Raw genomic sequence first — 54,768 nt, forward strand, 5'->3', positions numbered from 1 at the left:
AATCGGCGACCGCGGCCGGCGGGAATCCCTCGCCGCCGTGGACCAGCACGGGAAGCCCGACGTCTTCGAGCTCCGCCAACACGTCCTCGTCCGGGAGCCCGTCGCGTGCCGGATCGAGCTTGAACCCGTGGAACCGATCGTCGTAGGCGTACTTCTCGATGTCTTCGGGCGCCGTGTGATGGTCCTTGCGTGACGCCGTGAGGTTACGCAGTTGCGAGGTCGCACCCTCACCCGGATCCCGTGGACCGTTGATCCGCGCGAACGCGATGAACGGTCGTTCGACGCTCATCCGGGCGACGGCGTTGTTCGCCCGCAGGTAGTCCGTCCCGGCGCGGTGGCCGGGGAACACGACCGATCGGACCACGCCGGCTTGGTGCATCTCGCGCTCTAAGGTGTCGGGCGTGATCGACCGACCGGTCGTCGCTCCTTCCTCGGCGTCCAGCCGGGCGTGCACGTCGACCACCCGGAACCGGTGCTCCAGTTCCAGCATCGGCCTACCGTTTCTGGTCGCGGTATTTTTCGTTACCGGTTCGGCCAGTGCCGCGGCGCTACAACCCGGTCGTCGACGACCCCCGATCGGCGCCTCGTCGCCGAAAGCCCGCGAGGGCGACGGGGACGCGTCGGCGTCACCAGCAACATTTATATTGAACCGCTAAGTACAGTTTACCGAACACATGGCAGACAACGCTTCACAGCGGCGCATGGGTGGACAGCCGCTCTTCATTCTGAGCGAGGACAGCCAGCGAACGTCGGGCAAGGACGCACAGCAGTCCAACATCACCGCCGGAAAGGCAATCAGCGAGGCCGTACGCACGACGCTCGGCCCCCGCGGGATGGACAAGATGCTCGTCTCCGACTCGGGCGACGTCGTGATCACCAACGACGGCGCGACGATCCTCCAAGAGATGGACATCGAGCATCCCGCCGCCGACATGATCGTCGAGGTCGCCGAGACACAGGAGGACGAAGTCGGCGACGGAACGACGACGGCGGCGATTCTCGCGGGCCAGCTGCTCGCCCAAGCCGAGGACCTCTTCGAGGACGACGTGCACGCGACGACGATCGTCGAGGGGTATCACGAGGCCGCCGAGCTCGCCCACGACGCCGTCGACGAGCTCGCACTGGAGGGCGAAGTCGACGAGGACCTGCTTCACTCGGTCGCCGAGTCCAGCATGACCGGCAAGGGCACCGGCGGCGTCACCGCCGAGTCGCTGGCCCGCTCGGTCGTCGACGCCGTCGAACACGTCCGTAGCGACGCCGGCGTCGACCGGGACAGCATCACGCTCCAGACGCAGGTCGGCGCAAGCTCCAGCGCGACCGAGCTCGTCGAGGGTATCCTCGTCGACGAGGAGCCGGTCCACGAGCAGATGCCCGGCGACGTCGAGGACGCCGACATCGCCCTGCTCGACGTCGAACTCGGCGTCCGCACCGGCGACGTCGACGCCGAGTACAGCGTCGACAGCGTCGACCAGCTCACCGCCGCGATGGACGCCGAAGAAGAAGAGCTCAAGGAGGCCGCTCAGTCCGTCGCCGACTCGGGCGCCGACGTGGTCTTCACGACCGACGACGTCGACGGTCGCGTCGCCTCCACGCTCGCCGACGAGGGCGTGCTCGTCTTCGAGAACCTTTCCGACGACGACATCCGTGGCATCGCCAGCGCGACGGGCGCCCGCCGCGTCGGCGCGCTCGATGATCTCGACGCCGAGGAGTTCGGCAGCGCCGACCGCGTCCGCACCGAGACCTACGGCGGCGACGAACTCGTGTTCATCGAGGGCGGCGCTGCAGCCGAGTCGGTCACGCTGTTCGTCCGCGGCGGCACCGAGCACGTCGTCGACGAACTCGAACGCGCCATCAAGGACGCGCTCGACGTCGTCACCGCGGCGGCCGACACCGACAGCGTCGTCCCCGGCGCCGGCGCCGCCGAAATCGCAATCGCAGACCGCGTCCGCGCCGAGTCCGCCGGCGTCTCCGGGCGCAAACAGCTCGCCGTCGAGGCCTTCGCCGACGCGCTCGACGCCATCCCGCGCACGCTCGCCGAGAACTCCGGGCTCGACCCCATCGACGCGCTGGTCGACCTGCGCTCCGAGCACGAAGCCGAGGGCCGGGCCGGCCTGATCGTCGACGGCCAGACCCGCGAGGTCGGTGACCCCGTCGAGCACGGCACCGTCGACCCCGCCGCCGTCAAGCACGAAGCCGTCGAGTCGGCCACCGAGGCCGCGACGCTGATCGCCCGGATCGACGACGTTATCGCTGCTGAGTAAACGGCCGCCCGTTTCAGCGAGACTGATTTCCACCTTTTTCGATCAGTTGGTCTGATTGGTTACGACGAACACTTTTCAGCTATCCGCCACAAGATCAAGTCATGACTGAACGGGATATCGACCGTAGCGATGCAATCGAAGTTCTTGAAGGCTATATCGACGAGGTGTCGCGGCGTCCCGACGCAGACGACCTCTCGCCGGTAGATCTAAAACGCGATTGGGCGTCGGACCTATAGCTGTGTGTCCATCTTGAGCCGCCGCACCTCGTACCCCCGCGACTCGTAGACCTTCCTTGCGGTCTCGTTGTCCGCGTTCACCGAGAGCGTCACGTACTCACAGTCTCGCTCGTCGGCCCACGTCTCGGCCCGGTCCAGCAACTCGCTGGCGAGTCCCTCACCTCGACGGTCCTGGTCGACGTACACTTCGTTGATCGTCGCTTCCGGACCGCGCGCGAACACCACCGGCGTTTCGGCGTACGCGACGTGGGCGTACCCGACGATTTCTCCTTCGGCGTCGGCGACGAACGTCGCCGCGTCGTCGTCCAGTAGCTGCGTCCGTCGGTAGGCGACGGCGTCGCGGTGGACGTCCTCGGCGAGTTCGTTGTACTCGTCGAGGTCGGCCATCTCTCTGGCGAAGGGCAACCACACGTCGTCGACGAACGTCGCGATCTCGTCCTCGCGGAGGCGTCGAAACTCCATACCGCACGCTGGGCCCGCTGGCTACTGTTCGTTTCGGCCTTCGACTCCACACAGCCCAAATATAACTCGGTAGTATTAGCAAATTATATCAGTCGTAGCGATCGTCTCTCGGATGATGCCATTCAGTGAGGAACTGCTGGCCGACGGTGAACAGATCTGGCAAGCGCAGTACGACCACCCGTTCGTTCGGGAACTCGCCGAGGGCACGCTCGATCCCGCGGCGTTCGAGACGTGGGTGCGACAGGACTACCGATACCTGCTGGATTACGCCAGAACGCACGCCATCGCGGGGACGAAGGCCCGCGAGGAGTCGACGATGGCCCACCTGCTCGGCGTCGCCGAGCGCATCCTCAACGAGGAGATGGATCTCCACCGGGAGTTCGCCGCCGAGTACGGCTTGGCGCCCGAAGACCTCGAAGCCACGGCGAAAGCCCCCACGTGTGTCGCCTACACGAACTTCCTCGTGCGAACCGCCCACGAGGGGAGCCTCGCCGAGATCGCGGCGGCAATCTACCCCTGCGCGCAGGGGTATCTCGACGTGGCTGAGCGCATGGCCGAAATTCAGGGCGACGCCGACCATCGGTACACGCCCTTCATCGAGAAGTACACTAGCGACGCGTTCCGCGACGCCGTCACTCAGACCCGCGAGCTCGTCGACCGCTGTGGCGAGCAGTTCCCCGGCGAGCGCGACGCCATGCGCGAGGCGTTCCTGACGAGCGCACGACTGGAGCACGACTTCTGGGAGATGGCCTACACCACCGAGGAGTGGGCGGTCTAATGGTGTCGAGCGCGCTCGCGCTCGGCGCCGCCGCGGCGACGCTCGCGGCGGTGACGGCGCTCGGACTCCTCTACTCGCGCGGCCGGGTCGACACCGTCGAGGACTACGTCTCGGCGCGCAACTCGATCGGCACCGGCGCGACGACGGCCACGCTGGTCGCCTCCTCGATGGGCGCGTGGATCCTGCTCAGCCCGGCGGAAGCCGGCGCCGCGTTCGGCGGCCTCCCAGCGGTGCTTGGCTACACGATCGGGAGCGCGATCCCCCTGCTCCTGTTCGTGCCGGTCGGCGTCCGAATCCGTCGGCTCATGCCCGAGGGCCACTCGCTGACCGAGTACGCGCTCGTTCGGTTCGGCCCGCGGATGTACGGCTACGTGCTGACCGTCTCGGTGCTGTACATGTTCGTGTTCCTCGCCGCCGAGATGACCGGCATCGCCGGCGCGATGGCGATGCTGGCCGGCGTCCCGCGCTGGCAGACCGCCGCGATGGTCGGCGGGTTCGTGCTCGTCTACACGGCCTACGGCGGCCTCGTCGCCACCGTCGTCACCGACGCCGTCCAGACGCTCGTGATCCTCCCGCTGCTGGCGGTCGGACTCGCCGGCGCGCTGTTCTCGCTCGGCGGCACCGGTGAGGTCCACGCTGAGATCGCCAGCGCGAACGCGTATTTGCTCGATCCGGGCTACGCGGCCGGCGTCGAGTTCGGTATCTACGTCGTGTTCGCGGTGCTGGGTGCCGGCATGCTCAATCAAGGCCGGTGGCAACGAATCTACGCCGCCGAGGACGACGCCACGCTCCGGCGCTCGCTCGTTGCGGCCGCTGTGATGAGCATTCCGATGGTACTGCTCTCGGGACTGTTCGGCGTCGCGGCGTCGGGACTCGGCTTCGTCGACGGCAACGCCAGCGTCGCCTTCTTCGCGCTCGTCGACGGCGCATTTCCCGAGTGGATCGCGCTGGTCGTCGTGGTGCTGGCCGTGCTGCTCGTCGCCAGTTCGGCGGACACGATGTTCAACGCCGTCGCCGGACTGGTCACGGCCGACCTCGCACGCTTGGTCGATGCGGACGCCCAAACGCTCTCGCGGGTCGGGCGTGCGCTGACCGTCGCCGTCGCTGCTGGTGCGATCGGCGTCGGCGCGCAGGGGTACAGCGTGCTCGCGCTGTTTCTGACCGCAGACTTGCTCGCCGCGGCGACGTTCGTCCCGTTCCTCGCCGGCCTGTACTCGACGCGACTCACAGAGGCCGGTGCGCTCACGAGTTCGGTCGTCGGCCTCGCCGTCGGCGTCGCCTTTTTCCCGACGCTCCGCGGCCCGCTCGCGGCCGTTCCCGGCCTCGAAGCGGCGCTTCCGGCGCCATCGTTCGCGTACGCGTTCGTCGGGGCGACCGCAGTTTCGGCGGTGCTGACGCTTGTCGCCATTCGGGTCGCTGACGCCGACTTCGATCACGGTGGACTGGCCCGCGAAATCAGGGAAATCGAGCAGCCGATGACCGACGGCGGAACGGACGCCGTCGGTGCAGACGCTACGGCCGGTACTGACGCCACGGACGCCGTCGGTACAGACGCCGCGACCGGTGCGGACGCCGCTGACGCCGCGGCGTCGGAGGCCGAGCGATGACGCCGCTGGGACCGACCGCGTTCGCACTGCTCGTCTGGGGCTCGATCGCGCTGGTGCTGGCGAGTTTCGCGTATCTGGCGTATCAACTCGGGCGGGACGTGCGAGCGTGACCTGATCGGGTACCGCTCGCTCTCACCGGAGATCCTCTAGTGCGATCCGATCGGTCAGATCGTCATACGTCTGGTCGCTCGATACGATCGGATCGTCTCCGGAGTGGACCAGATGGAGCGCGTCGAACGGCGTCATGCCGTCCTCGGAGACGTGTGTTGCAGCGACCAACAGTGGATCGCTGTCCCCGCGGATTTCGAGTAGCTGAGCGGCATTTGCTACGACGCGTTCGACGTTCCGGTCTTCACGGTAGGCGACCAGCATCAGTTCCATCAGCGCGTGTGGGGAGGTCCACAGCTCGTCGTGGTGTTCCCGATACACGGACTCGGCGGCGTCACCGAGCCAGTCGTCGTCCTTGATAAGCGCGAGTAAAAAATCGGTCTCGACGTACATCTAGCTCCCCGCGTCGTCGATTGCGTCCTGCCGCGCTCGGCCGCGTAACTCCGTCGCTGATTCGTCCACGTCGTCGAATTCGTCCCGAAGCGCTTCGAGCGGGTCGTCTGCCACCGGGAGCAGCACGATCCTGTCGCCCCTGTCGATCAGTTCGAATCGGTCACCGAACTTGTCCCGCAGTTTCTGTGGGAGGTACACTCGACCGTCCCCGGCCTCGACTTCCATACACTACGGTTAGCTCCGAATAGCAAAGAAAGTACCGTGAAATCAGAAACTCGCCACTACAGCTCGATTCGCACCGAATCGCTCGCTTTGACTCCGAAAGCGTCGTCGCCACGCCCGCGGTTGACATCGAGTTCGACGTTCCCGTGACTCCCGACGGTGGCGAGCCACTGTCCTTCGGGAACTTCGGCGAACGTCTCGACGGCGGGCACCGACTGCCCGTCGACGCGCACCTCGTCGAGGCCCTCCAGCACGTAGCCCGGGACGTTCGTGATGGCGTTGCCGAAGTCGTCGACGACCAGCACCTCGCCCCGGATCGTGTCACCCTCGATCTTCGGTTCGGGGAGTTCGAGGTCGACGAACTCGTCGGTCGGCGCCACGTCGCCGAGCCCGTCGACGGCGTTCGGGACGGTGCCGTCGTCGACCCATGAGTCGTGGACTGCGGCCGCGGCGGGCGCGAACACGTCCCGGCCGTGGAACGTGCTCGACTCGGCGTCCTCGTAACCGATGTCGTGGACGGCGAACGCGTCGGTGCCGTCGCCGGCCGCGGCTTCGGCGTCGGCCTGCGTCGCCAGTGCTCGCGCGGCCGGCAGCAGGACGCCGTTGTCGGGGCCCACGAGGACGTGCTCGCCGGCCTCGACGGCGACGGCAGCCCTGTCGGTACCGACGCCGGGGTCGACGACGACCAGATGTGTCGCTGGCGGGAAGTACGGTAGAATTTCACGAAGCCAGAACGCGGCGGCTCGCACGTCCTGTCGCGGGAACTCGTGGCTCACGTCGACGAGGCGGGCGTCGGTCCGCTGCAGAACGACACCCTTCATCGCGGCGGGGTACGGCGATCCGAAATCCGAGGAAAGCGTAATCATGTGTGCTGTGTGGTCGTGGGGTTGGGAATGGCCGGCTCAGACGCCGTTGCTGTCGGTTTCGCTGACGCGCTGGATGCGCTCGATGCCGTCGATCTCCTCGACGACCTCGGCGACGGCGTCGGGCACCAGCGACTCCCAGTTGCCGTCCTTGATCATGCGCTCGCGGACCTCCGATCCCTCCAGCACCTCCCGGTTGAACATCGGCGACTGGCGCACCTCGACGCCGGCTTCCTCGAACAGCTGGATGACCAGCGGGTTGTTCGAGTACGCCACGTCGAAGTCGGGGCTCATGCTCTGGACGTGGCTCACCCAGACGGAGTTGCGATCGAGGTCCTCGATCGGCACCGCGTAGGTCACGAGGTCGACATCAACCAGCGACTTGGTGAGCATCATGATGCGCTCGCCGGCGGTGAAGGGGTCGTGTCTGGAGTGGGAGGCGTCGGCGCTCCCGATCCCGAGGACGAGTTCGTCGACGTGGCCGTCATCGACGATCGCCTCGACCATGCTGCGATGGCCGTTGTGAAACGGCTGAAATCGTCCGATGTAGCACCCGCGGGTCATGGCCGAAAATTCGTCGGTCGGGCTATAAGCGTGGCGAGACGCCGCGCCGCCGGTCCGATTCGGTGGGTCCCGCGTCCGCCTCGGAACCGGTGTCGAGCCGCTGTACGGCGTTTCTGACGTGTGCCGGCGACGCATCGAGGGAGAAAGTATATCAGTGCGCCAGCCTTCGAATTAGGTAGCAGAACGATTCTATGAGTAACGACACGGATACCGACGACGACCCCCGCAGGGACGGGGGTGGCAACGCGCCCGCCGAGTCCCCGGCGTCCCAAGAGGAAGACGCCGAGGAGCGACCGGGCGAACCCACAGAGCCGACGGACGACGCGTCGGACGACGCGCCGTCGGGGACGGAACAGCAACCGGGAGACGGTGTGAACGAAAACGGTCGGGACGACGCAGATCCGGGGGGATCTGCCCCGACCGACGACCTCGACGACGAGTACGGCCTCGAAGACGACCTCGGGAGCGAGGTCGAGGCCGACATACGGGACGACTTCGACGAGGACGACCTGCTCGGGGGACTCGACATCGACTCCACTGCTGATCTGGAGATCCCCGACGAGCTGGTCGACCACGTCATCGGGCAGGACGACGCCCGCGACATCGTCAAAAAGGCGGCCAAACAGCGCCGTCACGTGATGATGATCGGGTCGCCCGGGACCGGCAAGTCGATGCTGGCCAAGGCGATGAGCCACCTCCTGCCGAAGGAGGATTTGCAGGACGTGCTGGTCTATCACAACCCCGACGACGGCAACGAGCCGAAGGTCCGGACCGTTCCGGCGGGGAAGGGCGACCAGATCATCGACGCCCACAAGGAGGAGGCCCGAAAGCGCAACCAGCTTCGGACCTTCCTGATGCTGATCATCGTTGCGATCATCCTCGGGTACACCCTCCTGACGCCCGCGTCGCTCCTGCTGGGCATCATCGCGGCGGTCGCAGTCTACATCCTGTTCCGCTACACCCAGCGCGGTAGCGACGCGATGATCCCCAACATGATCGTCAACGCCGCCGACCAGACGACGGCGCCGTTCGAGGACGCCACCGGCGCCCACGCCGGTGCGCTGCTGGGCGACGTTCGCCACGACCCCTTCCAGTCCGGCGGCATGGAGACGCCCAGCCACGACCGCGTCGAGCCGGGTGCGATCCACAAGGCCAACAAGGGCGTGCTCTTTGTCGACGAGATCAACACGCTCGACATCCGCAGCCAGCAGAAGCTGATGACGGCCATCCAGGAGGGCGAGTTCTCGATCACGGGCCAGTCCGAGCGCTCCTCGGGCGCGATGGTCCAGACCGAGCCCGTCCCCTGTGACTTCATCATGATCGCGGCCGGGAACCGCGACGCGTTGGAGAACATGCACCCCGCACTGCGCTCGCGTATCAAGGGCTACGGGTACGAGGTGTTCATGGACGACACCATCGAGGACACCCCCGAGATGCGGCGCAAGTACATCCGCTTTATCGCCCAAGAAGTCGAGAAAGACGGCCGTCTACCCCACTTCACGCCCGAAGCGGCCGAGGAGGTCGTGCTCGAAGCCAAGCGTCGGTCCGGCCGGAAGGGTCACCTGACGCTGCTGTTCCGGAACCTCGGCGGTCTGGTCCGCGTCGCGGGTGACATCGCCCGCGCCGAGGACAAGGAGTTCACCGAGCGCGAGGACGTGCTCAAGGCCAAGCAGCGCTCGCGCTCGATCGAGCAGCAACTCGCCGACACCTACATCGAGCGCCGCAAGGACTACGAGCTCACGGTCGCCGACGGCGACGTCGTCGGCCGCGTCAACGGGCTCGCCGTCATGGGCGAGGACTCGGGCATCATGCTCCCGGTCATGGCGGAGGTCGCACCCGCACAGGGCGGCGGCCAAGTGATCGCCACCGGGAAGCTCCAAGAGATGGCCGAGGAATCGGTCCAGAACGTCTCGGCGATCATCAAGAAGTTCTCCGACGTGGATCTCTCGGAGAAGGACGTTCACATCCAGTTCGTCCAAGCCGGCCAGCAGGGCGTCGACGGCGACTCGGCGTCGATCACGGTCGCCACCGCGGTCATCTCGGCGCTGGAGGACATCCCGATCCGACAGGATCTGGCGATGACCGGCTCGCTGTCGGTGCGGGGCGACGTGCTGCCCGTCGGCGGCGTCACCCACAAGATCGAAGCCGCCGCCAAGTCCGGCATCGAGACGATCATCATCCCCAAGGCCAACGAGCAAGACGTCATGATCGAGGACGAGTACGAGGAGATGGTCGAGATCATCCCCGTCAGCAACATCAGCGAAGTGCTCGATGTCGCGCTGGCCGGTGAGACCGAGAAGGACAGTCTCGTCGACCGCCTCAAGAGCATCACCGGGAACGCGCTCGATCCGCAGGTCGGACCCGGCGGCTCGAACCCCAGCCCGCAGTAACACCCTTTTCTATTCGCCGTTTCGTAGGTAACACGTGACTCAGTGGGCCGCGTTTGCGCTGGTCGCCACGGTCGTACTGGTCGTCGTGCTCGCGCTCGCGCGGGCGACGCAGTCGGCGTCGGAGCAGGCGCCGTCCAGTGCAGCGCGCGACGGCTCGCAGGCTCGGCAGGACATCGAATCGCGAGGCGTTTCGAGCCCTCGTTCGCAAGCTTACGAGGACGCCGCGGAACACAGTTCCGCGAGTCCTGACTCGCACACTCGTCAGGACGCCGGAAGCCCCACCGCGGCTTCCGAGTCCTCGCTCGGTGGCGCTCGCGAGAACGCCGGAGAGCAAACCTCTCCGAGCCCTCGTTCGCAAGCTCACGAGGACGCCAACATCCGGACGCTCTCGACTGCCGCCCTGCTCGCCAACGTCGTCGTTACCCACGGCCTGCTGGCCGCAATCGTGCTGGTCGCCGCGTGGGCGGCAGACATCCCCGCGACCGCGCTCGGAATCGACGCCGCCGCGAACGTCGGCTGGACGCCGCTGGCCGTCGGCCTCGGACTCGGAGGTGCGCTGTACGCGGGCAACGAACTACTGGCGGCGGGATTCGACCGCGCCGGGATCGAGTACGACGAGACGCTACGGGGCGCACTCGGCCCCGACTCGATCGTAGGATGGATCGTCCTACTCGGGATCGCGCTGCCGATCATCGCCGTCTTCGAGGAACTGCTGTTTCGGGCCGCGTTGATCGGCGCGCTCTCGGCCGGATTCGGCGTCTCGCCGTGGGTACTGGCGGTGATCTCCTCGCTGGCCTTCGGGCTCGGCCACGGTATTCAGGGGCCGACCGGCGTGGCCGTGACGGGGCTGCTCGGGTTCGTGCTGGCGGCAGCGTTCGTAATGACGGGGAGCCTGCTGACCGTCGTCGTCGCGCACTACCTCATCAACGCGCTGGAGTTTCTCGTCCACGAACGGCTCGGCGTCGAGTGGTAGTGGGCTGCCGAGGACCCCGCCCGTCGTGCGTCGACGCCTCGTCGGCAATCCTCAAGGCCGAGGGCGCCCAAGACACTGCAAGATGGAAACGCTCGAACTCCCGGACGGTGAGGTCGTCACGACCGAAGACGTGTTCCTCTACGAGGAGTACCCCTACCGATTCCGGCCGCTGGAGCACGAGACCTACGAGTTCAAACTGGTCCCGCTGTACTGGGGCGGCGGCGACATGGATGTCCCGTTTCCGGGCCGCGAGGAACTCGTCGAGCAGTGGGGCGAGGAGTCCCGCGGCACGCTGACCGAAGAGGAGTGGGAGCAATGGCTCCAGTCGGCGCGAAACGACGAGCGCTTCGGGGCCGAAGAACTCGACGCGCTGGCCCGCGAGCTACCGACTGGCGAGTCGGGTCTGGTCGAGTCGATCCGGGACGCGCTGGGCCTTTAGAGCCCCTCGATCGACCGCAGGCGCTGTTCGACCGGCGGCGGCGCGGCGCTGGGGCCGTCGCTGATCCGGTGGTCGGGGATGAGCAGCGGCGCCGGATTCTCCGCCAATGCGGTGCGAACGAGCGCGATATCTGCTTCTTCGTCGTCGTTCAGGTTCGGCGTCATGCGTGCGACGGCGGCGACCGTGATCGATTCGCCGTAGGGAACGTCTCGCACCGTTTCGAGCACCTTGCGCTGGTCGGTCGGCACCGTCAGGGCGACCTGCACGTCGGCGAAGTCGGCTTCCTCGACGCCAGTCAGGTAGTCCTCGATTCGGTCCAAAAGCGGGTGATCGGGCGTCGCGTCGGCGTCCGGGGCGTCGGGGAACGTCACTCGCAACACCTTGCCGCTGGCGACGCCGAGTTGGACCGCTCGGTCAAGGTAGTCGGCGTCACGGGCGTAGATACCAGCGTCGTCTGGGTTCATGCGATAGCGTCGGGTCGACACCGACTTGAACGTTGGTACGTCGGCGCTGTCGCGGCTTCGACACCGATCCGAGCGTGTCCGGTGCGCAAGTCTTATGTGCATTTCCGTCCGTTAATGTACGATAATGGACGCTGATGAAGACGTAGCACCAGCAGTTCGGTCGATCCTCGACGCCGCCGACGCTCGGGACGCGCCCGAGAGTGGTCGCGTCGCGGTCGATCCGCGATCGCTGGACGCCGCGTTCGCGGCAGCCGAGGCCGACGGTCGTGCGCCGGTGATCGCCGAGGTGAAGCCGACAAGTCCCACCACGGACGGCACCCGGACGGAGGATCCGGTCGAACTCGCCCGCGCGATGGTCGACGGCGGCGCCGCGGCGCTGTCGGTGCTCACCGAACCAGAGCACTTCGGCGGCAGCCCGGAGTACCTCCAGTCGGTGCGCGACGCCGTCGACGTGCCGGTGCTGCGCAAGGACTTCCTACTGGAGGAGTCTCAACTCGACGCCGTCGAGGCCGATGTCGTCCTGCTGATCGCGCGATTCGTCGGCGACGATTTGGCCGACCTGCTGGCGGCGGCCCGCGATCGCGGCTTTCAGGTGCTCGTCGAAGTCCACACGCGAGAGGAGTTAGAGCGCGCGATCGACGCGGGCGCCGAGTTCGTCGGCGTGAACAACCGCGACCTCGCCAAACTGGAGGTCGACCTCTCGACGTTCGAGACGGTCGCCGAGCACGCACCCGACGACGTGACGCTGATCGCAGAGAGCGGCGTCTCGACGCCAGACGACGCCCGGCGAATGCGTCGGGCGGGCGCTGACGCCCTGCTGGTCGGGAGTGCGATCATGGACTACGAGGACGCGGACGATCCGACCGCGGCGGTACAGGCGAACACCGAACGACTGACGGCGGCCGAGTCCCAGACTCACGACAACGACTAACATGAGCACGACGAAGTTCGGAGACTACGGCGGACAGTACGTACCGGAAGTGTTGATGCCGGCGATCGAGGAACTCACCGACGCCTACGAGCGCTACGTCCTCGACAACGAGGACGGCTTCATGGACGAGTTCCGCGAGCGCCTGGCCGACTTCGGCGGCCGGCCCACACCCTTGCAGCGGGCCGACCAACTGAGCGAGCGCTACGACGCCGACATCTACCTCAAGCGTGAAGATCTGCTCCACGGCGGCGCTCACAAACTCAACAACGCGCTCGGGCAGGTGCTGCTGGCGAAGTACATGGGGAAAGACCGAATCGTCGCCGAGACCGGCGCCGGCCAGCACGGCACGGCGACGGCGATGGCCGCGGCGCATCTGGACATGCCCTGCGAGATCTACATGGGCAAGCGCGACATCAATCGTCAGCGCCCCAACGTGTTCCGAATGCGCCTGAACGACGCCGAAGTCGTTCCGGTGACGGTCGGACGAGGTACGCTCAAGGAGGCGATCAACGAGACGATGCGCGAGTGGGCGACCAGCGTCGAGGACACCCACTACGTGATCGGCTCGATCGTCGGTCCCCACCCGTTCCCGCGAATGGTCCGAGACTTCCAGTCGGTCATCAGCGAGGAGGCCCGCGAGCAGGTTCAGGAACAGGCCGGTCGCCTGCCCGACAGCGTCGTCGCCTGCGCCGGCGGCGGCTCGAACACGATGGGGACGTTCCACGAGTTCGTCCCGGACGCGGAAGACGGAGAGACGACGCTCTACGCCGTCGAGGCCGGCGGCGAGGGCCTGTTCGTCGACGAGGACGAGGGCGTCGCCCCGCATTCGGCGTCGCTGTCGTCGGGCGAGGAGGGCGTGCTCCACGGCGCCCGCACCAAGCTCCTGCAGGACGCCGACGGCCAGATCGTCGAGTCCCACAGCGTCTCCTCGGGGCTGGACTACGCCGGCGTCGGGCCGGAGCTGTCCTATCTCGTCGACGAGGGCCACGTCACGCCGGTCAGCGTCGACGACGACGCCGCACTGGAGGGGTTCCACCGGCTCTCGCAGACCGAGGGGATCATCCCCGCGCTGGAGTCGGCCCACGCCGTCGCGTTCCTCGAACAGCAACTCGGTCCCGACGGCATCCCGGAGGAAGCGGCCGAACACGATCTGGGCGACGTGATCGTCGTGAACGTCTCCGGTCGGGGCGACAAGGACCTCGAATCGGCCATCGAGGAGACCGAGAAGCGCGACATCGATGCCGCGCCTGACATGGGGGTCTTCCATGAGTGACGACGCCGCTGCGGCGACCGGCGACGCCGCCGCTGCTGGCGAGATCGAAGCCGCATTCGCGGGCGACGAGCCCTCGCTGGTCCCCTACGTCACGGCGGGCGATCCAGAGCCCGAAGCGACCGCCGAGTACGTCGAGGCGCTCGCGGCCGGCGGCGCCGACGTGATCGAACTCGGGATGCCCTTCTCCGAGCCGATCGCGGACGGGCCGACGATCCAGAACGCAATCCAGCGCGCGCTCGCGGCGGGCACGACGCCCGAACGCTACTTCGAACTGGTCGAATCGCTCGACGTGGACGTGCCGCTCGTCTGTATGACCTACTACAACCTGCTGTACCAGTACGGCGACGCCCGGGAGGGCAGCGACTACGAACGCCTGCGCCCGTTCGTCCGGCGCGCCGCCGAGGCGGGTATCTCCGGGCTGATCATCCCCGACCTGCCGGTCGACGAGTCCGATCCGCTCCGGGAGGCCTGCGACGAGTTCGGCGTCGATCTGATATTCGTCGTCGCGCCGACGACCACCGACGAGCGCTTAGAGGCGATGCGCGAGCGCGTCTCGGGGTTCGTCTACGTGCAGGCCCGACTCGGAACGACGGGGGCACAAGCCGATGTCAGCGACGCCACCCACGAGAGCCTCGCACGACTCGCAGAGTGGTCGGTCCCCAAAGCGGTCGGCTTCGGCGTCAGCGAGCGCGAGCACGCCGCAGAGATCGTCGCGGCGGGCGCCGACGGCGTCGTCGCCGGCAGCGTGTTCGTCGACATCGTCGCTGAGGGCGACGGTGACGAGGGGACCGTCGCGGAGCGGCTCGAAGCCAAAGCCGCCGAGCTGAAAGCCGGTGCGATCGATGGCGCCGAAGCGCGGCCCGACGAAGTCGGCGAACCGGTCGACCGCACGACGTGACGACGAGCCAGACGTACCACCGTACGAATCGGAAAGCTTCATAACCGCAGATTGCCAGAGACTCACATACCATGACTATCGGAACGGACGCGCGACTCGAGCGCATCGGGACAGACGGGAAATTCGTCGTCGTCCCGATGGACCACGGGATCACACTCGGCGCAGTACAGGGACTCAAAGACATCGAATCGACGATCGACGCGGTGACCAGCGGCGGCGTCGACGCCGTGCTCACCCAGAAGGGGATCGCCTCCCGCGTTCACGGGAACAAGAACGGAAAAGGCTTCATCGTCCATCTCAACGCTTCTACCTCGATCGGGCCGGACTCGAACGACAAGCGCCGCACCGGAACGGTGGAGGAGGCCGTCCGCGCCGGCGCCGACGCCGTCTCCTACCACATCAACGTCGGCAGCAAGTACGAGCGCGACCAGTTAGCTGATCTGGCCAAAGTTACTGACGAGGCCGACCGCCTCGGCATCCCGGTGCTGGCGATGGCCTACGCCCGCGGAGTACACCTCGAAGGCGAGGACCCAGAGCACGACGCCGAGAATCTGGGCCACGCGGTCCGACTCGCCGAGGAGGTCGGCGCAGACATCGTCAAGACCGCCTACAGCGGCGACGCCGAGAGCTTCGCGCACGTCACGTCCTCGACCAGCCTGCCGGTCGTCATCGCCGGCGGCGCGCGGGGCACCGACCGCGAGACGATCGAGATGGTCCGCGGGGCGATGGACGCCGGCGCCGACGGCATCTCGATGGGTCGATCGATCTTCCAGCACGAGGACCCCCGCGCGATTTCGGAAGCCGTGACCGGCGTCGTCCACGAGGATCTCAGTTCCGAGGAAGCTCTCGAACGGGCCGGACTGGCCGTCGAAGCGTAAGCGAACGTAACTGTTTTGCGCGGCGAGCGCGCGCTCCCTGCCATGGACGCCGTCGATCGGGTACACGTCGTGCCGTTCGGGAGCGAGTTCGACCGGATCGTCGAGCCGGTCGTGCGCTACCGCGCCGACGTGGTCTACCTGCTCGAACACGACGACCCACACGGGACGACGCCGACGTACCACGACGAGGTCGTCGCCGCCATCGAAGACGAGGGCATCGAAGTGCGTCGCCGCGACTGCAATCTCGTCGACGTGTACGACGTGCTCGGCGTCGTCACGACCGTGGCGGCCGAGCACCGCGGCGATTCGGTGCGCGTGAACGTCTCGGGCGCGGGCACGATCGCCGCCATCGGCGCGACGATCGCCTGCATGGACGTGTCGACCGACGCGACCGCCTACTACGTCGAGCCGGAGAGCTACGCCCACGACGCCGAAGCAGAGCCGATCAGCGAGGGATTCTCCGATCTGGCGACGCTACCGACCTACCCCGTTGACTCGCCCTCGCGCGATCAAGTTGCGATCATGTCCTACGTCGCCGAGCGCGAGGGCGGCACCGCCCGCCCGAAAAAGCGCGACCTGATCGACCACGCCGAAGCGGAGGCGCTTTCCTTTATCGCCGATCGCGATCCCGCCAACGACAAGGCGAAGTTCCGGCTGCTCGACACGCACGTCGTCGCGCCGCTGGTCGAGGACGGGTATCTGGAGATCAAGAAAGTCGGTCGGCGGCATCTCGTCGCGTTGACCGACCGCGGCCACGACGCGCTCCGGGCGTTTCGGCACAAACTGGCGCATCCCGAGTAGACCGTCGAGTAACAACACCCGACAGCCCGGCGAAAAGCAGGATCTGTGGAGCGGCGGCAAGCGACGGGAGGGTGGGGAGTGGAGGTGGCGTCAGCGGGGCGGTGGGAGGGGGCAGCGTCAGCGGGGCGGTGGGAGGGGGCAGCGTCAGCGGGGCGGTGGGAGGGAGATGGCGTCAACGGGGACGATGGGGGAAGGGGGCAGCATCAGCGGGGTGTGGGGAGGGACCACGTCAGCGAGGGACTGGCCGACGAGCGTCGGCGTCAGGACGCCGCGGCGGGGGCGGCGGCCCGGCGGTCAGCCGCGGCGAAATCCCGGTCGGCGTCACTCGCATGGTGCCACCACCGAGCGCGGCCGCACTCATTGTGGTCCGCCAAGTTCGGCCTCGACGACGGCGTCGTACAGCCGGAAGCCGAGCCGGGCACAGCGTAGGTCCGACCGCAGTCGGTGGTAGTACGCCTTTAGCTCCTCGACGCTCTCGCCGGGCGGCAGCGGCTCGACGTGCGCCGGCACCTCGACATCGTCCGGGTCAGTGGTGCCGTCGCCACACAGCACCGTGGTGATCCGCGGGGGGCCGGCGCGCTCGCGGGCGGTCGCCACCAACACCTGCCGGCAGCGCTCGACGCGCTCGGCGAGTTGCCGGATCTCGTCGGGGGCGGCCGGATTGGTGAGCTCCGACAGCAGCGCGTTTTCGGCGCGGGCCGTCGTCGGCACGTCGAGGTCGGCCTCCGAACAGATGTCGGGAAGCGGCGTCGCCTCGCAGCCGGTCCGGTCCTGCGCGATCCGCCGGGCGGCCGCGGCCGTCGGTGCCCGTCCGAACTGGCACAGCGCAGGGCCGCCGAACTCCGTGACGAGTACCCGCGCGACGAGTGCGACCCTGTCGTCGTCGCACTCGACATCGACGCCGAGGAGGGGGCTGTCTGATCGGGGGGCATCACGATCGTCGTCGAGGCTTGTCGCCATACTCGAAGGGGCGCGCTACCGGATCTTATCTACTTTGTCGATAGTATCGCTACTATCATACTAATCAGTACGATCGATACGATCGGTACTGTTGTCTCGCCACCGTTCGCGCAAGCTTCCGACGTTCCGCCACGTTCAAGCCCGGTCCCTGCGAGCGTTGGAGTATGACACGCTCCGTCTGGCTGAAGGCCGACGACTCCGTCGGCGACTGGGACGAACGACGCAAGCGGATCACCGCCGGACTCGAATCCGGCGTCGACTGGGTGCTCGTCGACGAGCACGACGTGGCCCGCGTCCGCGAACTGGGTGACGTGAACGTCGCGGCGTTCCGGACCGGCGGCGACGTTGACGTGATCGACGACGCCGAAAGCGAGGTCGAAGAAGACGCCGAGCCCGACGCTTACGTCGTCGGCAAGGACGGCGAGGGCGACGGCACAGTCGACCTTCCGGGCGACTTCTCGGGCTCTGCGGATCTCTCTACGCTCCGCCGGGACGACGACCGAGCACAGGGCGCCTACGTCCGTATCTTCGACGAGGACTACGAGGCGTTCGCCCAGTCGGCCGCCGACGACGCCGAGTACACGATCATCGTCAGCGAGAACTGGCAGATCATCCCCCTCGAAAACCTGATCGCGCGCATCGGCGAGGAGACGACGCTGATCGCCGGCGTCACGACGGCCGAGGAGGCCCAGACCGCCTACGAGACGCTCGAACTCGGCGCCGACGCCGTGTTGCTCGACAGCTCCGACCCCGACGAGATCCGCGAGACCGTCGAGGTCCGCGACGAAGCCGAGCGCGAGACGCTCGATCTGGAGTGGGGAGAAGTCACCAACGTCGAACGCGCCGGTAGCGCCGACCGAGTCTGCGTCGACACGGGCAACCTGATGGACCACGACGAGGGGATGCTCATCGGCTCGATGTCCCGCGGGCTGGTCTTCGTTCACGCCGAAACCGCCGAGTCCCCCTACGTCGCCTCCCGGCCGTTCCGGGTCAACGCCGGCGCGGTCCACGCCTACATCCGGACGCCCGACGGCGGCACGAAGTACCTCTCGGAGCTCAAAAGCGGCGACGAGGTGCAGGTCGTCGACGTTAACGGCAACACCCGCGAAGCGATCGTCGGCCGCGTCAAGATCGAGAAGCGCCCGATGTTCCGGGTCGAACTCGACGTCGACGGCGACCGCGTCGAGACGCTGATCCAGAACGCTGAGACCGTGAAAGTCGCCACCGGCGAGGGCCGCACCGCGGTGACCGATCTCGCAGAAGGCGACGAGGTCAAACTGTACTACGGCGACGGCGCCCGCCACTTCGGCGAGGCCGTCGAAGAGAGCATCATCGAAAAGTGAGTCCGCGTCCGTAGGGACGCCGAAGCGACCTCAGGCCGACTCGTTTTCTCTCGGCTTGTCGAATCGCGCCGTACACCAGTGACAGAACTCCAGATCGTCGTCGAGTTCCTTGCCGCAGTTGGGGCAGGTCGGGGTCCCGTCGTCGACCTGCCGACCGGCGTGGGCGGCCAACACGTACGCGTCGAGCATATTGAATCCGACAATCGACGCGAGGGCGAACTCCTCGGCGACGGTGAGTTGTTCGAAGAGGAGATCGACGCTGGCGAGGAGAGACATCGACCCGTCCAGCGCCGCCTCGGGCGCGACGAACGCGAGCGCGGAAGCGACCAGTCCGAACCACAACAGCGCGCGCAGCCACCGGCGCTGATAGACGTGCCCCAACCCGGGATACAGAGAGAGCGCGACGGCGACGAGTGGACGCTTTCGGACCATTCTCTTTCCTCGGCGTTGTGACGCCCCGGGCATTACGCTTCGGGTTTCGACTGATAGCGGCCGACAGACCGGCGCAGGACGCGACCGGACGCCCTACTCTCCCGACTGCAACTGGTCGATGAGGTCTCGGAGCGTCGCCAGATCGTACTGTCCGGGAGCGGTCGCATCGTCGGGATCGACCGGCGCGTAGCCGATCCGGGAGCCGTACAGTGGCGCCACGGCGCGGGAGTGGCGTCCCGCCTCGCCCATCGCCATCGTGGCGACGCGCTCGCCCCGAGCGTCGAACTCCTCGGTCGCCGTGAGCAGCGCCAGCACGTCCTCGGGCGTCCGAGCGGTGACGGCTAGCTTCCCGACATCGCCGACGGCTGTCGCCTCCGAGAGCACGTTCCGCAGGTCCGCCGACGACGGCGTGCGCTCGAAGTCGTGGACCGAGACGACGACCGCAGCGCCGGCATCCCGGGCCGCGGCGGCGACCTGCTCGCCCTCCTCGGTTCGGACGCTGTCGAGTTCGATGTCGATCGCCTCGACGGCGTCGAGTTCGGCGGCGTCGCGCAGGTCCGACAGCCGGTCGTGTCCCGTCGCCTCGCCGCCCTCCCAGTCGGCGCGGTTGGTCGCCAAGATCGGTAGCTCGCCGTCGTAGGCCTCGAGCGCCTCGATCGGGTCCTCGGCCAGATCCATCCGAAACTCGACGGCATCGGCGTGCTCGCGGGCGGCCGGCTCGTCGTCGAGACTCGCCGTGGCCGCACAGAGAACGAACTCGTCGAAGTTCATACTGTAGGGCGCGCGTGCCGGCCTCAAAAAAGCATCTTCTCCGGAACCGCTGAGCGGGCGATACTCAGGCCAGACCGAGGCTCTCCTCGGCTTCGAGCAGTTCGTGGTAGCGGTTGCGGATCGTCACTTCCGAGATGTCGGCGACCTCGCTGACGGCGGCCTGCGTGGTCTTCTCGTTGGTCAACAGCGCGGCGGCGTAGACGGCGGCGGCCGCGAGGCCGACCGGGCTCTTGCCCGAGTGGACGCCTTTCTCCTTGGCGTTCTGGAGGAGCTTTCGGGCGCGGTGCTCGGCCTCGTCGGAGAGTTCGAGTCCGGAGGCAAAGCGGGGAACGTAGCTCTCGGGGTCGGCGGGCTGGACCTCCAGCCCGAGTTCGCGTACCACGTAGCGGTAGGTGCGAGCGACCTCGTTTTTCTCGACGCGGGAGACTTCCGCGATTTCGTCCAGACTCCGGGGCACGCCGGCCTGCCGTGCGGCGGCGTAGACACAGGCCGTCGAGACGCCCTCGATCGAGCGTCCGGGCAGGAGGTCCTCGTTGAGCGCGCGCCGGTAGATCACGCTGGCGGTCTCGCGGACGTTGCTCGGCAGGCCCAGCGCGGAGGCCATGCGGTCGATCTCGCCGAGCGCCTGCTTGAGGTTGCGCTCCTTGGAGTCACGCGTGCGGAATCGCTCGTTCCACTTGCGCAGGCGCTGCATCTTCTCGCGCTGTCGGGAGCCAAGCGAGTTGCCGTAGGCGTCCTTGTCGCGCCAGTCGATGTTGGTCGAGAGCCCCTTGTCGTGCATCGTGTTCGTCGTGGGGGCGCCGACGCGGGACTTCTCGTTCTTCTCGCGGGCGTCGAACGCGCGCCACTCGGGGCCGCGGTCGACCGAGTCCTCCTCGACGACGAGGCCGCAGTCGGCACAGATCGTCTCGCCGTGTTCCTCGTCGTTGATGAGCTGGCCGCTACACTCCGGGCAGGAGATGCTCTCTTCGGTCGATTCGCTCTCTCGCTCCTGTTCGTCCGTTCGGGTTCGCGTCCGTGCGTTTGACTCTGTCATAGTGCGAAGGCGGGGGCTGACCGGGCAGGAAATCCTGGAAAAACCCCGGGTGAATCCTTTCGTAGAAATTGCCCAGCACTCTATTTAGTTCATTCGGTATTCGGACGCCCCACTCCTGTGCCAGCGGTCGAGACGCCGAAATCTATACAAAAATCAAAACATTCATTATCCGTCATCTGACGAGCCGGTCGATCACCGTCTCGTCGTCGACGACGAGGTTGTACGCCCCCTCGTCGTCGTTCCACAGCGCGAGCGCCGACTCGATCGAGAGCAGGTCGCCGTACTCGGCGGCCGCCAGATCGCGGTTCAGTGACGTTTCACGGGTCAACACGGCGTAGTGCTCGGTCGCCTCGCTGCCGTCGCTGATCTTGTACAGCGGGTTGGCGTCGCCCTCCGAGAGCGACCGGCTGAGCTTCATCGCCAGCAGGTCGATCCGCTCGGAGACGTGCCGCTCCATCTCGGCCATCTTCGCGTACCGGTCGGGTTCGGGATCGAGGTCGTACTTGCGCAGGCCGTCGCGCCGCAGGATCGAGTGGGAGAACTGCACGTCGACGTTGACGAACTCGCCGGGATCGTGGTCGGCGTCGTCGGCCGCCTCGTCGAGACGCCGCTGGAAGGCCGGCACTGCGAGGTCGGGCCGAACGTCGAACGACCAGCCCCGATCGGTCGGCGTCTCGCCGGGCCACAGCCGCACCGTCGGCGAGAAGACGGTCGCCGGTGGCTGGCTCTCCGCGGGTTCGTCGGCGAGCGCGCGTTCGACCTGCCGAAGTCCGGTGCTGGTGTTTTGATCGGCCGGCGCGAGCGCGACCATCGAGCCGTCGGGCGCCAGCGCGTCGAGATACCGCCGTGTGACGGCGACCGGGTCGTCGAGTTCGTTCAACACGTTGCCGAAGATGATCAGGTCGAACCCGACAGCCTCGTCGCCGGCGTCGAACTGCGCGTCGAGGACGCTCTCGGGGTCGAACGCCTCGGCGCGCTCGCGGTGGATCGTCGGGTGGAAGTTCCGCGAGGTCTCGGCGAGCAGCCCGTCGAGCACGTCGGCGGCCGCGCTGGGCTCGACGGCGTGATACTCGACCAGCGCGTCGTCGGCCAGCAGGTCGTGCAGCCCGAGCGCCGGGCCGCCGACGCCGGCGCCCACGTCGAGTACGCGCAGGCGACGCCCGACCAGCCCGCGCTCGGTCAGATCTGCGAGCGCGTACTGGACGACCGCGTAGTTATCTGGAAGGTGGTAGATAGCGTAGCCGAGCGCGGCCTCGCGATCGTACTCAACGGGATGCTGTCGGTAGTAGGCGTCCTTGAGCCGCCGGATCGTCAGCCTGAGCAGGTCTCCGGAGGGGCCGTCGTGCCAGTCCGGGCCGTACTCATCGACGAGCAGATCGTCGAGCCGGTCGGCGTACGTCTCGGGAAGCGCCTCGACCGTGCCCGGCGTCGCCGTCACCGGCTCTTCGGAGACGGGGACGAACGTGCCGTCCTCGCGTTCGCGCAGGCCGAGCGCGACGGCCTCCTCCCGGAGCACCTGTCGGACGACCGCGGGATGGGGCTGGCTGGCGACGTACTCGTAGATCTCGTCGGGGTCGATCGGGCGCACCTCGCGCAGATATTTGGCGTTCTCGACGATCGCTTGGCGCTCGTCGGTCATTGGTCTCCCCCGTGACCCGCCCCTGCCGACTCGTCGACGGCCGATCGAGCCTCCTCGTACAGTTCGACGAACGCCTCGTCGGTGTCCGCCTCGGCGATCCGCCGGGCCGCCGCCGCGACCGCGTCGGCGCCGTCGAACGTCGACTGGATCTCGGCGTACACCTGCGGGCTGTTGCCGGTCACCTGCTCGACCAGATCCAGCAAGCCCTCCGAGATCGGCGTCTGGAACCGGTCGGGGACGGACTCGGCCGCCAACGCGTAAGCAAGTACCGCGGTGTGGGCACTCGCCTGTACGGTCGCCATCGCCTCGTCGTGTTCCGCGGGCGTGGTCTCGAACACGTCGTTGCCCGCCGCCGCGATGGCGTCGAGCACGGCGTCGGTGGTCGGTCCCGGCGACGCCCGGACGGCGGCGACGTTGCCCGGCGCGTTCGACGGCGCGAACAGCGGGTGCAAGCTCGCTCGCTCCCGGTTGGGGGCGTGGGCTGCCATCGCAGCCACCGGCTCGGCCATCGCGCCGGTCACGTCGACGAGCGCCTCAATCGCCCGATCGGCGTACTCGTCGATGGCAGCTTCCGCGATCGACATCGGCACCGCGAGACAGACGACATCGAATCGGTCCTCGGTGTCGGTCGGCACGTCTCGCCCGCCGATTGCGTCGGCGGCGGTAGCCGCGGCCTCGGCGTCGAGATCGGTAAAGGCGACATCGAACGTCGCCTCGTCAACGGCGGCTAGCGTCGCGCCGAACCAGCGTCCCATCGCTCCGGCACCGACGACCAGTACGTCCATTGGAGCGAGGTAGCCGGGGACGGTCAAAAAAGGCTACGAGTCGACCCCTCGCGTTCCGAACGGTACTTTTAAACTCGCGGACACCCGCCACTAGAACAATGGCTTTTGAGGATCTCCTCGAGGACCCCGTCATCCAGAAGTACCTACACGAGCTGGTCGGGCCGAAGGGCATGCCGGTTGCGGCCGCTCCGCCGGACGGCGAGGTCACGGACGAGGAACTGGCAGAGGAGCTCGACATGGAGCTCAACGACGTTCGCCGGGCGCTGTTTATCCTTTACGAGAACGACCTGGCGTCGTACCGTCGGCTCCGCGACGAGGACTCGGGATGGCTCACGTACCTCTGGACGTTCGAGTACGACAAGATTCCCGAGAACCTCGAAGAGGAGATGCACCGCCTCTACGAGGCCCTCGAAGAGCGCCGCGAGTACGAGCGGACTCACGAGTTCTACCTCTGTGAGGTCTGTTCGATCCGCTTCGAGTTCGGCGAGGCGATGGACTTCGGCTTCGAGTGTCCCGAGTGTGGCTCGCCGCTGGAGTCGATGGAGAACACCCATCTCGTCGACGCGATGGACGAGCGCATCGAGAACCTGCGCGACGAGCTGAACATCGACATCGAGGCCGAGGCATAATGGTCGTCCTCGCAACGAAGCTGTACGTCTCCGGCGACGCCGAAGATCGGGCGCTCGACTCGCTGCGCTCGCTGATCAACAACGACATCGGCGAGTTGGACGTGGAGTTCGAACTCGGCGTCCGGCACGACGACTTCCCCTCGGTCACGATCGAAGGCGAGGACGCCGTCGTCGCCCGCAACGTACTCACCGAGGAGTGGGGAGCGATCACCGACGACTTCCAAGCAGGCGAGACGTACGTCGGTACGCTCGAATCGTGGGATGACGACGGGTTCGTGCTCGACGCCGGCGGCGCCGTTCGTATCTCGACGGCCGACCTCGGACTCGGGCAAGGCCGCCCCGAGCAGATCCGCCAGCGATTCGGCATCGTCCAGCACACGCCTCTAGAGTTCGTCTATGGCGACGCCGAAGCCGACGCCCGACTCTCCGAGGCCCAGCAGGACCAGCTGTACGAGTGGACCCGCGGCACGGGCCGTGTGAACGTCAACAGCGCAACCCGCGCCGAGGTCCGGGCGACGATCAACCGCGCCGGCCACGCCCAAGACATCGTCACCGTCGAACGGCTGGGCCTGCTCGAACAGAGCGTCATCTGCGGCGAGGACACCGACCCGCCGGGGCTGGTCGCAAGCGTCGGGCAGTACCTGCCCTCGGAGCTTCGCGCCGTCGTTCCATGAATCGCCGGCTGCTCGTCGCCACGGTCGCGGTCGCCGTACTCGCGCTCACAGCGGGCTGTGTCGGCGGCGGTGGCGGCGTCGACGAGGAGCAACTGAACGAGAACGCCACGTACAACTGGAGCGTCCAGCAGGACGTGTTCATCAACGTCGACAGCGCCGGATCGCTCATCGGCGAGGCCGAGTTCGAGGCAGTCTACGACGTCTCCGACCGGGACCAACTCGAACTGTATCGGAGCGGCATCACCAGCGACCGACCACTCGAGATCAGTGCGGTCGTGTTCCGCTCGGACAACGGAACCTACTACAACGGCACCGAACTCGACGTCGAGCAGACCAGCGAGGCCACGGTTATCGACCTGCCCAACGAGGACGGAAAGCTGGCCTTTACCTCTCGGACGAACTCGAAGGAACTCCGCCTGCCGGCGTACGTCGAAGGCTCCTACCGCGTTGCGCTTCCGGCGAACCACAGCACCGAAGACTTCCTGCTCGGCCACGTTAGCCCGGGCAACTACCGGACGGAGATGGTCGGCGACCGGATGCACGTCGTCTGGAGTGACGTCTCCAACCCCGTGCATCTCAAGTACTACCTCGACCGCGACCAGTACTTCTTCTACACGCTGGTCGTCAGCCTCGGCATCGTCGCGCTCGGCGGGTACTTCTACTTCAACCGCCAGATCCGCCAACTCAAGGAGCGCCGACAGGAGCACGGACTCGAACTCGACCCGGACGACGACGACGGCAAGCGGCCGCCGCCGGGGATGGGATAGGTAGCGCGAACCGGCCGTCCCCGCCCGCTCCCGCGAACTTTTATCGCCCGGCGCGCAACGGGCCAGTATGCACGTCGCGGTCATCAACGTCGGCGACGAGATTCTGGCCGGCGACACGACGAACACGAACGCCACGTGGCTGTGCGACCGCCTCGACGAGCGCGGCGTCGACGTCGAGCGAGTGGCGGTCGTTCCCGATCGGATCGCCGATATCGCCCGGCTGGTCAACGAGTATCGCGCCGAGTACGACGCGGTGATCGTCACCGGCGGGCTGGGGCCGACCCACGACGACGTGACGATGGACGGCGTCGCCGCGGCGTTCGGGCGCGAGGTCGAGCGCAACCCCGATGCCGTCGAGTGGCTCGTCGAGCACGGCGGCTACGAGCGCGACGATCTAGTCGAGGGGACGAGTCACCTGCCGGCCGGTGCTCGCGTGCTCCACAACGACGTGGGCGTCGCGCCCGGCTGCGTCGTCGACGACGAGGTGTACGTCCTGCCCGGCGTTCCCCCGGAGATGAAGGGGATGTTCGAGCAGGTGGCCGAGGAGTTCGCCGGCGAGCGGACCCACACCGTCGTCGTCACTGTCGACGAGCCGGAGAGCGCACTGCTGGACCGACTTGGTGATCTCCGCGAGCGCTTCGACGTGGGCGTCGGTAGCTACCCCGGCGAGTACGTCCGCGTGAAGCTCAAAGACGCCGACTCGGAGGCCGTCGAGGCCGCGGCCGAGTGGCTCAGCGAGCGGGTCGACGTGGTCGAGACAGAGGAGCGCTAGAGGCTGCGCATTCGTCGTTGGCGCGCTATCGGAACAGGTAGAACAGCCACGCCGCGGTGATCAGCAGGCTCGTTCCCAGAACGGCGAGGCTCGTCTCCCACATCGGCAGTTCCGCAGCCAGCGGTGCAAGGGTCATACCCGCGTGTTGCCGTCCCGTTCTCATAAAGTTTGAGAACCCTTCCCGTCGTTCGCACGGCGAGCACCCGCTCGCTGGCCGCGAACCGTTCCCGGCGAGCGGCGGCCTTTTCTCCCCGGTCGTCCAAGCGACACGCATGCGTCGGATCGGCGTCGTCGTGAACCCCGTCGCCGGGATGGGCGGTCGCGTCGGACTCAAGGGAACTGACGGGAAGGTCGAACAGGCCGTCGAACGGGGCGCGACGCCGCGAGCGCCCGATCGCGCGACCGAAGCCATAGAGTCGCTGGCGCGCCACGCCGAGGCCGATATCGAGGTGCTCGCAGCCGGCGGGGCGATGGGCGCGGATGCGATCCGGGCTACGGGGGTGGAGCCGACGATCGTCTACGAACCAGCCGCGGACGCCGCCGAGCCGGGCACGGTCGAACCGGGCGCGACGACGGCCGAGGACACGCGGGCGGCCGTGAGAGCCTTCGTCGAGCACGGCGTCGACCTCGTCGTGTTCGTCGGCGGCGACGGCACCGCGGTCGACGTTGCCACGGCGCTCGACGAACTGGGCGTCGAGACGCCGATGCTCGGCGTCCCCGCGGGCGTCAAGGTGTACTCGTCGGTGTTCGGCGTGACGCCGCGGGACGCCGGCCGCATCGCGGCGACGTTCGAGCGCGTCGAAGACCGAGAGATCAACGACATCGACGAGGACGCCTACCGCGGCGGCGAGGTCGAAACCGAACTCCGAGCCGTCCGACCCGTGCCGGTCGCCGAGGATCTTCAGTCGAGCAAGCAGATCGGCGGCGGCAGCGTCGAGACGCTCGCGGAAGGGTTCATTCGGGACATCGAGCCGGGGACGACCTACGTGCTCGGCCCCGGAAGCACCGTCGGGGAGATCAAGTCCCGTCTCGGTTTCGAGGGCTCGCCGCTGGGCGTCGATGTCTGGCGAGCCGCCCCCGACGGCGTCGAGGCGACAAGCTACCACGAGCCGGCGTCGCCGGCCGGCGAGGTGCTCGTTCGAGACGCCACCGAGGCAGACATCCTCGACGTTCTGGACGACCCCGCCGTCATCGTCGTCTCGCCAATCGGCGGGCAGGGGTTCGTGTTCGGCCGTGGGAACGATCAGATCTCGCCGGCCGTGATCGAACGCTGCGATCTCGAAGTCGTCGCCTCGCGCCGGAAACTCGACGACCTGTCGGTGCTCCGGGTCGATACCGACGACGATGACCTCGACGAGTCGCTCCGGGGCTGGCTGCAGGTTCGGATCGGTCGCTTCGAGCGCCGGATGATGCAGGTCGTCTAAGAATAACCTTATATATCGCACTACTGTCCAGCCAGCATATTATTACTCTATCCGAGATAATGCAGATATAGACAAGATTAAGGTCTGCTCCGGCGTACTGGCGACCATGGAAACGCGAAAGGTCCAGCGGCTGGGACCGTCCACGCTTGCGATGACGCTGCCCGCCGAATGGGCGAGCGAACAGGGCGTCGAAAAAGGCGACGAGGTGTCGCTCCGGATGGGCGGCAAAGGCACGCTGACGGTGATGCCCGAGTCGGCCAGCACCGAGGAGTCGGAAGCCATTATCCGCGCCGACAATCTCGACGCCAACGCCGTCGAGCGCGCGATCGTCGCCCAGTACGTGCTCGGCCGCCGCGTCATCCGCATCGACCAGACCGAGGGCGCGCTCTCCTCGGATCACATCAACGCCGTCTACAAGGCCGAAACCCAACTGATGGGCCTCGGCGTCATCGAGGAGACGCCCGAGAGCATCGCCATCCGCTGTTCGGTCGACCCCGAGGACTTCACGCTCGACAATCTCATCGAGCGCCTCGAATCGACCGGCTCGACGATGCGCGGCGAGGCGATCAAGGCGCTGGCCCACGGCAACCCGGATCTCGCCCAGCGCGCGCTCAACCGCGAGCGCCAGGCGAACAAGATCTTCGTCCTCATGCTGCGGCTGATCTTCACGGCCTACCAGAACCCCAACCTCGCCCGCGCCGTCGGGCTGGAATCAGGCTTCCCGCTGATCGGCTACCGCTCGATCGCCAAGAACCTCGAACTCACCGCGGACAACGCCGAGGACATCGCCGAGATCGTGCTCGACGCCGAAAATCACTCGCTAAACGTCGATCAGGGGACGATGCGTCGCATCCGCGAGTTCACTGACGACGTGGACGAGTTGACCCAACTCGCCGTCGAAGCCGCCGTCGAGCGCGACTACGACAAGACCATCGAGGTCCGCCAGGGGTTCCACGAGATCGGCGACCTCGAACAGGAGATCCTCGGCGACCTGCCCGAGATGGACAACGAGGACCTGCTGCAGGTCCGCGAGGTTCTCGTCAGCCTCAAACAGACCGCCGAGTACGCCGTCCGAAACGCCGAAATCGCCGCGAATCTCGCGCTCAACGAGGAGTCCGAGCACACGACCATTAACTGACCACCTTTTTCCGCCTCGGGTGCGCTCGCTCACTCCGTTCACTCGCGCACCACTCGGCGCAAAAACGTGGGCGAAAAAAGCCGCTCGCTCACTCGCTACGCTCGTTCGCTCGCGGTTGCTACACTGGATACTACAACACTGCGACAACCCCGCTACGCAGCAGTACGCAACCGTACCGGATGCCGCGGCGCGACGCCGTCAGTCGGCCGGCAGTTCCGCTCGCCGGTCGTCGGCGTCCTCCGGCGATTCCTCGGCGGCGTCTAGGTCGGTCTTTGCTGCGCGCAGTGGCTTGCGCGAGGCCATCTCGCAGTCGAACGCCGGGTGTTCGACAACGTGGCGGACGATCATGTGCCGGCGCGAGCCGGTGATGCCCGTTCGGCCCACGTCGTCGGCGGCGAACTCGCCGGGCAGTCGCTCGTACAGACGGCGAAGTTCTTCGAACGATCGGAACACCTTGGCGTTGCCCGCCGAGTCGGCACAGCGGCGGCTGACCTCGTAGGAGCCGTCTTCGCGGTACTCGCCGGCCGTCCGGAAGAACTCACGACGTTCGGTCAGCGCGTCGCCGATGGCGTCTTGCAGATCGGCAGCGGCGTCGCGCGAGAGGACACGTTGGTCGTCACCGATCGTGATTTCGATACTGGTGCGGTCGTCGGTCGCCGTCGCAGCGATCTCATCGCCCGCCGAGAACGCGATCAGGAGCGATGTCACTCCGTGTCATGCAGTTGGAGTTCGATGCCGACACACAAAACCGTACCGGCGAGCCGAGCCCGGCGCTTAGCTCGCGTTGTCCTCGAAGATGTGGGTCTCGATCGTGTCCTGATGGTCGAGCGCACGCACCGGAACGCGGAACGACTGGCCCTCGACCTCGACGGTCGCGTAGAACCGGATCTGCAGGTCGGTCACCTGATCGTTTTCGAGGTGGCTCGCCCACCACTCGTCGAGGTTCGCGTTCGTGATCGCCGTCCGTGTCTGCACGCGCTCGGTCGCCTCGGAGGGGATCGCAGCGTTGGTCTCGGAGGACCCCTGCCCGACGAGCACGTCGTTCATCGTGATCTCGTAGTCGATCGAGCTGACCGTCAGCGGGTAGTCCTGCGGGTTGTACGCGACGAAGTCGACGTTGATCGGCGTCTCCTCGCTGGTGACTGCACCCCACTCTGCGTCCGTCTCGTTGACGTACATGACCGGGCTCTCGACCAGCGGAGACCCCGTTAGCGCCGAGTCGTCGGCCCGAACCGGGCGCGTCTCGTTCGAGGAGAACTGCCCGAGCAGGTCGGTCTGGATCGGTCGCGTGATCGTGAACTGCTTGCTACGGCCCAGTCGCTCGGCGGTGACGTTGGCGTCGACGGTGAGTTGGCTTTGTTCGCCGTTGCGAACGTGGCTCGCAAACCACGGCGGGATCTGTTGGTTGTCCATCTGGGTTGTGAGTTCGGTCGTGCTGTTGCCCGGTGCGAGCGAGACGCCCTCCCGGTCCCCAGTTGCGACGCGCACGTCGTTCATCGACACCGTGTAGTCGATGCGTACGTCGCCGAGCGTGATGCCGACCGGGTTCGGGTTCGAGACGACGAGATCGGTCTCGATGGTCGTCGTCGAGTTGTTGACGCCGGCGAACTCGTTGTCGACAGCCGCGACGCTCGGGACGCCGAGGACGCCGAGCCCGGCCGCCGCACCGATCACGACGACGACCGACAGTGCGACCGTTCCGGCGATCCGGAGCTTGCTCCCCAAGAGGAGCGGGACGACAGCATCGAGCGAGTCTGGTAAGTCCATCTTACCGGCGTTCGTGGCCGACGCGGGATAAATGACTTGGCAGTCGGTCTGACAAGAGCTAAGTTTCTGCCGTCGAAAGCCGCGAGCATGACAGCGACCTCTGCGCAAGGGACTGACAAGGGAATCGGAATCGCGGTGCTGTGTGCCGTCGTCGCCGCGCTCGGCGCGATGGTGATGTTCGTCGGGGCGCCCGACGTGACTGCCGCGTGGGGCTTTGCCGCCGCGATGGTGTTCGGCGTCCTATCGGTCGTCGGCGCCCACGCCTACGGCGCCTGACCGGAACCTGTTAGTCGGCCGATCGAAAACCGTTAAGCACGTTCAGCGCCTAGCGCGCGTACTGATGTCCGACTACACCGACGAGGAACGGCGCATCGTCTCGTATCTCCGCGAGAGCGCCGCCCGCGGGGAGCGGTACTTCCGGGCGAAAAACATCGCGGACGCGCTCGGACTCTCATCGAAGCAGGTCGGATCCCGGCTTCCCCATCTCTCGGAGAAGGCCGACGACGTCGACATCGAGAAGTGGGGCCGGTCCCGCTCGACGACGTGGAAAGTGACGATCAGCTAAATCGTCGCCGGATCCCGCGGCTTTTTACTCCCCAGTACCTCAGATGCGTTCATGACAGTCCGGGTTGAGCGGACGTTCGAGTTGCCCGTCGAACCCGAGCGCGTCTGGGAGTTCATCGCCGACCCGGAGAAACGCGCTCGCTCGATCAGCGTCGTCTCTGACTACGAACTCGACGACGCCGACGGCCGGCGAGCGACGTGGCACGTCGACCTGCCGGTGCCGTTGCTCGACCGTACCGCTGCGGTCCGAACCGAAGACGTCGAGCGCCGGGCGCCCGAGTACGTCGAGTTCGTCGGGCGCTCGAAAGTGTTGCGCGTGACCGGCGAACACGAGATCGAAGCAACCGAGGACGGCTCGCGGCTGCACAACCGGTTCGTCGTCGACGGCCGACTCCCCGGCGTCGAGCGATTCTTCGAGCGTAACCTCGACGACGAGCTTCGGAACTTGGAGACGACGCTCCGGGACGACCTCGGGGTCGAGCAGTGAGCGAGCACGGCGGCGTCACGATCGCGCTCGCCCAGATCGAGATCGAAGCCGGCGCGGTCGAGGCAAACCGCCGCCGTGCTGTCGACGCCATCGCCCGGGCAGCCGACCGCGGCGCCGATCTGGTCGCGCTGCCGGAGATTTTCAACGTCGGCTTCTTCGCCTTCGACCTGTACCACCGGCTGGCCGAACCCCTCGACGGCGAGACGCTGACCCGGATCGCCGAGGCCGCCGCCGACCACGAGATCGGCGTCCTCGCGGGAAGCATCGTCGAGGATCTCGATGCGACGGACGCCACAACGCCCGCGGCGGGGGGGCTAGCGAACACGTCGGTCCTGTTCGACCGCGACGGCGAGCGCCTCGCCATCTACCGGAAGCGCCACCTGTTCGGCTACGACTCGCGCGAGTCCGAGCTACTCGTCCCCGGCGAGCGCACCGCGACAGCCGAGTTCGAGGGCTTTACCGTCGGCATGACGACGTGTTACGATCTGCGATTTCCCGAACAGTACCGCGAACTGGTCGACGCCGGCGCGACGCTCGTGCTCGTTCCCTCGGCGTGGCCCTATCCCCGTGTCGAGCACTGGGAGACGCTCTCGCGGGCGCGGGCGATCGAGAACCAGTGCTACGTGGCGACGATCAACGGGTCCGGGGAGTTCGACGACGCGACGCTTCTGGGTCGCTCGACAGTGTACGACCCGTGGGGGACGGCGCTGGCGTCCTGTGCCGACGAGTCGGCGGTCGTGACCGCCGAGATCGACCCCGAACGAGTCGCGGGAGTCCGCGAGGAGTTCCCCGCGCTGGCCGACCGCCGGCAGTAGACGACTGCTGGTCTACTCCGCGAGCCGGAGTTCGACTACGAACACGGCGCCCTGCGGATCGTTGTCCTCGACCCAGACGCGGCCGCCGTAGCGGTCGACCAGCCGGTCGACGAGAAACAGCCCGATACCGGTGCCGGAACTATCCAGCCCCATCGCTGATTTTCCAAATATCTCGGATTTCTGGCCGTCCGGCACGCCGACGCCGTCGTCGGCGACCGAGACCTGCACGCAGTCGCCGGTCAGTTCGAAGCCGACCTCGACGGTCGGGGACTCGACTTGGGAGTGCTGGACGGCGTTGTCGATCAGGTTCTCGAACACCGACGCGAGCAGTTCGTCGGCGTAGACGGTCGTGCGCTCCAGTTCACCGACGGAGATGGTGGCCCCATCCGAGACGGTTCGACGTTTCTCGACGGTGTCGAGGATCACCGGTCCGAGCGCGACCGGTTCGAGGGAGGAGTCGGTGTCTCCGGCGACGGCTTCGAGGAACGTCTCGACGTTCTGTGTGATCTCGGCGATGTGGTCGGCCGCACTCGTGATCTGCTGGACCGTGTCCCGTCGCGCGTCGTCGACGTTCTGTTCGAGCATGTCGGCCCAGCCCTGAATGACGTTCACGTCGTTTTGGATGTCGTGGCGGACGATGCGGTTTAACACTTCCAGTTGGTCAGTGCGTTTGCGCAGTTCGGACTCGCGGCGCTTTCGCTCGATCGCATAGCGGATCGCTCTGGTCAGGGTGTCTGGATCGAGTTCGTCCTTGTTGAGGAAATCCTGCGCACCGGACTGGATGGCTTTGAGAGCGGTGTTTTTGTTCTGTAGGCCGGTGAGCACGATCACCGGGAGATCGGTGTGGCCGACGATCCGGTCGAGCGTTTCGATGCCCTGACTCGTCGGAAGCCCGAGGTCGAGCAACAGCACGTCGAACGTCGATTCCGCGAGCGCCTCCTTGCCGTCTTCGAGCGTCGTGTGGTGGGTGTGCGTAACTGTCGACGGCAGCATCGGCGTCTCGGCGCGGTCGATGTAGCGCTCGATGAGCCGAGCGTCGCCCTCGTTGTCCTCGATGACGAGCACGTCGAGTGAGCGGTCAGATTCGAGCATCGGTCTACGTAGAGGGGAATCGTACGACTTTGAACCAGAACCCCTCAATCTGCCGGACGACATCTTTGAAGCCGTCGAACGTTACCGGCTTGGTGAGGTAGGCGTTGGCGTGGAGATCGTACGTTTTGACGATGTCTTCTTCGGCTTCGGAGCTCGTGAGAATCACGACCGGGATGCGCTTGAGGTCGTCGTCGTCCTTGATCTCTTCGAGGACGGTCGTGCCGTCTTTCTTCGGCAGGTTCAGATCTAGCAACACCAGATCCGGCCGGGGATCGTCGGCGTACTCGCCTTCGTCGCGGAGATATCGCATCGCCTCGACGCCGTCGGTGACGACGCGGAGATCGTTCCGGAGCGACGCGTTCTCGAACGCTTTCTCGGTGAGTTTGATGTCGCCGGGGTTGTCCTCGACTAACAGCAGATCGACTTCCTCCTCGCGTTCGTAGTCTGTCATGCTGTTCCCTCCGTCGTCGGGAGAGTAAAGCAAAACGTTGTTCCTTCGTCCGGCTCGGAGTCGACCCAGATGTCGCCGCCGTGACGAGTGACGATGCGCTGGCAGATCGCCAGCCCGATACCGGTGTTGTCGGTGCCGTCGTCACGCGTCCCCCGCGTGAACACCTGAAAGATGTTGTCCTGCTGTTGTTCGGGGATGCCGATCCCCTGATCGGAGACCGTAAAGAGTACGCCGTTGATCCCGTTTTCGGCGTCGATATCGATCTCCGGCGGCTCGTCCCCGGCGTAGTCGATGGCGTTGGCGACGAGGTTCTGGAACAGTTGCCGGAGCTGGTTGGGATCGGCCCGAACCTCGGGCAACTCGCCGACGGTCACGCTGGCGTCTGACTCCTTGATCGACAGTTGGAGGTCATCGAGCACGTCGTCGATCGCTTCGTTCGGGTCGACGGAGTGGGGCTGTTCGGCCTCGCTCTCGACGCGAGCGAACTTCAGGAGGTCGTCGATCATGTTGCGCATCCGATCGGCTCCGTCTATGGCGAAGTCCATGTACTCCCGTGCCTCCTCGTCGAACTCGTCGCCGTACTCCGAATCGAGCAGGTCGATGTAGCTCGATACCATGCGCAGTGGCTCCTGAAGATCGTGAGAGGCGATGTAGGCGAACTGCTGGAGGCGCTCGTTGCGCTGGCGGAGTTCCTTGCGACGCCGCTGTTGCTCGCGTTGGTGGCTCACCCACTGGGAGATGATCCAGACCAGCGCGCGCTCGCGTTCGCTGAACGCCTCGTCTCGGGGGGCGCTCCCAGCGAAACAGACGGTTCCTTCGAGGTCGCCGTCGACGTAGACGGAGCCGCCGATGTAGCTCCCCAGATTGAAGCGTTCGTAGGCGGGATCGGCCTCCCACCCTGCGGCAGGGGCGTCGTGGATCGCCTGCAAGTCGTTCGATTCGATGGTCGTCCGACAGTAGCTCTCGCCGAGCGGACAGCTCGCCCCCGACTGGAGCTGTTCGTGCGAACCAACCGATGTGACGATCGTCTGTGTTCCATCGCCGCCGGCCTCCGCGGCCACGTCGATGTCGGTCAGGAAGCCGTAGGGGACACCGAGATAGTCTGCGCCGATTGTGAGGAGTTCGTCGACCTGCTGTTCGAACTCGCGTTCGGTGTCGGTCGTGATCTCGTATATCTCGTTCAGAGAAGCGGTGTACGCCGCTTTGTCCCGTTGCTCGCGCTTCCGGTCGGTTATCTCGCGGGTGTAGCCCGCAATCCGAATCACTTCCCCGTCGCGCACGACCGGCGACCCCTGCACGCTGACCCAACGCTGGAAGTCCTCGTCGGGATTGACGCGAAACTCGAGTTTGGCGGATTCGCCGGCTGACAGCGTAGCCATGCCTTCCTGAACGGCCTCGCGGTCCTCGGGGTGGACGCCTTCGAGGAACGTCTTCGGATCGTCGTAGAGCGACTCGGTCGATTGGCCCCAGATGTCCTCGTAGGCGGCGTTGATGTACAGCGTCTCCTGCCACTCGGCGTCGAACAGCCAGAGCGCGTCGTCGGTGCTGTCCATCAACTGCTGGAGGCGACGCTCCCGCTCGACGCTCTCCTGTTCGATGCGACGCCGTTCCGAAATATCCTCGATGACGCCCTCGATGATCGAGCGACCGTCCGACGTGGTGAGCCAAGCGCTCATCGACCCCCACAGCTCGGTGCCGTCGAGCTGCTCGATTCGAACCTCGTGGCCGAGCACGTTCCCCTGCTCTTCGAGCGCGTCGACGAACTCCTCGCGGCTGCCCGGTTCGGCGTAAAACGGCGGCGACCCCCGTTCGATGACTGTGTCGCGGGAGTCCGCGCCGAGGAGGTCGACGAGCGCCGGATTCACGTAGAGGTACTCCCCGTCGATCGTCGACCGGAACACGCCGACGGGCAGTTGTTCGAGAAACCGTTCGTGATCCATTGGACCGTAGTATGTCTCTTTTTATATTTAATATCTTGGGCGTGCCGCGCAAGCGGTATTGACCGCCCGGTGCGTAGGGCGTTTCCCGCCGGTCGGTGCCGGAGACAGTGGGTTTATACGTCCGCCAACCAAACGTCGTGATGCCGGAGGCCGACGCTTTTCACGTCGTTCCGGCACAACGCTCGTCGCGCTCGACCCCGACACCGGGATCGACCTAGGCGATCCCGGACTGCCCGGCAGCCCGCCACTGCTGCGAGACGGGATTTCTCCGGCATCCCGCCGAGCATCGATGGCGGGTGTTCGGGCACCACCTCGGCCCACTCCGCCTTTCGCCTTCACTCGTCTTGGACCGTGATATCGGCCGATAGTCCCTGTGCCATCTCGATGTCCTCGCTGTTGTTGACCGTCCACGCCGTGCGCTCGGTGACGGCCTCGATCACCTCGCGGGCGTGAGGAGCGCCCTTCCCTGACTTCTTGACGCCGCCGAAGGGCAGGTGGACCTCGGCACCGATACAGGGAAGGTTCGCGTACGCCAGCCCGACTTCGGCGTTGTCGCGGTAGTAGTTGATCTGTCGATAGTCCTCCGAGACGATCGCACCCGCCAGTCCGTACGGCACGTCGTTGTGGATCTCGACGGCGCGCTCGATGTCACCGGAGTACTCGATCAGCGCGACGTGCGGGCCGAAACACTCCTCTTCGAGGCTTCGGAGGTCGCTGTCGTACGCCATCTCGTAGACGAACGGGCCGACCCACGAGCCGTTTTCGTGCCCGTCGGGAATCTCCTCGTCGTCGAGATCGGTCCGATCGACGAGCACGTTTGCGCCTTCCTTGCGTGCGAGTTCGTTGTGCTTGCGGATCTTCTCGACGTGGCCGGGCTCGATGGCCGGACCCATGAACGTCGAGTCGTCCAGCGGATCGCCCACCGCGACCTGCTCGGCGAGGTCGACGAAGCGGGCTTTGAACTCGTCGTACACGTCCTCGTGAACGATCAGGCGCTCCGAAGAGACACAGCGCTGGCCGGTCGTCTTGAAACTCGACATCACGGCGCTGTGGACGGCGATGTCCAGATCGGCGGCCTCGGTGATGACGACGGCGTTTTTCCCGCCCATCTCGCAGGAGGCCGTCTTGCCGGGTTCGCCGCCGACCGCGCTGGCGACTTCGTGACCGACCTCTGCCGAACCCGTGAAGAGGACCGTATCGACGCGCTCGTCGTCGACGATGGCGGCGCCGGCGTCGCCGTAGCCCTGCACCATGTTGAACACGCCCGGCGGGATGCCGGCGTCCTCGAACAGCTCGGCGACGACCTGGCCGCACCACGGCGTCTGCTCGGCTGGTTTCCAGACGACCGTGTTGCCCTCGACCAGCGCGACGGCCATGTGCCAGAACGGGATCGCCACCGGGAAGTTCCACGGCGTGATGCAGCCGACGACGCCGCGTGGCTTCCGTCGCATGTAGGCGTCCTTGCTGGCGATTTCGCTCGGTACCACGTCGCCGTGGGGGTGTCGGGCGTTGCCCGCCGCCCACTCGACCATGTGGGCGGCCTCGACGACATCGGCCTTGCCCTCGCTGATCTCCTTGCCGCACTCGCGGGTGACGATCCGACCGAGTTCGTCGGTGCGCTCGCGTAACTCGTGGTAGATGTCCCAGAGATGCTCGGCGCGGTCGACATAGGACAGGGCGCGCCACTCCGCTTCGGCGTCCTCGGCGGCCGCGAGCGCGCGGTCGACATCGGCATCGGTCCCCCGGCTAAATTCGGCCAGCGTCTCGCCGGTCGCCGGTTCGATGCTCTCGAAGGTTTCCTCGCCTGTACCGTCGATCCACTCGCCGTCGACGTAGTGGCCGTGTACGCCGCCGTCTGTGCTATGAGTCATGAACGTTCAGTATAGACGTTCTCGCCCGGCACGTAAAAATCTACCAGCAAATGATTACATTTGGCCGATATCGTCGCCGGAAGTCCCGCTAATCGGCGATTTTTTCGATCTCACCTTTCACGAGTGCGGCGTCGAAGTCGTGATCGGGGCGCATCTTCACGAAATCGAGAAACTCGCGGGCGGCCAGCACGTCCTCGGTCGAGTAGTGGCTGATCGCCGCCTCGATGGCGTCGCGGGCGCCGATCGTCGGCGCCAGCACGGCAAGCGCACACGCCAGATCGTACGAGCGGGCCGACGCCAGTCCGTCCTCGCGGACGTAGGTGGCGTCGATAAAGTACAGTTCGTCGTCGGCGATCAGCACGTTTTCCGCGCGCAGGTCCCCGTGTGCCAGTTCGTTGTCGTGCATGCGACTGAGCGCCTCGAACAGTTCGTCCGCACGCTCGCGCTTGGCCGCAACAGACAGGTCGTCGAGCGTCCGAAAGTCCTCCAGATACTCGAGCACGAGGATGCCGAAGTCGTCGAACTCGAATACCTCGACCGGCGCGGGCGCGTTCAGCCCGATCCGTCGCATCTCGCGGGTCGCGTCCAGCTCGTGGCGCGCCATCTCGACGGGGCCGTCGAATCGCCCGAAAAAGCCGGGCGTCCCACTGGAGAACGCGCCGGCGTTGCGTGCGCCGGTCAGGACGGCGTGGACGAACGCGTTCTGTGGCGTGATCACCTTTACGAACCACCGATCCTCGACGACCAGCGGCGTCGACAGCCAGTTGTCGGCATCGAGAAACGAGACCTTGACGGACTCTCGATCCGCGCGCCTCGCCAGCTCCGCACCGATCTCCTCTAGTTCGGGCCATTCGACGGTTCCCCGGACGATACCGCGCAGGTCCATCGTGAAAACGGACGGCGTCGAGCGTTAAATGCCTCCCGGCAGACAACCTTCCTCATCGTTCGTGGACTTTATGCACCGGGTCGCTGTACCACGAGGCATGGAGTTTCGCGTGCCCGACGAGCACCGGATGATCCGCGGGAGCGTCCGGGACTTTTGCGAGACCGAAATCGAGCCCATCGCCCAAGAGATCGAGGACGAACACCGGTTCCCTGCCGAAATTTTCGACCGACTCGCCGAACTGGACGTGATGGGCGTGCCGATTGACGAGACTTACGGCGGTCTCGGCGGCGACCAGTTCATGTACTCGCTGGTCGTCGAAGAACTCGGGCGGGTCTCGGGTGCGATCGGGCTGTCCTACGCCGCACACGTCAGTCTCGGCTCGAAGCCGATCGAGGCGTTCGGAAGCGAGGAACAAAAGGAGCGCTGGCTCCGCCCGCTCGCGGAGGGCGAGCACATGGGATCGTGGGCGCTCACCGAACCCGGGAGCGGGAGCGACGCCAGCGACATGGACACTCGCGCACGCAAGGAAGGGGACGAGTGGGTCCTCGACGGCACCAAGCAGTTCATCACGAACGCGAACGTCGCCGGGTCGATCCTCGTGAAAGCCGTCACCGATCCCGAGGCGGGCTACGACGGCATCTCGACGTTCATCGTCGATCCCGAGGCCGACGAGGGCGTCGAGGTGACGACGGTCTGGGACAAGCTCGGGCTGAACGCCTCGCCGACGTGTGAACTCAGCTTCGACGGCTGCCGGATTCCCGAGGACCGGCTGCTCGGCGAGGAAGGCGACGGCTGGCGCCAGACCACCAAGACGCTGGAGGGCGGGCGCATCTCGATCGCGGCGCTGTCGGTCGGGCTCGCACAGGGTGCCTACGAGGCCGCCAAATCCTACGCCACCGAGCGCGAGCAGTTCGGCCAGCCGATCTCGGAGTTCGACGCCGTCCGGGACAAACTGGTGACGATGGACCGGAAAATCGAGCGCTCGCGCCTGCTGACCCACAAGGCGGCGTGGGCCTACGACGAGGGCGAAGACTGCACGCGCCTGTCCGCGCTGGCCAAGCTCGACGCCAGCGAGACCGCCCGCGAGGTCGCAGAGGAAGCCGTCCAGACGCTTGGCGGGTACGGCTACACGACCGATTTCGCGCCCCAGCGGTTCTATCGGGACGCCAAGCTCATGGAGATCGGGGAAGGGACCAGCGAGATTCAGCATCTCGTCATCGGCCGGGAACTCGGGCTGTGACTGTTCTCCCTGCTCGGCGGCGTCCCGGACAGTGCCTCCACAGTTAGGTACGACAGTTATGCCGATCCGGCGGGCAGATTCTCGGAGTGCGACACACGACGCGACCGCCCACCGACGACGATAGGGGGCGACGCTGATCGACACGTCGCGGCCGCCTCGCGGGCAGGTCGGCGTCGAGACGCTGATCGTCTTCGTCGCCATGATCCTCGTCGCGGCCATCGCAGCGACGCTGCTCGTGTCGACCGCCGGACTGCTCCAGAACACGGCGCAAGCGACCAGTCAGGACTCGAAGGCCCAGATCAGCGATCAGTTGCTCGTCGTCGGCGCCACCGGCCAAGTCGATGCCGACGGCGAGGACCGAGCGGTCGACAGGATCGATCTCACGGTGACCGCCTCGCCCGGCGCCGGCGAGATCGACCTCTCGAAAGCCTCGATCGAATTCGTCGGCCCGACGAACCACCGGACTCTCGGGTACGCCGACGCGGCCCGGCCGGGCGCGTTCGCGGTCGAATCGCTCGTCGACGACGACGCCAACGCCCCGGTCTTGAACGACCGGAGCGATCGCTTTTCGGTCCTGATCGACCTCGACGAGTCGATGGCGCTCGCGCCCGGCAAGCGTGCGACGCTCAGAATTGTCGGCCCCAGCGGGAGCGTCAAGACGGCGATCGTCGGCGCGCCGGCGTCGCTCCGATCCTACGACGACGGCGACGACATCGAACTGTAGCGGGCGACGGCAGGGCGCCGAGTCGGCATCGTCGCGGCGTCTCGACGCCGCGTTGAACACTCAGTTCAGTACCCGCTGTGTCGGCGTCTCAGTCCAGCACCAGCTGCTTCTCGTAGTCGGTGAGGTTCTCGTGGCCGTCCTCGGTGACGACGACGATGTCCTCGATCCGGATGCCGCCCACGTCGGGATCGTACAGGCCGGGTTCGACCGTGACGATCTGGCCCGCCTGCAGCTCCTCGCCGGTGGGGTTCAGCGTCGGCAGTTCGTGCACGTCCAGTCCGACGCCGTGGCCCGTGCCGTGGATGTAGCCCGTCTCGGTCGAGGGGTCCGAGCGCAGCGTCGGGTAGCCGGCGTCCTCGTACACGTCACAGACCGCGTCGTGGACCGCCCGACCCGTGACGCCGGCCTCGATGGCGTCGAGCGCGGCCTCCTGTGCGTCGAGGGTCACGTCGTAGCGCTCCCGGACTTCGTCGGTCGGCTCGCCCCGGAGGAACGTCCGGGTCATGTCGGCGTGGTAGTTGGTCTCCTTGTCCCGCGGGAAGATGTCGACGACGATCGGCTCGTCAGCCGGGAGCGGGCCGCTACCGCGGTCGTGCGGGTCGGCCGCGTCGGCGCCGCCGGCGACGATCGTCTCGTCGAGCGCGCAGCCGTTGCGGAGCAGTTCGATCTCGATCTCTTGGGTGACGAACTCGCTGGTCAGGGGCTCGTCGCCGCGGTAGAGCACGCCGTCGCGGGCGTCGGCGTCGGCGATCAGTTCCTCGGCGCGAGCCAGCGCGGCCTCGTTGGCGCGCTGGGCCGTCCGGACGTGGTCGATCTCCTCGTCGGTCTTGACCGACCGAATCTCGGTGATCGCGTCCGAGCGCTCGACCGCGACGCCGATGTCGCGCTCGCGCAGGCCGTCGGCGGTGCCCGTCGGGAACGACTGGGGGACCAGCGCGGCGCCGACGCCGTGGTCCGCGAGGAAGGCCGCGATCACGTCGAGGCGCGCCGCGTCGGGGCCGTCTCTGGCGGCCCGGTCCTGATAGTCGTAGTCGCCGAGGCGGGCGATCGTCGCCGCACGGCTCTCCTTTTCGGCGCGGCCGTACTCCAGCCCCGAGACCAGCAGATGCACGTCGGCGCCGTCGTAGAGGGCGACGAAGGGATCGGGCGCGTCGAAGCCACAGACGTAGTACTGATCGGAGTCGTCGTTGCCGTCGAACAGGTAGCCGTCCGCGCCGTGTTCCTCGACAGTCGCGGCGAGCTGTGAGAGATCCGGGTCCATGCCCGAGGGGAGGGCGGGCGCGGGTAAAATACTCCCGGAGGCGGCGGTCGGCTGTCGGCTTCCGGTACTGTGATACGCCCCCCACCCGACCCATCGGGCATGAACGTCGAGATTTCACCATCGCAGGTTCGCGGCGCTGCGGCGGCGCCGCCGTCGAAGAGCTACACTCACCGGGCGGTGCTGGCGGCCGGCTACGCCGACGGCGCGACGGTTCGGGATCCCCTGACGAGCGCGGACATCCGGGCGACGATGCGCGCCGTCGAGGCCTTCGGCGGATCGGTCGCGGAGGAAGCGGACGGCTCGCTGGAGATCGAGGGCTTCGACGGCCGCCCCGACGTGCCCGCCGACGTGATCGACTGCGCCAACAGCGGGACGACGATGCGGCTGGTCACCGCGGCGGCGGCGCTGGCCGACGGCGGCACCGTGCTGACCGGCGACGAGTCGCTGCGCTCGCGCCCACAGGGCCCGCTGCTCGACGCCATCGAACAGCTGGGCGGGAGCGCCCGCTCGACGCGCGGGAACGGGCAGGCGCCGCTGGTGATCGACGGCCCCATCGCGGGCGGCACGGCGTCGATCCCCGGCGACGTGTCCTCGCAGTTCATCTCCGCGCTGCTCTTTGCCGGTGCGGCCACCGACGAGGGCGTCGAGGTCGATCTGGAGACCGAACTCAAATCGGCGCCGTACGTCGACATCACGATCGAGTTGCTGTCGGCCTTCGGCGTCGACGCGCGCCGGACCGACGCCGGCTTCGCGGTCGACGGCGGGCAGTCCTACGCCCCCGAGGGAGGGGAGTACGCAGTTCCCGGCGACTTCTCGTCGATGTCCTATCTCCTCGCTGCGGGCGCCGTGGCGGCCGAGGACGGCGGGGCGGTCGACGTGCGCGGCGCCCAGCCCAGCGCGCAGGGCGACAGCGCGATCGTCGGCGTGCTGGAGGACATGGGCGCCGCGATCGACTGGGATCGGGACGCGGGCGTCATTTCGGTCGAGCGCTCGGACCTCTCGGGAACGACCGTCGACGTGGGCGACACGCCCGACCTGCTCCCGACGATCGCCGCGCTCGGTGCGATCGCCGACGGCGACACCCGGATCGAGAACTGCGAACACGTCCGATACAAGGAGACCGACCGGGTCAGCGCGATGGCCGAGGAACTGGGCAAGATGGGCGCCAGCGTGACCGAGGAACGCGACGTGCTGACGATCCACGGCGACGAGACGGAGCTTTCGGGCGCGACCGTCGAGGGGCGCAAGGACCACCGGATCGTCATGTCGCTGGCGGTCGCCGGATTGGTTGCGGATGGCCCGACGACGATTCGGGGCGGCGAGCACGTCGACGTGTCGTTCCCGAACTTCTTCGAGACGATCGAGGAGTTGGGCGTGGACGTGGTGCGAGACGGTTCGTAGCCACTCTTCTCACCAAGGCTGCTGAGTCTGTCAGCGGATATTTACAATTTAAGTGATTGGCGGACAGTCGTTCGATAGTTCATATGCCCAACCGGGATTTGTTTCTCGCACCCTGTGCAAGCGATCGGCCTCAGGAACACTTTCGGCGGACGGTCCGTGATGGAGTAACTGCAGATATCTATCGGGAGCACACGGCGCATGACTACGGTGATTCCATTGGGGTCTGGGGGCTCGTTCCAAATCTAGAAAGCACGTGGAAAAAGCTCTCCGCGGGCGATTATGTCGTCTTCTACTGGGGGGACAAACAGTACAAATACGCCGCCGAAGTCGTCGCTACTGAACATAATCCTGATCTGGCAAAAGAACTCTGGCCAGCCTACGCTGATGAATCTGCCGGAGAAGACGATCCTGCTGATCCTTGGGAATGCATCGTCTATCTTGACGAGCCACGAGAGATCGACATAGATAGCCGAGAGCTTCAGGGCGAGTTGCTCGGTGAAGGAAAGCACTTCACGATGCGTTTTCGTCCCGTCAACGACGAGGGGCTTCGAACAATCCGGAACAAGTTCGGGAGCGTGAAGGAGTACATCGAGGAGCACACGGTGACGACGTTCGATGATTACGTAGAAGATACGTCAAACACTGAATCACCTTCGACCAATGGTGCCAGTGCTCCCGAGCGTCCGGAACCAGATCATCCGCTATTTGATCACCTCAATTCCTCAAGCGAAAGAAGCATCTTCAAAATCACTGCACCCCCGGACTTTTGGCTCACCGTCATTGAGCACTGTGGGATCCCGCTTGGGGGAGACTACGGGGAAATGAGTGAAATCAGCAATGGAGACATTCTCCTGTTTCACTCGACTCAGACACCGATGGACGATCAACTCTCTGAGCGCGATAGCAAACTCTTCGGGGTCGTTATCGCTGGCAGACGTGCTCCGAAAGAGAGACCGTGGACTTGGGAAGAGCGGCGGTCTGATTCCGATACTCAATTCTCCGCTTTCATCTCGTTCACTCGACTCTTTCTCACAGGAACTCCGGAGAGAATCAACGTCAATACACCTATTGAGGACCGTTCTGCAAAGACCAGAGAAGCAGAATTGGACGGGCTACTACGCAACGGCCTCTCCTCGGAGCAGATTGACGATATTTGCGACGAATTCGAGGTTGGCTTTCCATATCAAGACGCATTAGTCGAATTGAATTCGGGAGAGCAGTTCGGTCGCGGCCAAGCACTGCTTTCTCAGCTAGCACCGGAACTCACAGAGCATTCGTCAATCCCCTTTACTGCTGATTTCGAAGGAGAGGTGCAAGCATCTGTGTTTGATGGGCTCCATTTCCATGACGGCGAAACTCAAGGGGTTTCTTCTGCCTCTGAGTTAGCCATGGACATCACTGCTGCGCTTAGATCTGGAAAACATATTGTGTTTACTGGCCCGCCGGGGACCGGGAAAACTGAAATCGCTAGCCGAGTGAGCGACTATCTAGTCGAGAATCACCCAAATCTCTACACTGATCGAGAGATTACAACAGCAACAGCGGACTGGTCGACGTTCGATACGATCGGCGGTTACATGCCAGAAGCAGAGAATGATACTTCAGACAGTCTGGAGTTTTCGCCCGGGTTGATTCTGAATCGGTTTAAAAGTCGGAGAACAGGACAGCAATTGAACGAGCCGGTTATCATAGATGAACTCAATCGTTCGGACATTGACAAGGCGTTCGGTCAGCTATTCACGCTATTATCTGGCCAGTCTGTAACTCTTCCATACACAAAAAATAGTCAGGAGATAGAACTGTTAGCCGCAGCGGAGAGCGCAGAATTGCCCGCAGAACATCAGTATGTAGTTCCTCAATCGTGGCGGATTTTTGCGACTATGAACACGTACGACAAGACATCTCTCTACGAGATGAGCTACGCGTTCATGCGGCGCTTCGCGTTTATCCGCATACCAGCACCAGCGCTTCCGGATGGGACTTCACGGGAAGAGGAAGAAAGGCTTGAACAGATTGTTTTCGATTTCGCCGATGTCTGGGCCCTATCTCCGGAACGGGAAGAGGCAATGTCAGTCGGTCGAGTCTGGAGAGAAGCGAATCACGCCGTTGATGACCGGGCAATCGGCCCTGCAATTGTGGAAGATATGTTGCGGTACATTAGCCAACACCCCGGGAATGATCTCGGATATATCCTCACGCAAGCAGTGGTGAGTTATCTTCTTCCACAGTTAGAGGGCGTTCCAAAGCGAAAGAAAATTGTTCGGAATATTGCAGGAGTCCAGAGAATCAATGAGCAACAACTTGCGGAGGCAGCCGGGGACATACTTCAGGTAACCATTGCGTCAGATGAATAGGAAGCAACTGCTCGACCAATTGACGGAAGACGTACTGGCGTACGCCATGCAGGGGGCGTTCCCGGAGCGCGAACTAGCTCGATCAATCAAGCCAGATCAACTCGATGAGAGATTTGAAGAATATGAGCTGCTCTTGGATCTCCATTTTATTCTTAAGCCTGAAATCGTCGACTTTGTTAGAGAACTTCCAGCGCGCCTTCGAAGTATACGAACAGAAACCGAGACGGTTTCTCGAACACGGCGTGGCGCAGTTGATGGCCAAATAAACTGGGAGGCGACACTAAAAAAGCGGCACTCAGAACACCCGCGAGACGCGTCGATATTTGTTTGTGACAACCGATCCGAAGATTACGATATCGACGAAAATGTTGTCCTAAAGAAGCTCATCTCAGTGGTTTATACGACACTACAGGAAGCAGAAGAGTACCTTCGAGGGGAGTATGATTGGGTTCGAGAGACGTGGAAAGGCAATGAAAATCTGATCGACGAGTTGCAGCGAATCGTCGAACGCAACGTACACGTACGACGTATTCGCTCCCCGGACGCGTACGAGCCCACTGAACGGATGCTGACTTCTGCCGCAAATTCTCGACAAGAGGTTTATCGCAGAGCGGCATCGTTACTTCGTAATAGAGAGCGTTTACTGGACGGGAATGCCGATGCGATCCGCGACCTGCTCGACAAAACTGCGATTACTCCGGACGACGAGAATACGTTGTTCGAGTTATTTGTCCTCTTCCGTTTCGTTTCGACACTTGAGGAGATGCAGGATGAGCAAGCAACCTTCAAAACTATCAGTACAGGTCGGCAGGAGATCGCTCGTCTAGACGGGGATCGAGAAATCGTCCTGTATCACGATAATTCTGCTCAAGATCGTGATCTGTCTTTCAGAGCAGTTCCAGACGACAAAGATTCCCTCTCACGCACTGAGGAAGTGCAGATAGTCGCACAGGAGGTTGCAGGCAACTACTTCAAACGCGACTTTCGGAATCACACTGGACGACCTGACGTTATCGTTCTCGAGGTGATTTCAGAGGAGCAAAACGAACATGAATATCTTGTTGTCGAGACAAAGAACAGTACCAACACAGACACGATACGACAAGGCATCAAAGAGACACTGGAGTATTTAGCATTTCTCCGCGTCAACGATGAGTTCGTTTTCGGCCAAGAGAATCCTGAAGAGGAGAACTATTTCGGCACGGGACGTAACGGATTACTGGTTGTTCAGGATGTCAATGGCGATACTGCTTCGCTGACAGAGCAATCCGACGAGGAGATCAATATTCTACAGGCATCTGAACTAGAATCTGAACTAGAGCAAATATTGCAGCATATGATCTGAAATTCGTCCCGTATAGTCTTCCTCAAAACAGACCAGTGGGGCTACACCGAGACCGACCCCCTGCCGGCGTTGCGGATCACCGACCTCTCCGAGACCGAGGCGGACCTGATCGAGGCCTTCGTCCCCGTGGCGGTCGACGAGGCCGGCGGGTTCGCGGGCTTCCGCGAGACCGCCACGAAGACGAACTCGCTGGTCGATCGCCTGCGCAAGCTGACGCTGCCCGCCGTGGGGGATGTCGAGGCCGGGCTGGAGAGCTACGTCCAGACCACGGAACGTGCCGAGGAACTGGAAGCGAAGATCGAGAAGACTGACGAGCTGATCGACGAGATCGTGTACGAGCTGTACGGGCTGACCGACGATGAAATCGAGATCGTCGAGGAGGCAGTCGGGGAGTAGCATCCGCGCCGAAGGCGCGGCTCACCGCGGCCGAACGAAGTGAGGCCGCGGCCTTTTTCGCCCACGTTTTTGCGGTGAGCGGTGGCCGAGCGAAGCGAGGCCACCCGAACCGCAAAAAGGTGGTGGGGAAGAATTAACCGAATTCGACTCGTTGCGTCTCACATGAGCACTGGCGTCGAGCCGACGATCACGCTCACTGACGAGGGCGAGTGGTGGGTCGCCAGAGACACCGAAACGGGCGTCACGTCGCAGGGGAAGACCCGCTCGGAAGCGCTCGACAACCTCGACGAAGCGCTTGCCGGCTACCACGGCGACGGGCGCGAGCCGACCGACGAGGAACTGCGCGCTGCCGGGATCGATCCGGAGAACAACGAGTCAGAATCGACCGACGACTCCGAAATTTTCAACTGATATCGGCACGTCAGAATCATCGTACTGATGGGGCGGCCGTTCTCCGGCATGGAGGTGGTGAAGGTGATGGTCAACAGCGGTATCTACGAGTGGGATCGGACGAACGGCGACCACGCGATCCTCCGCTGGGAGCCGCCGTCCGACCACGATTCCGACGCGCGTACTGTCCCGGTCCCCCTGCACGACGAGCTGAGTGTCGGGACGCTTCGAGATATCGCCGATCAAGCCGGAGCGAACGACTTCGGAGAGTTCCGCGACTGGATCGATCGGAACCGGTAGCGTTCGGTTCTGTGTACGTATTCGACTGGCACGCGAACTACGAGAGATGGATTACACCGACGATCCGACCGACCTGCTCGCCCGCGTCGCTGCCCTCCTCGACGCCGACGCCACCGACGCCACAGAACTCGACGGCGGCAACGTCGGGACGGTCTACCGAATCACGTTCGCGGATCGCCCGCCCGTCGCCGCGAAGGTCGACGACTCGCCGCTGGGCAACGAGGCCGCCATGCTCCAGTATCTCGCCCGCGAGACGCCGGTGCCCGTGCCCGCCGTGCTCGGCGTTGAACCGGGCCTGCTCGTGCTGGAGTACGTCGACGGCGACGGCCGGTTCGACGAGCGCGCCGAGCGCGATCTCGCCCGGCACGTCGCGGCACTCCACAACCAGTCGGCCGACGCCTACGGCTTTCCCTTCGACACGCTCTCGGGGCCTTTCTCGCAGTCGAACCCGTGGACCGACTCGTGGATCGAGTTCTTCCGCGATCGGCGCGTGGTGCCCTTCGCCGAGGCCGCGCAGGCCGACGGGTCGCTGCCCGAGGGGACCTACGAGCGCGTGCTCGAATTCGCCGACCGACTGGACGAGCTGTTGGTCGAACCCGACGCGCCCGCGCTGCTCCACGGCGACGTGCATCCGGGCAACGTCGTCGTCCGCGAGGGCGAAGTTCGGGCCCTCCTCGATCCCGCGATCTTCTTCGGCCACGCCGAGTTCGATCTGGCCTACGTCGACCGGATCGACGCCGTCGGCGACGCGTTTTTCGAGGAGTATCGACGGCACCGGGCGATCGACGACGGGTTCGCCGCGACGCGCCGGGACGCCTACGCCGCCTTTCACGAACTGGAGAACGTCCGCTTTTTCGGCGACGAACTGGTGGGGCGGCTGGAGCGCGCGCTCGATCGGGTTGGGGTGTAACGACGACGTTCGAGATCGTGTCGCTTCTGTCGCGCTCAACTGGAGCGCAACCCACCGCGAACTCCCCGAACGTCCCTCCCGAACGACAGTTACACACCTCCCCAACCTCGTCGCCTTCGGCGACTCCCTCGCACGGCGTTGTCTCGGCATACAGCCTCGACAGCGCGCGCCACCGCATCCGCGCGGCCGGGCGCGGCGCTTGTCGCCGCGCCGACGGGGGAGGGCAGGTATGCGGTTGCCGTCCTTGGCGGACTGAAAGGGCGTCCTCGTGAGCGTAGTGAACGAGGGCTCGGAAGAGCTTGCTCTTCCGGCGAGGCTCGGTCGTCAGTTCTCAGGTGGCCCTATCCGAACGAAGTGAGGATATCCGCCTGAGAACTGACGAGCGGGGCGAGGGCTTTCGAGGTGTACCCGGTCGATACGGTCACAGCTCCGAGAAGCGGGGCGAGGGCTTTCGTGGTGTCCTTCGTCGAAGTTGCAACTGCTAGGGCCGAGGGCGTTCGAGGCCAAGCCGTATGAGTCGCCCCTCGGTGCTTACCCTTCTTGCGTAGATTGCAAAGCCTAAATGCGAGGCACTCTCACTGACGGGTAATGAACGGCAATTCGTTCGGTCGCCTCTTTCAGGTGACCACGTTCGGCGAGAGCCACGGCGAGGCGATGGGCGTGACCGTGTCGGGCTGTCCGGCCGGGCTCGAACTCTCCGAGGAGGACATTCAGGGCGACCTCGACCGGCGAAAGCCGGGCCAGTCGAAGATCTCGACGAGCCGCGGCGAGCCAGACGACGTGGAGATCAAAAGCGGCGTCCAAGACGGCTACACCACGGGCACGCCGATCGGGATGGTCATCCAGAACAAGGACGCCCGCTCGGGCAAGTACGAGCCGTTCATCACGGCGCCCCGCCCGAGTCACGGCGACTTCACCTACTCGGCGAAGTTCGGCACGCGCAACTGGGGCGGCGGCGGTCGCTCCTCGGCCCGCGAGACCGTCAACTGGGTCGCCGCCGGCGCGATCGCGAAGAAGCTCCTCGCACAGGCGGGCATCGAGCTCAAGGCCCACGTCAACCAGATCGGCGACATCGAAGCGCCCGAGGTCTCCTTCGAGCAGATGCTCGAACACTCCGAGGAAAACGACGTGCGCTGTGCGGACTCCGATGCAGCCGCCGAGATGCAAGAGCTGATCGAGGACTACCAAGAGCGAGGCGACTCCATCGGCGGGTCGATCTACTTCGAGGCCCGCGGCGTCCCGCGCGGGCTGGGCGCGCCCCGTTTTGACTCCTTGGAGGCCCGGCTCGGGCAGGCCATGATGAGCGTTCCCGCGACGACGGCCTTCGAGTTCGGCCTCGGCAGAGACGCCCGCGAGGTCTCGGGCTACGACCGCAACGACCACTGGGAATTCGACGAGAACGACGAACCGGTCCCCGCCGAGAACGACCACGGCGGCCTGCAGGGCGGCATCAGCTCGGGCGAGCCGATCTACGGCGAAGTGACCTTACACGCCCCGACCTCGATCCCCAAGACCCAGCAAACCGTCGACTGGGAGACCGAGGAGGTCAAAGAGGAGAAAGTCATCGGCCGCCACGACCCCGTGCTCCCGCCGCGTGGCGTCCCGGTCGTCGAGTCGATGCTCGCGCTCACGCTGGTCGACTTCATGCTGCTCGGCGGTCGGATCAACCCCGACCGCGTCGACGGCGATGTGGGCCAGTACGACACCGACTACCACCCGTCCAGCCCGCGCAACGAGTAGCCGGCGACCGTTGGGTGGCCCCACCCGACGCCGTCCGGCATCTGGTCGACGCCGACGGCCAGTTTTCGCGTTCCTCGAATCGTGGCATACAGATAGCCCGAGCAACTTGTAAGCGTAATGCGAGTGAGCGTGGGGAGCGGGAACCCGGTCAAGATCGCGGCAGTCGAGAGAGCCCTCTCGGACGTGGCAGGCGTCACGGTCGAGGGCGTCGAGGTCGACTCCGGCGTCGCCGAACAGCCAAGAGGACGAACGGAAACGATCAGCGGCGCCGAGAACCGGGCCGAGAGCGCCCTCGAGGCGGGAGAGTACGACCTCGGGGTCGGCGTCGAGGGCGGCGTCGCCGAGCACGAGGACGGCCTCTATCTCATCATGTGGGCCGCCGTCACCGACGGCGAACGGGCGACTCGGGGCGCCGGACCGACGATCCGCCTGCCCGAGTCGATGGCCGAGCCCGTCGGCGAGGGCCGAGAACTCGGTCCCGTCGTCGACGAGGTGCTGGGCGCCGAGAACGTCGCCGAAGGCGCGGGCGCCGCCGGCGTCCTCACGGGCCGCGCGATCGACCGGGAGTCCTCGCTCACCCACGCCGTCGCCGCGGCGCTGGGGCCGTTCGTCACCGGCCACTACGAGTAGCGCGGCGGCGGCCGCCGCTGTGGGCTCTGTTCGAACAAAGTAGTCGAGTGACAATTCCACCTGAGACCAGATTAACCAGCCGTACCAACCCGTCCCCGAGACGGGTTTATTTCATCCTCTATCGACGCCAAAACCGCACGACTGCGCCGGGTTAACTCGGCGTACCAAACTTCCTAAGGGCGTCTTACCGCTATGGATGTGTATGAGCACGACCGCAACCGCGACCGCCGACGCCCAGCTCGCCGACGACCTCTCGGAGAAACAGCGCCGAATTCTGTCCTATCTCCGCGAGCGCGCCGCGACCAAGACGTACTTCAAATCGCGCCTGATCGGCGACGCGCTCGACATGACCGCCAAGGAAGTCGGCGCCAACATGACCGCGATCCAAGAGGGGAATTTCGACGTCGACGTCGAGAAATGGGGCTACTCGTCGAGTACGACGTGGAAAGTCAGCGCGTAATCGAGCGGACGGACGACGCTCTTTTGGCGGTCGCTCGCAGTTTTCAGGGATCGAACCGAATCAGCTCGTCGGCCTCGCCGGCCAGCGCTTCGGCGTCCTCGCCGAAGGAGTCGGCGTAGCGGACGATCAGCGTCAGCACGGTCTCGGGCTCGCGGACGGCGTAGCCGTCTTCGCGCGAGAGCAGACCGGCCGACTCCAACTCGCCGGCGTACTTGCTCACCGTCGGGCTGGAGACGCCGATCTTGTCGGCGATGTCGCCGCCGGTCGCCGATGGGTCGCGCAGGAGTGCGACGAGCATTCCGCGCGGGGTGTCCCGGCGGAGATAGCCGAGTACGACCTGCTCGAACGCCGAGAACCGGTCAGCCGGGAAGTACCGGCGGTAGTCGCCGTCGCGGCGGGTTTCGACGCGACCGGCGTCGACCAGTTCGCGGAGGTGGTGTTGGGTCTCGCCGGTGCCCAGTTGCAGATCGTCACGGATCTTCGAGAAGTGGGCGCCCGGCGTTGTCGAGAGATAGCCCGCAATAGCAGAGCGGGCTTCGCTGTCGTCGGACTCGCCTTCCGAGCCAGACGCCATGCCCGCAAGCGGCGTCGCCGCGCCGAGCGCGGCAAATCGGCGCAGCGTCGTGCGTTTTGACTCGTCGACATCTCTGGAACCGGGCATCTACAGAGGGGTACGTCCGGTCCAAATAAAACCGCTTCGGATGCGGCCGATTACTTCACTTGCTATCGCGTGAATAAAGATGGTTGCCGAGAAGTTGCGGCGGTCGGCGCGGGGCGCCGTCGCCGCGACGCCCAGTTCTACGAGCTATCGAGCTCTTCTTCGAGGTCGGCCTGCTCTTCGACCTCTTGGTCCATCTCCTCGATCACTTCGTCGGCGCTGCGGATGTTCGCGGCGTCGCTGCCCTCCTTGATCGCTTGGGCCTCCTCTTCCATCTGCTCGACGTCCATCTCGGCTTCGGCGTCGATCTGGCCGAGGATCTCCTCGATGTCGTCGAGGCCGAGCATCTCGCGGGTCTCCTGATCGAAGTCGAGGCTGTTCAGCGAGCCGTCCTGCTGGGTCACGTCGCTGCCGGTCAGGTGCTTGCCGTAGCGGCCGACCATCGACGTGAGTTCCTGGGGCATCAGGAACGTGTTGGACTCGCCCTTGCCGATCTCTTCGAGCGTCTCCATTCCCTTGTCGATGACGGCGCGCTCGCCCATCGACTCGGCGGATTTGGCGCGCAGCACGGTCGAGATGGCGTCACCCTGTGCTTCGAGGATCTGGCTCTGCTTTTCACCCTGCGCGCGGATGATGTTGGACTGCTTGTCACCTTCGGCCTGCTCGACCGCGGAGCGGCGTTCACCCTGCGCTTCGAGGATCATGGCGCGACGCCGACGCTCGGCGCTGGTCTGTTGCTCCATGGCCTCCTGAACGTCCTTCGAGGGGTTGACCTCGCGGACCTCGACGGACTCGACGCGGATCCCCCACTCGTCTGTGGGCTCGTCGAGTTCCTTGCGGATCTTCGCGTTGATCTCTTGGCGCTTGTTGAGCGTGTCGTCGAGTTCCATGTCGCCCAGCACCGCACGCAGCGTCGTCTGCGCGAGGTTCGAGACGGCGCGCTTGTAGTCGTCGACTTCGAGGAACGCCTTCTTGGCGTTCATCACCTTGATGTAGACGACGGCGTCGGCGGTCACCGGCGAGTTGTCCCGCGTGATCGCTTCCTGCCGGGGCACGTCCAGCGTCTGCGTTCGCATGTCGAACTTGTGCGTGTTCGAGACGAACGGCGGCACGAAGTTGATACCGGGTTCGAGCAGCTTCCGGTACTCGCCGAACACCGTCAGCGCGCGTTTCTCGGTCGCGTCGACGATCTCGATCGAGCTAGCGAGCGTTACGACTGCCAGCAACAACAGCAACGCCCCGAGAACGGTAATCGTCGGGACGGCCTGCAGTAGTATTTCTCCGACCATGGACGCAATTTATGTCGGGAGCATAATAAGAGTTCGCTGTTCGTCACAGTGCAACATGTCCCACACGCGGAGAGGATCGCCCGACGCTCACCCGGCTTCTTCGGTTTCGACGTCGCGTTCGCCGGTGTCGGAGTTCTGTGATGTCGTGTCGGCGTCCGACACGCTGGCGTCGTCGTCCGCCGAACGAGTCTCCTCGTCGACAGTCTCGGCGCCGTCGTCTTGCGTGCCCGCTTCGGCCTGACTGTCCCGGGCGAGCTCGCGGTCGATCCGGTCCTCGTCGAACTCCTCCATCGAGTCGACGGTCAGGACGTTCCCGCCGCCGGGGTCGACGACGATCACCTCGGATCCCTCGGGGATCGGGTCGTCGAACGCGCGCGCCTGAAAGAACGGATTGAAGCCGCCGTCTTCGAGTTTGACCTGTCCGTCGGTCGCGGTGACGCGCTCGGTGACGCGGCCGATCTGGCCCTTCAGCGAGTCCGAGTCGCTCGTCTTAGCGGTGCCTTTCCCGCCGTAGAAGTCGAACTCGCGGTAGACCCACAGCGCAACCGCTCCGAAGAGGATCACCAGGCCCGCGAGCGCGAGCGGCGACGCCAGCGGCGTCAGCGCCATGCCCAGCAGTCCAGCGAAGAGCAAGGCGACGCCGAGCACGATCAGGTGCGCGCCGGGCGCCATCGCTTCCATCACTAGCAGGACGATCCCGGCGATCACCAGCAACAACGGCGGGTCGACCGCTTCCAACACCATACGCGAGCGTTGGGAACGTGAGCGATTAAATCCTTGTGCAAGAATCGGGCAACGATCCGCCGATTAGAGAGTAAAGATCGTCACCGTCCGGACGAAAATCAACACGGCGACGATGGCGCCCAGCGCGACGAACGCCGCGTTT

General features: G+C 65.5%; 59 protein-coding genes and 1 pseudogene (2 of these 60 only partly in view). 35 read left to right on the forward strand and 25 right to left on the reverse strand.

What is annotated here, in order from left to right:
* Window positions 1–490, reverse strand: partial view of an amidohydrolase family protein gene (locus tag CRO01_RS09870; protein WP_097008957.1) — the 5' portion only. Its footprint begins 329 nt before the window's first position; the window shows 490 of its 819 coding nt (coding positions 1–490); its start codon is at window positions 488–490; its stop codon lies off the left edge, out of view.
* A gap of 211 nt (window positions 491–701) precedes the next feature.
* Here CRO01_RS09870 and thsA point away from each other — a divergent pair, with 211 nt between their 5' ends.
* Complete coding sequence (gene thsA / locus CRO01_RS09875; RefSeq protein ID WP_097009177.1) at window positions 702–2,261, forward strand: thermosome subunit alpha; 1,560 nt, start codon at window positions 702–704, stop codon at window positions 2,259–2,261.
* A 101-nt stretch (window positions 2,262–2,362) separates the two neighbouring features.
* A complete protein-coding gene (locus tag CRO01_RS17030) occupies window positions 2,363–2,497 on the forward strand; it encodes a hypothetical protein (RefSeq protein ID WP_259370015.1) in 135 nt (44 codons plus the stop codon).
* Here CRO01_RS17030 and CRO01_RS09880 read toward each other — a convergent pair.
* Window positions 2,492–2,959: a GNAT family N-acetyltransferase gene (locus CRO01_RS09880; RefSeq protein WP_097008958.1), complete on the reverse strand. Its 468-nt coding sequence runs from the start codon at window positions 2,957–2,959 to the stop codon at window positions 2,492–2,494. The two genes, CRO01_RS17030 and CRO01_RS09880, sit on opposite strands and share 6 nt — an antisense overlap.
* 115 nt (window positions 2,960–3,074) lie before the next feature.
* Between CRO01_RS09880 and tenA the strand changes: the two genes are divergently transcribed.
* On the forward strand, window positions 3,075–3,737 hold the full coding sequence (tenA, locus tag CRO01_RS09885) for a thiaminase II (RefSeq protein ID WP_097009178.1): 663 nt from the start codon (window positions 3,075–3,077) through the stop codon (window positions 3,735–3,737).
* Window positions 3,737–5,344 carry a sodium:solute symporter family transporter gene (locus CRO01_RS09890; protein ID WP_097008959.1) on the forward strand — a complete coding sequence of 536 codons (1,608 nt, stop codon included), beginning with the start codon at window positions 3,737–3,739 and terminating at the stop codon, window positions 5,342–5,344. The genes tenA and CRO01_RS09890 overlap by 1 nt, the downstream gene beginning before the upstream one ends.
* A gap of 132 nt (window positions 5,345–5,476) precedes the next feature.
* On the opposite strand, the gene CRO01_RS09895 is transcribed toward CRO01_RS09890, so the two are convergent.
* From CRO01_RS09895 to CRO01_RS09910, 4 genes are read right to left on the reverse strand one after another with little or no spacing between them, the layout of a single operon-like run.
* The gene (locus CRO01_RS09895) at window positions 5,477–5,845 is read right to left on the reverse strand and encodes a PIN domain-containing protein (protein ID WP_097008960.1); all 369 of its coding nucleotides are present in this window, start codon (window positions 5,843–5,845) and stop codon (window positions 5,477–5,479) included.
* Window positions 5,846–6,070 (reverse strand): AbrB/MazE/SpoVT family DNA-binding domain-containing protein, encoded by a 225-nt coding sequence (locus CRO01_RS09900; RefSeq protein WP_097008961.1) that lies wholly within the window; start codon window positions 6,068–6,070, stop codon window positions 5,846–5,848. It abuts the gene before it with no gap.
* Between the two features lie 56 nt (window positions 6,071–6,126).
* Window positions 6,127–6,933, reverse strand: coding sequence for an SAM hydrolase/SAM-dependent halogenase family protein (locus tag CRO01_RS09905; RefSeq protein ID WP_097008962.1), 807 nt, complete (start codon window positions 6,931–6,933; stop codon window positions 6,127–6,129).
* Between the two features lie 36 nt (window positions 6,934–6,969).
* The gene (locus CRO01_RS09910) at window positions 6,970–7,494 is read right to left on the reverse strand and encodes a nicotinamide-nucleotide adenylyltransferase (protein ID WP_097008963.1); all 525 of its coding nucleotides are present in this window, start codon (window positions 7,492–7,494) and stop codon (window positions 6,970–6,972) included.
* Between the two features lie 191 nt (window positions 7,495–7,685).
* Here CRO01_RS09910 and lonB point away from each other — a divergent pair, with 191 nt between their 5' ends.
* The 3 genes from lonB (at window position 7,686) to CRO01_RS09925 (ending at window position 11,296) form a co-directional block, all read left to right on the forward strand.
* A complete protein-coding gene (lonB, locus tag CRO01_RS09915) occupies window positions 7,686–9,884 on the forward strand; it encodes an ATP-dependent protease LonB (protein ID WP_097008964.1) in 2,199 nt (732 codons plus the stop codon).
* 34 nt (window positions 9,885–9,918) lie between these two features.
* Complete coding sequence (locus CRO01_RS09920; RefSeq protein ID WP_097008965.1) at window positions 9,919–10,857, forward strand: CPBP family intramembrane glutamic endopeptidase; 939 nt, start codon at window positions 9,919–9,921, stop codon at window positions 10,855–10,857.
* Window positions 10,858–10,939: 82 nt separating this feature from the next.
* Window positions 10,940–11,296 carry a hypothetical protein gene (locus CRO01_RS09925; protein WP_097008966.1) on the forward strand — a complete coding sequence of 119 codons (357 nt, stop codon included), beginning with the start codon at window positions 10,940–10,942 and terminating at the stop codon, window positions 11,294–11,296.
* Here the strand turns inward: CRO01_RS09925 and CRO01_RS09930 are convergent.
* On the reverse strand, window positions 11,293–11,760 hold the full coding sequence (locus CRO01_RS09930; RefSeq protein WP_097008967.1) for an MGMT family protein: 468 nt from the start codon (window positions 11,758–11,760) through the stop codon (window positions 11,293–11,295). The two genes, CRO01_RS09925 and CRO01_RS09930, sit on opposite strands and share 4 nt — an antisense overlap.
* Window positions 11,761–11,884: 124 nt before the next feature.
* Between CRO01_RS09930 and trpC the strand changes: the two genes are divergently transcribed.
* The 5 genes from trpC (at window position 11,885) to CRO01_RS09955 (ending at window position 16,541) form a co-directional block, all read left to right on the forward strand.
* Window positions 11,885–12,691: an indole-3-glycerol phosphate synthase gene (trpC, locus tag CRO01_RS09935; protein ID WP_097008968.1), complete on the forward strand. Its 807-nt coding sequence runs from the start codon at window positions 11,885–11,887 to the stop codon at window positions 12,689–12,691.
* 1 nt (window position 12,692) lies between these two features.
* The gene (gene trpB / locus CRO01_RS09940; protein WP_097008969.1) at window positions 12,693–13,964 is read left to right on the forward strand and encodes a tryptophan synthase subunit beta; all 1,272 of its coding nucleotides are present in this window, start codon (window positions 12,693–12,695) and stop codon (window positions 13,962–13,964) included.
* The gene (trpA, locus tag CRO01_RS09945; protein ID WP_097008970.1) at window positions 13,957–14,862 is read left to right on the forward strand and encodes a tryptophan synthase subunit alpha; all 906 of its coding nucleotides are present in this window, start codon (window positions 13,957–13,959) and stop codon (window positions 14,860–14,862) included. The genes trpB and trpA overlap by 8 nt, the downstream gene beginning before the upstream one ends.
* A gap of 71 nt (window positions 14,863–14,933) precedes the next feature.
* The gene (locus CRO01_RS09950) at window positions 14,934–15,740 is read left to right on the forward strand and encodes a 2-amino-3,7-dideoxy-D-threo-hept-6-ulosonate synthase (protein ID WP_097008971.1); all 807 of its coding nucleotides are present in this window, start codon (window positions 14,934–14,936) and stop codon (window positions 15,738–15,740) included.
* A 42-nt stretch (window positions 15,741–15,782) separates the two neighbouring features.
* Complete coding sequence (locus CRO01_RS09955) at window positions 15,783–16,541, forward strand: HFX_2341 family transcriptional regulator domain-containing protein (protein WP_097008972.1); 759 nt, start codon at window positions 15,783–15,785, stop codon at window positions 16,539–16,541.
* A gap of 357 nt (window positions 16,542–16,898) precedes the next feature.
* Here the strand turns inward: CRO01_RS09955 and CRO01_RS09960 are convergent, their stop codons facing one another.
* Window positions 16,899–17,501, reverse strand: coding sequence for a hypothetical protein (locus CRO01_RS09960; RefSeq protein WP_097008973.1), 603 nt, complete (start codon window positions 17,499–17,501; stop codon window positions 16,899–16,901).
* 164 nt (window positions 17,502–17,665) lie between these two features.
* On the opposite strand from CRO01_RS09960, the gene CRO01_RS09965 reads away from it, so the two are divergent.
* Window positions 17,666–18,844, forward strand: a complete 1,179-nt coding sequence (locus CRO01_RS09965; RefSeq protein WP_097008974.1) for a 3-dehydroquinate synthase II — start codon at window positions 17,666–17,668, stop codon at window positions 18,842–18,844.
* A gap of 30 nt (window positions 18,845–18,874) precedes the next feature.
* Here CRO01_RS09965 and CRO01_RS09970 read toward each other — a convergent pair whose 3' ends face one another.
* The 5 genes from CRO01_RS09970 to CRO01_RS09990 form a co-directional block, all read right to left on the reverse strand.
* Window positions 18,875–19,276: a zinc ribbon domain-containing protein gene (locus CRO01_RS09970; protein WP_097008975.1), complete on the reverse strand. Its 402-nt coding sequence runs from the start codon at window positions 19,274–19,276 to the stop codon at window positions 18,875–18,877.
* Window positions 19,277–19,369: 93 nt separating this feature from the next.
* Complete coding sequence (locus CRO01_RS09975; RefSeq protein ID WP_097008976.1) at window positions 19,370–20,047, reverse strand: type I 3-dehydroquinate dehydratase; 678 nt, start codon at window positions 20,045–20,047, stop codon at window positions 19,370–19,372.
* Between the two features lie 64 nt (window positions 20,048–20,111).
* Window positions 20,112–21,083, reverse strand: coding sequence for a transcription initiation factor IIB (locus CRO01_RS09980; protein ID WP_097008977.1), 972 nt, complete (start codon window positions 21,081–21,083; stop codon window positions 20,112–20,114).
* Window positions 21,084–21,255: 172 nt separating this feature from the next.
* Window positions 21,256–22,722 carry a small ribosomal subunit Rsm22 family protein gene (locus tag CRO01_RS09985; RefSeq protein WP_097008978.1) on the reverse strand — a complete coding sequence of 489 codons (1,467 nt, stop codon included), beginning with the start codon at window positions 22,720–22,722 and terminating at the stop codon, window positions 21,256–21,258.
* Entirely contained in the window at window positions 22,719–23,507 is a 789-nt protein-coding gene (locus tag CRO01_RS09990) for a prephenate dehydrogenase/arogenate dehydrogenase family protein (RefSeq protein WP_097008979.1), read from the reverse strand. Before CRO01_RS09990 ends, CRO01_RS09985 begins: the two co-directional genes overlap by 4 nt.
* 98 nt (window positions 23,508–23,605) lie before the next feature.
* On the opposite strand from CRO01_RS09990, the gene tfe reads away from it, so the two are divergent.
* From tfe to CRO01_RS10020, 6 genes are all read left to right on the forward strand, one after another.
* Window positions 23,606–24,136, forward strand: a complete 531-nt coding sequence (gene tfe, locus CRO01_RS09995) for a transcription factor E (protein ID WP_097008980.1) — start codon at window positions 23,606–23,608, stop codon at window positions 24,134–24,136.
* Window positions 24,136–24,810 carry a DUF2110 family protein gene (locus tag CRO01_RS10000; RefSeq protein WP_097008981.1) on the forward strand — a complete coding sequence of 225 codons (675 nt, stop codon included), beginning with the start codon at window positions 24,136–24,138 and terminating at the stop codon, window positions 24,808–24,810. The genes tfe and CRO01_RS10000 overlap by 1 nt, the downstream gene beginning before the upstream one ends.
* Window positions 24,807–25,577 carry a DUF5803 family protein gene (locus tag CRO01_RS10005; protein ID WP_097008982.1) on the forward strand — a complete coding sequence of 257 codons (771 nt, stop codon included), beginning with the start codon at window positions 24,807–24,809 and terminating at the stop codon, window positions 25,575–25,577. Before CRO01_RS10000 ends, CRO01_RS10005 begins: the two co-directional genes overlap by 4 nt.
* Before the next feature lie 67 nt (window positions 25,578–25,644).
* Window positions 25,645–26,349 carry a competence/damage-inducible protein A gene (locus CRO01_RS10010; RefSeq protein WP_097008983.1) on the forward strand — a complete coding sequence of 235 codons (705 nt, stop codon included), beginning with the start codon at window positions 25,645–25,647 and terminating at the stop codon, window positions 26,347–26,349.
* A 272-nt stretch (window positions 26,350–26,621) separates the two neighbouring features.
* Entirely contained in the window at window positions 26,622–27,773 is a 1,152-nt protein-coding gene (locus CRO01_RS10015; protein ID WP_097008984.1) for an ATP-NAD kinase family protein, read from the forward strand.
* Between the two features lie 106 nt (window positions 27,774–27,879).
* The gene (locus CRO01_RS10020; protein WP_097008985.1) at window positions 27,880–28,911 is read left to right on the forward strand and encodes a phosphate signaling complex PhoU family protein; all 1,032 of its coding nucleotides are present in this window, start codon (window positions 27,880–27,882) and stop codon (window positions 28,909–28,911) included.
* A gap of 198 nt (window positions 28,912–29,109) precedes the next feature.
* On the opposite strand, the gene CRO01_RS10025 is transcribed toward CRO01_RS10020, so the two are convergent.
* Window positions 29,110–29,547: a DUF7528 family protein gene (locus CRO01_RS10025; protein WP_097009179.1), complete on the reverse strand. Its 438-nt coding sequence runs from the start codon at window positions 29,545–29,547 to the stop codon at window positions 29,110–29,112.
* A gap of 138 nt (window positions 29,548–29,685) precedes the next feature.
* On the reverse strand, window positions 29,686–30,678 hold the full coding sequence (locus tag CRO01_RS10030; RefSeq protein ID WP_097008986.1) for an LEA type 2 family protein: 993 nt from the start codon (window positions 30,676–30,678) through the stop codon (window positions 29,686–29,688).
* 87 nt (window positions 30,679–30,765) lie between these two features.
* On the opposite strand from CRO01_RS10030, the gene CRO01_RS10035 reads away from it, so the two are divergent.
* From CRO01_RS10035 to CRO01_RS10050, 4 genes are all read left to right on the forward strand, one after another.
* The gene (locus CRO01_RS10035; protein WP_097008987.1) at window positions 30,766–30,954 is read left to right on the forward strand and encodes a DUF7525 family protein; all 189 of its coding nucleotides are present in this window, start codon (window positions 30,766–30,768) and stop codon (window positions 30,952–30,954) included.
* 64 nt (window positions 30,955–31,018) lie between these two features.
* Window positions 31,019–31,243: a DUF7123 family protein gene (locus CRO01_RS10040; protein WP_097008988.1), complete on the forward strand. Its 225-nt coding sequence runs from the start codon at window positions 31,019–31,021 to the stop codon at window positions 31,241–31,243.
* Window positions 31,244–31,294: 51 nt separating this feature from the next.
* Window positions 31,295–31,729: an SRPBCC family protein gene (locus CRO01_RS10045; protein WP_097008989.1), complete on the forward strand. Its 435-nt coding sequence runs from the start codon at window positions 31,295–31,297 to the stop codon at window positions 31,727–31,729.
* On the forward strand, window positions 31,726–32,544 hold the full coding sequence (locus CRO01_RS10050) for a carbon-nitrogen family hydrolase (RefSeq protein ID WP_097008990.1): 819 nt from the start codon (window positions 31,726–31,728) through the stop codon (window positions 32,542–32,544). Before CRO01_RS10045 ends, CRO01_RS10050 begins: the two co-directional genes overlap by 4 nt.
* Before the next feature lie 12 nt (window positions 32,545–32,556).
* Here the strand turns inward: CRO01_RS10050 and CRO01_RS10055 are convergent, their stop codons facing one another.
* The 5 genes from CRO01_RS10055 to CRO01_RS10075 form a co-directional block, all read right to left on the reverse strand.
* Complete coding sequence (locus tag CRO01_RS10055) at window positions 32,557–33,636, reverse strand: hybrid sensor histidine kinase/response regulator (RefSeq protein ID WP_179747454.1); 1,080 nt, start codon at window positions 33,634–33,636, stop codon at window positions 32,557–32,559.
* Window positions 33,637–33,640: 4 nt separating this feature from the next.
* Complete coding sequence (locus CRO01_RS10060) at window positions 33,641–34,087, reverse strand: response regulator (protein ID WP_097008992.1); 447 nt, start codon at window positions 34,085–34,087, stop codon at window positions 33,641–33,643.
* Window positions 34,084–36,027 carry an ATP-binding protein gene (locus tag CRO01_RS10065; RefSeq protein ID WP_097008993.1) on the reverse strand — a complete coding sequence of 648 codons (1,944 nt, stop codon included), beginning with the start codon at window positions 36,025–36,027 and terminating at the stop codon, window positions 34,084–34,086. The genes CRO01_RS10060 and CRO01_RS10065 overlap by 4 nt, the downstream gene beginning before the upstream one ends.
* Window positions 36,028–36,362: 335 nt before the next feature.
* The gene (locus CRO01_RS10070; RefSeq protein WP_097008994.1) at window positions 36,363–37,898 is read right to left on the reverse strand and encodes an aldehyde dehydrogenase family protein; all 1,536 of its coding nucleotides are present in this window, start codon (window positions 37,896–37,898) and stop codon (window positions 36,363–36,365) included.
* 88 nt (window positions 37,899–37,986) lie between these two features.
* Window positions 37,987–38,784: an RIO1 family regulatory kinase/ATPase domain-containing protein gene (locus CRO01_RS10075; RefSeq protein ID WP_097008995.1), complete on the reverse strand. Its 798-nt coding sequence runs from the start codon at window positions 38,782–38,784 to the stop codon at window positions 37,987–37,989.
* A gap of 97 nt (window positions 38,785–38,881) precedes the next feature.
* Between CRO01_RS10075 and CRO01_RS10080 the strand changes: the two genes are divergently transcribed.
* Window positions 38,882–40,024, forward strand: a complete 1,143-nt coding sequence (locus CRO01_RS10080) for an acyl-CoA dehydrogenase family protein (RefSeq protein ID WP_097008996.1) — start codon at window positions 38,882–38,884, stop codon at window positions 40,022–40,024.
* A gap of 136 nt (window positions 40,025–40,160) precedes the next feature.
* On the forward strand, window positions 40,161–40,748 hold the full coding sequence (locus tag CRO01_RS10085) for an archaellin/type IV pilin N-terminal domain-containing protein (protein ID WP_259370017.1): 588 nt from the start codon (window positions 40,161–40,163) through the stop codon (window positions 40,746–40,748).
* An 88-nt stretch (window positions 40,749–40,836) separates the two neighbouring features.
* Here the strand turns inward: CRO01_RS10085 and CRO01_RS10090 are convergent, their stop codons facing one another.
* Complete coding sequence (locus CRO01_RS10090) at window positions 40,837–42,009, reverse strand: M24 family metallopeptidase (RefSeq protein WP_097008998.1); 1,173 nt, start codon at window positions 42,007–42,009, stop codon at window positions 40,837–40,839.
* Between the two features lie 99 nt (window positions 42,010–42,108).
* Between CRO01_RS10090 and aroA the strand changes: the two genes are divergently transcribed.
* The 10 genes and pseudogenes from aroA to CRO01_RS10140 all read left to right on the forward strand — a co-directional run bounded on the left by aroA (window position 42,109) and on the right by CRO01_RS10140 (window position 51,935).
* Complete coding sequence (gene aroA / locus CRO01_RS10095; protein WP_097008999.1) at window positions 42,109–43,410, forward strand: 3-phosphoshikimate 1-carboxyvinyltransferase; 1,302 nt, start codon at window positions 42,109–42,111, stop codon at window positions 43,408–43,410.
* Window positions 43,411–43,493: 83 nt separating this feature from the next.
* A complete protein-coding gene (locus CRO01_RS10100; RefSeq protein WP_097009000.1) occupies window positions 43,494–45,764 on the forward strand; it encodes an AAA family ATPase in 2,271 nt (756 codons plus the stop codon).
* On the forward strand, window positions 45,757–47,109 hold the full coding sequence (locus CRO01_RS10105; RefSeq protein ID WP_097009001.1) for a hypothetical protein: 1,353 nt from the start codon (window positions 45,757–45,759) through the stop codon (window positions 47,107–47,109). Before CRO01_RS10100 ends, CRO01_RS10105 begins: the two co-directional genes overlap by 8 nt.
* A gap of 24 nt (window positions 47,110–47,133) precedes the next feature.
* Window positions 47,134–47,505 (forward strand): annotated as a pseudogene (locus CRO01_RS10110) (restriction endonuclease); the annotation flags it as partial.
* Between the two features lie 162 nt (window positions 47,506–47,667).
* Window positions 47,668–47,916 carry a type II toxin-antitoxin system HicB family antitoxin gene (locus CRO01_RS10115; protein ID WP_097009002.1) on the forward strand — a complete coding sequence of 83 codons (249 nt, stop codon included), beginning with the start codon at window positions 47,668–47,670 and terminating at the stop codon, window positions 47,914–47,916.
* Between the two features lie 27 nt (window positions 47,917–47,943).
* Window positions 47,944–48,195: a type II toxin-antitoxin system HicA family toxin gene (locus CRO01_RS10120; RefSeq protein ID WP_179747455.1), complete on the forward strand. Its 252-nt coding sequence runs from the start codon at window positions 47,944–47,946 to the stop codon at window positions 48,193–48,195.
* A gap of 46 nt (window positions 48,196–48,241) precedes the next feature.
* A complete protein-coding gene (locus CRO01_RS10125; protein WP_097009004.1) occupies window positions 48,242–49,105 on the forward strand; it encodes a fructosamine kinase family protein in 864 nt (287 codons plus the stop codon).
* A 588-nt stretch (window positions 49,106–49,693) separates the two neighbouring features.
* The gene (gene aroC / locus CRO01_RS10130; protein ID WP_097009005.1) at window positions 49,694–50,845 is read left to right on the forward strand and encodes a chorismate synthase; all 1,152 of its coding nucleotides are present in this window, start codon (window positions 49,694–49,696) and stop codon (window positions 50,843–50,845) included.
* 117 nt (window positions 50,846–50,962) lie between these two features.
* Window positions 50,963–51,475 (forward strand): inosine/xanthosine triphosphatase, encoded by a 513-nt coding sequence (gene yjjX, locus CRO01_RS10135; protein ID WP_097009006.1) that lies wholly within the window; start codon window positions 50,963–50,965, stop codon window positions 51,473–51,475.
* Window positions 51,476–51,677: 202 nt separating this feature from the next.
* Complete coding sequence (locus CRO01_RS10140) at window positions 51,678–51,935, forward strand: DUF7123 family protein (RefSeq protein WP_097009007.1); 258 nt, start codon at window positions 51,678–51,680, stop codon at window positions 51,933–51,935.
* Window positions 51,936–51,978: 43 nt separating this feature from the next.
* Here the strand turns inward: CRO01_RS10140 and CRO01_RS10145 are convergent, their stop codons facing one another.
* From CRO01_RS10145 to CRO01_RS10160, 4 genes are all read right to left on the reverse strand, one after another.
* Window positions 51,979–52,596 carry a winged helix-turn-helix transcriptional regulator gene (locus CRO01_RS10145; RefSeq protein ID WP_097009008.1) on the reverse strand — a complete coding sequence of 206 codons (618 nt, stop codon included), beginning with the start codon at window positions 52,594–52,596 and terminating at the stop codon, window positions 51,979–51,981.
* A 137-nt stretch (window positions 52,597–52,733) separates the two neighbouring features.
* Window positions 52,734–53,882 (reverse strand): SPFH domain-containing protein, encoded by a 1,149-nt coding sequence (locus CRO01_RS10150; RefSeq protein WP_097009009.1) that lies wholly within the window; start codon window positions 53,880–53,882, stop codon window positions 52,734–52,736.
* A gap of 87 nt (window positions 53,883–53,969) precedes the next feature.
* On the reverse strand, window positions 53,970–54,626 hold the full coding sequence (locus CRO01_RS10155; protein ID WP_097009010.1) for an NfeD family protein: 657 nt from the start codon (window positions 54,624–54,626) through the stop codon (window positions 53,970–53,972).
* 63 nt (window positions 54,627–54,689) lie between these two features.
* Window positions 54,690–54,768: the 3' portion of a DUF7312 domain-containing protein gene (locus CRO01_RS10160; RefSeq protein ID WP_097009011.1), read on the reverse strand. The gene runs 215 nt beyond the window's last position; only the last 79 of its 294 coding nucleotides appear in the window; its start codon lies beyond the right edge, outside the window — the gene reads right to left on this strand; the stop codon is at window positions 54,690–54,692.

The sequence above is a fragment of the Natronoarchaeum philippinense genome (assembly GCF_900215575.1).
In the GTDB taxonomy this organism is placed as follows: domain Archaea; phylum Halobacteriota; class Halobacteria; order Halobacteriales; family Natronoarchaeaceae; genus Natronoarchaeum; species Natronoarchaeum philippinense.

Coding starts and splice junctions, on each gene's coding strand:
- CRO01_RS09930 (WP_097008967.1), bottom strand. CDS start 11,760: ATGAACCCAGACGACGCTGGTATCTACGCCCGTGACGCCGACTACCTT.
- CRO01_RS10140 (WP_097009007.1), top strand. CDS start 51,678: ATGAGCACGACCGCAACCGCGACCGCCGACGCCCAGCTCGCCGACGAC.
- CRO01_RS09895 (WP_097008960.1), bottom strand. CDS start 5,845: ATGTACGTCGAGACCGATTTTTTACTCGCGCTTATCAAGGACGACGAC.
- CRO01_RS17030 (WP_259370015.1), top strand. CDS start 2,363: ATGACTGAACGGGATATCGACCGTAGCGATGCAATCGAAGTTCTTGAA.
- CRO01_RS10080 (WP_097008996.1), top strand. CDS start 38,882: ATGGAGTTTCGCGTGCCCGACGAGCACCGGATGATCCGCGGGAGCGTC.
- CRO01_RS10035 (WP_097008987.1), top strand. CDS start 30,766: ATGACAGCGACCTCTGCGCAAGGGACTGACAAGGGAATCGGAATCGCG.
- CRO01_RS10045 (WP_097008989.1), top strand. CDS start 31,295: ATGACAGTCCGGGTTGAGCGGACGTTCGAGTTGCCCGTCGAACCCGAG.
- thsA (WP_097009177.1), top strand. CDS start 702: ATGGGTGGACAGCCGCTCTTCATTCTGAGCGAGGACAGCCAGCGAACG.
- CRO01_RS10060 (WP_097008992.1), bottom strand. CDS start 34,087: ATGACAGACTACGAACGCGAGGAGGAAGTCGATCTGCTGTTAGTCGAG.
- CRO01_RS10030 (WP_097008986.1), bottom strand. CDS start 30,678: ATGGACTTACCAGACTCGCTCGATGCTGTCGTCCCGCTCCTCTTGGGG.
- CRO01_RS09925 (WP_097008966.1), top strand. CDS start 10,940: ATGGAAACGCTCGAACTCCCGGACGGTGAGGTCGTCACGACCGAAGAC.
- CRO01_RS10090 (WP_097008998.1), bottom strand. CDS start 42,009: ATGGACCCGGATCTCTCACAGCTCGCCGCGACTGTCGAGGAACACGGC.
- CRO01_RS10105 (WP_097009001.1), top strand. CDS start 45,757: ATGAATAGGAAGCAACTGCTCGACCAATTGACGGAAGACGTACTGGCG.
- CRO01_RS09960 (WP_097008973.1), bottom strand. CDS start 17,501: ATGGCGACAAGCCTCGACGACGATCGTGATGCCCCCCGATCAGACAGC.
- CRO01_RS09905 (WP_097008962.1), bottom strand. CDS start 6,933: ATGATTACGCTTTCCTCGGATTTCGGATCGCCGTACCCCGCCGCGATG.
- CRO01_RS09990 (WP_097008979.1), bottom strand. CDS start 23,507: ATGGACGTACTGGTCGTCGGTGCCGGAGCGATGGGACGCTGGTTCGGC.
- aroC (WP_097009005.1), top strand. CDS start 49,694: ATGAACGGCAATTCGTTCGGTCGCCTCTTTCAGGTGACCACGTTCGGC.
- CRO01_RS10015 (WP_097008984.1), top strand. CDS start 26,622: ATGCGTCGGATCGGCGTCGTCGTGAACCCCGTCGCCGGGATGGGCGGT.
- CRO01_RS09910 (WP_097008963.1), bottom strand. CDS start 7,494: ATGACCCGCGGGTGCTACATCGGACGATTTCAGCCGTTTCACAACGGC.
- CRO01_RS10100 (WP_097009000.1), top strand. CDS start 43,494: ATGCCCAACCGGGATTTGTTTCTCGCACCCTGTGCAAGCGATCGGCCT.
- CRO01_RS10000 (WP_097008981.1), top strand. CDS start 24,136: ATGGTCGTCCTCGCAACGAAGCTGTACGTCTCCGGCGACGCCGAAGAT.
- CRO01_RS09900 (WP_097008961.1), bottom strand. CDS start 6,070: ATGGAAGTCGAGGCCGGGGACGGTCGAGTGTACCTCCCACAGAAACTG.
- CRO01_RS09880 (WP_097008958.1), bottom strand. CDS start 2,959: ATGGAGTTTCGACGCCTCCGCGAGGACGAGATCGCGACGTTCGTCGAC.
- CRO01_RS09950 (WP_097008971.1), top strand. CDS start 14,934: ATGACTATCGGAACGGACGCGCGACTCGAGCGCATCGGGACAGACGGG.
- CRO01_RS10055 (WP_179747454.1), bottom strand. CDS start 33,636: ATGCTCGAATCTGACCGCTCACTCGACGTGCTCGTCATCGAGGACAAC.
- CRO01_RS09975 (WP_097008976.1), bottom strand. CDS start 20,047: ATGAACTTCGACGAGTTCGTTCTCTGTGCGGCCACGGCGAGTCTCGAC.
- aroA (WP_097008999.1), top strand. CDS start 42,109: ATGAACGTCGAGATTTCACCATCGCAGGTTCGCGGCGCTGCGGCGGCG.
- CRO01_RS09985 (WP_097008978.1), bottom strand. CDS start 22,722: ATGACCGACGAGCGCCAAGCGATCGTCGAGAACGCCAAATATCTGCGC.
- CRO01_RS10145 (WP_097009008.1), bottom strand. CDS start 52,596: ATGCCCGGTTCCAGAGATGTCGACGAGTCAAAACGCACGACGCTGCGC.
- CRO01_RS10010 (WP_097008983.1), top strand. CDS start 25,645: ATGCACGTCGCGGTCATCAACGTCGGCGACGAGATTCTGGCCGGCGAC.
- CRO01_RS10120 (WP_179747455.1), top strand. CDS start 47,944: ATGGGGCGGCCGTTCTCCGGCATGGAGGTGGTGAAGGTGATGGTCAAC.
- CRO01_RS10155 (WP_097009010.1), bottom strand. CDS start 54,626: ATGGTGTTGGAAGCGGTCGACCCGCCGTTGTTGCTGGTGATCGCCGGG.
- trpB (WP_097008969.1), top strand. CDS start 12,693: ATGAGCACGACGAAGTTCGGAGACTACGGCGGACAGTACGTACCGGAA.
- CRO01_RS10065 (WP_097008993.1), bottom strand. CDS start 36,027: ATGGATCACGAACGGTTTCTCGAACAACTGCCCGTCGGCGTGTTCCGG.
- CRO01_RS10075 (WP_097008995.1), bottom strand. CDS start 38,784: ATGGACCTGCGCGGTATCGTCCGGGGAACCGTCGAATGGCCCGAACTA.
- CRO01_RS09970 (WP_097008975.1), bottom strand. CDS start 19,276: ATGGTCCGAAAGCGTCCACTCGTCGCCGTCGCGCTCTCTCTGTATCCC.
- CRO01_RS10020 (WP_097008985.1), top strand. CDS start 27,880: ATGGAAACGCGAAAGGTCCAGCGGCTGGGACCGTCCACGCTTGCGATG.
- CRO01_RS09965 (WP_097008974.1), top strand. CDS start 17,666: ATGACACGCTCCGTCTGGCTGAAGGCCGACGACTCCGTCGGCGACTGG.
- CRO01_RS10125 (WP_097009004.1), top strand. CDS start 48,242: ATGGATTACACCGACGATCCGACCGACCTGCTCGCCCGCGTCGCTGCC.
- lonB (WP_097008964.1), top strand. CDS start 7,686: ATGAGTAACGACACGGATACCGACGACGACCCCCGCAGGGACGGGGGT.
- CRO01_RS10115 (WP_097009002.1), top strand. CDS start 47,668: ATGAGCACTGGCGTCGAGCCGACGATCACGCTCACTGACGAGGGCGAG.
- CRO01_RS09890 (WP_097008959.1), top strand. CDS start 3,737: ATGGTGTCGAGCGCGCTCGCGCTCGGCGCCGCCGCGGCGACGCTCGCG.
- CRO01_RS10070 (WP_097008994.1), bottom strand. CDS start 37,898: ATGACTCATAGCACAGACGGCGGCGTACACGGCCACTACGTCGACGGC.
- tenA (WP_097009178.1), top strand. CDS start 3,075: ATGCCATTCAGTGAGGAACTGCTGGCCGACGGTGAACAGATCTGGCAA.
- CRO01_RS10005 (WP_097008982.1), top strand. CDS start 24,807: ATGAATCGCCGGCTGCTCGTCGCCACGGTCGCGGTCGCCGTACTCGCG.
- yjjX (WP_097009006.1), top strand. CDS start 50,963: ATGCGAGTGAGCGTGGGGAGCGGGAACCCGGTCAAGATCGCGGCAGTC.
- CRO01_RS10040 (WP_097008988.1), top strand. CDS start 31,019: ATGTCCGACTACACCGACGAGGAACGGCGCATCGTCTCGTATCTCCGC.
- CRO01_RS09955 (WP_097008972.1), top strand. CDS start 15,783: ATGGACGCCGTCGATCGGGTACACGTCGTGCCGTTCGGGAGCGAGTTC.
- trpA (WP_097008970.1), top strand. CDS start 13,957: ATGAGTGACGACGCCGCTGCGGCGACCGGCGACGCCGCCGCTGCTGGC.
- tfe (WP_097008980.1), top strand. CDS start 23,606: ATGGCTTTTGAGGATCTCCTCGAGGACCCCGTCATCCAGAAGTACCTA.
- trpC (WP_097008968.1), top strand. CDS start 11,885: ATGGACGCTGATGAAGACGTAGCACCAGCAGTTCGGTCGATCCTCGAC.
- CRO01_RS10150 (WP_097009009.1), bottom strand. CDS start 53,882: ATGGTCGGAGAAATACTACTGCAGGCCGTCCCGACGATTACCGTTCTC.
- CRO01_RS09980 (WP_097008977.1), bottom strand. CDS start 21,083: ATGACAGAGTCAAACGCACGGACGCGAACCCGAACGGACGAACAGGAG.